At 55.2% G+C, this 56,034-nt stretch carries 59 protein-coding genes, 2 tRNA genes and 3 rRNA genes (1 of these 64 only partly in view); 35 read left to right on the top strand and 29 right to left on the bottom strand.

Features of this window, described 5'->3' with window-relative positions; genetic code table 11:
- The 5 genes in view from hflX to SIC18_RS00940 are tightly spaced (at most 24 nt apart) and all read left to right on the top strand, a layout consistent with a single transcriptional unit that may run on beyond the window.
- Window positions 1-1,532 carry the 3' portion of a GTPase HflX gene (hflX, locus tag SIC18_RS00920; RefSeq protein ID WP_048347291.1) on the top strand. It extends 169 nt beyond the left edge of the window, so only the last 1,532 of its 1,701 coding nucleotides appear in the window; its start codon lies off the left edge, out of view; the stop codon is at window positions 1,530-1,532.
- An 8-nt stretch (window positions 1,533-1,540) separates the two neighbouring features.
- The gene (locus SIC18_RS00925; RefSeq protein WP_256381376.1) at window positions 1,541-1,666 is read left to right on the top strand and encodes a hypothetical protein; all 126 of its coding nucleotides are present in this window, start codon (window positions 1,541-1,543) and stop codon (window positions 1,664-1,666) included.
- 4 nt (window positions 1,667-1,670) lie between these two features.
- Window positions 1,671-3,074, top strand: coding sequence for a TrkH family potassium uptake protein (locus tag SIC18_RS00930; protein WP_048347292.1), 1,404 nt, complete (start codon window positions 1,671-1,673; stop codon window positions 3,072-3,074).
- A gap of 24 nt (window positions 3,075-3,098) precedes the next feature.
- On the top strand, window positions 3,099-3,803 hold the full coding sequence (locus SIC18_RS00935; RefSeq protein ID WP_048347293.1) for a potassium channel family protein: 705 nt from the start codon (window positions 3,099-3,101) through the stop codon (window positions 3,801-3,803).
- 3 nt (window positions 3,804-3,806) lie between these two features.
- Window positions 3,807-4,961, top strand: coding sequence for an anhydro-N-acetylmuramic acid kinase (locus SIC18_RS00940; protein ID WP_413429942.1), 1,155 nt, complete (start codon window positions 3,807-3,809; stop codon window positions 4,959-4,961).
- A 75-nt stretch (window positions 4,962-5,036) separates the two neighbouring features.
- Here SIC18_RS00940 and SIC18_RS00945 read toward each other — a convergent pair whose 3' ends face one another.
- On the bottom strand, window positions 5,037-5,348 hold the full coding sequence (locus tag SIC18_RS00945; RefSeq protein ID WP_048347295.1) for a ribbon-helix-helix domain-containing protein: 312 nt from the start codon (window positions 5,346-5,348) through the stop codon (window positions 5,037-5,039).
- 137 nt (window positions 5,349-5,485) lie between these two features.
- On the opposite strand from SIC18_RS00945, the gene SIC18_RS00950 reads away from it, so the two are divergent.
- On the top strand, window positions 5,486-5,833 hold the full coding sequence (locus tag SIC18_RS00950) for a hypothetical protein (protein WP_250395345.1): 348 nt from the start codon (window positions 5,486-5,488) through the stop codon (window positions 5,831-5,833).
- A gap of 69 nt (window positions 5,834-5,902) precedes the next feature.
- Window positions 5,903-6,130: a hypothetical protein gene (locus SIC18_RS00955; protein ID WP_048348330.1), complete on the top strand. Its 228-nt coding sequence runs from the start codon at window positions 5,903-5,905 to the stop codon at window positions 6,128-6,130.
- Here SIC18_RS00955 and SIC18_RS00960 read toward each other — a convergent pair.
- The gene (locus SIC18_RS00960; protein ID WP_371190309.1) at window positions 6,108-6,356 is read right to left on the bottom strand and encodes a hypothetical protein; all 249 of its coding nucleotides are present in this window, start codon (window positions 6,354-6,356) and stop codon (window positions 6,108-6,110) included. The genes SIC18_RS00955 and SIC18_RS00960 overlap by 23 nt on opposite strands.
- Before the next feature lie 6 nt (window positions 6,357-6,362).
- Between SIC18_RS00960 and SIC18_RS00965 the strand changes: the two genes are divergently transcribed.
- Window positions 6,363-8,111, top strand: a complete 1,749-nt coding sequence (locus SIC18_RS00965; RefSeq protein ID WP_250395346.1) for an ATP-binding cassette domain-containing protein — start codon at window positions 6,363-6,365, stop codon at window positions 8,109-8,111.
- A gap of 168 nt (window positions 8,112-8,279) precedes the next feature.
- Complete coding sequence (locus SIC18_RS00970; RefSeq protein WP_256381377.1) at window positions 8,280-8,414, top strand: hypothetical protein; 135 nt, start codon at window positions 8,280-8,282, stop codon at window positions 8,412-8,414.
- Between the two features lie 21 nt (window positions 8,415-8,435).
- Here the strand turns inward: SIC18_RS00970 and SIC18_RS00975 are convergent, their stop codons facing one another.
- The gene (locus SIC18_RS00975; protein ID WP_048347298.1) at window positions 8,436-9,554 is read right to left on the bottom strand and encodes a trypsin-like peptidase domain-containing protein; all 1,119 of its coding nucleotides are present in this window, start codon (window positions 9,552-9,554) and stop codon (window positions 8,436-8,438) included.
- A gap of 187 nt (window positions 9,555-9,741) precedes the next feature.
- On the opposite strand from SIC18_RS00975, the gene SIC18_RS00980 reads away from it, so the two are divergent.
- From SIC18_RS00980 to SIC18_RS01010, 7 genes are all read left to right on the top strand, one after another.
- Window positions 9,742-10,002 (top strand): DUF2973 domain-containing protein, encoded by a 261-nt coding sequence (locus SIC18_RS00980; RefSeq protein WP_250395347.1) that lies wholly within the window; start codon window positions 9,742-9,744, stop codon window positions 10,000-10,002.
- A gap of 57 nt (window positions 10,003-10,059) precedes the next feature.
- A complete protein-coding gene (locus SIC18_RS00985; protein ID WP_048347299.1) occupies window positions 10,060-10,443 on the top strand; it encodes a hypothetical protein in 384 nt (127 codons plus the stop codon).
- Between the two features lie 217 nt (window positions 10,444-10,660).
- Window positions 10,661-13,219, top strand: coding sequence for an ATP-dependent helicase HrpB (hrpB, locus tag SIC18_RS00990; protein ID WP_413429943.1), 2,559 nt, complete (start codon window positions 10,661-10,663; stop codon window positions 13,217-13,219).
- An 88-nt stretch (window positions 13,220-13,307) separates the two neighbouring features.
- Window positions 13,308-13,451 carry a high light inducible protein gene (locus SIC18_RS00995; protein WP_071841236.1) on the top strand — a complete coding sequence of 48 codons (144 nt, stop codon included), beginning with the start codon at window positions 13,308-13,310 and terminating at the stop codon, window positions 13,449-13,451.
- A 277-nt stretch (window positions 13,452-13,728) separates the two neighbouring features.
- Window positions 13,729-14,901, top strand: a complete 1,173-nt coding sequence (gene xseA / locus SIC18_RS01000; protein WP_413429944.1) for an exodeoxyribonuclease VII large subunit — start codon at window positions 13,729-13,731, stop codon at window positions 14,899-14,901.
- 5 nt (window positions 14,902-14,906) lie between these two features.
- Window positions 14,907-15,191 carry an exodeoxyribonuclease VII small subunit gene (gene xseB, locus SIC18_RS01005; protein ID WP_048347302.1) on the top strand — a complete coding sequence of 95 codons (285 nt, stop codon included), beginning with the start codon at window positions 14,907-14,909 and terminating at the stop codon, window positions 15,189-15,191.
- Window positions 15,184-15,549 (top strand): DUF2834 domain-containing protein, encoded by a 366-nt coding sequence (locus SIC18_RS01010; protein ID WP_413429945.1) that lies wholly within the window; start codon window positions 15,184-15,186, stop codon window positions 15,547-15,549. Before xseB ends, SIC18_RS01010 begins: the two co-directional genes overlap by 8 nt.
- Here SIC18_RS01010 and SIC18_RS01015 read toward each other — a convergent pair.
- The 11 genes from SIC18_RS01015 to SIC18_RS01065 all read right to left on the bottom strand — a co-directional run bounded on the left by SIC18_RS01015 (window position 15,546) and on the right by SIC18_RS01065 (window position 27,761).
- The gene (locus SIC18_RS01015; protein WP_413429946.1) at window positions 15,546-15,908 is read right to left on the bottom strand and encodes a hypothetical protein; all 363 of its coding nucleotides are present in this window, start codon (window positions 15,906-15,908) and stop codon (window positions 15,546-15,548) included. The genes SIC18_RS01010 and SIC18_RS01015 overlap by 4 nt on opposite strands.
- Before the next feature lie 51 nt (window positions 15,909-15,959).
- Complete coding sequence (locus SIC18_RS01020; RefSeq protein WP_250395578.1) at window positions 15,960-16,892, bottom strand: YihY/virulence factor BrkB family protein; 933 nt, start codon at window positions 16,890-16,892, stop codon at window positions 15,960-15,962.
- Between the two features lie 98 nt (window positions 16,893-16,990).
- Window positions 16,991-17,107, bottom strand: a 5S ribosomal RNA gene (rrf, locus tag SIC18_RS01025).
- A 114-nt stretch (window positions 17,108-17,221) separates the two neighbouring features.
- Window positions 17,222-20,087 (bottom strand): 23S ribosomal RNA (locus SIC18_RS01030).
- Between the two features lie 417 nt (window positions 20,088-20,504).
- A tRNA-Ala gene (locus SIC18_RS01035) sits at window positions 20,505-20,577 on the bottom strand.
- 9 nt (window positions 20,578-20,586) lie between these two features.
- A tRNA-Ile gene (locus SIC18_RS01040) sits at window positions 20,587-20,660 on the bottom strand.
- Between the two features lie 182 nt (window positions 20,661-20,842).
- Window positions 20,843-22,327: ribosomal RNA gene (locus SIC18_RS01045) — 16S ribosomal RNA — on the bottom strand.
- The 16S, 23S and 5S rRNA genes sit together here with 2 tRNA genes alongside, the layout of an rRNA operon.
- Window positions 22,328-22,935: 608 nt before the next feature.
- Window positions 22,936-23,736: an inositol monophosphatase family protein gene (locus tag SIC18_RS01050; protein WP_084764098.1), complete on the bottom strand. Its 801-nt coding sequence runs from the start codon at window positions 23,734-23,736 to the stop codon at window positions 22,936-22,938.
- A gap of 5 nt (window positions 23,737-23,741) precedes the next feature.
- Complete coding sequence (locus SIC18_RS01055; RefSeq protein WP_413430476.1) at window positions 23,742-25,349, bottom strand: TolC family protein; 1,608 nt, start codon at window positions 25,347-25,349, stop codon at window positions 23,742-23,744.
- Window positions 25,350-25,490: 141 nt separating this feature from the next.
- Window positions 25,491-26,888: a TIGR03279 family radical SAM protein gene (locus SIC18_RS01060; RefSeq protein ID WP_413430477.1), complete on the bottom strand. Its 1,398-nt coding sequence runs from the start codon at window positions 26,886-26,888 to the stop codon at window positions 25,491-25,493.
- Window positions 26,889-26,909: 21 nt separating this feature from the next.
- Window positions 26,910-27,761, bottom strand: coding sequence for an undecaprenyl-diphosphate phosphatase (locus SIC18_RS01065; protein WP_250395311.1), 852 nt, complete (start codon window positions 27,759-27,761; stop codon window positions 26,910-26,912).
- Window positions 27,762-27,931: 170 nt separating this feature from the next.
- Here SIC18_RS01065 and SIC18_RS01070 point away from each other — a divergent pair, with 170 nt between their 5' ends.
- The 3 genes from SIC18_RS01070 (at window position 27,932) to nadB (ending at window position 30,899) form a co-directional block, all read left to right on the top strand.
- Window positions 27,932-28,678 carry a DUF3120 domain-containing protein gene (locus SIC18_RS01070; RefSeq protein WP_413430478.1) on the top strand — a complete coding sequence of 249 codons (747 nt, stop codon included), beginning with the start codon at window positions 27,932-27,934 and terminating at the stop codon, window positions 28,676-28,678.
- Between the two features lie 112 nt (window positions 28,679-28,790).
- The gene (gene psbU / locus SIC18_RS01075; protein WP_048347308.1) at window positions 28,791-29,168 is read left to right on the top strand and encodes a photosystem II complex extrinsic protein PsbU; all 378 of its coding nucleotides are present in this window, start codon (window positions 28,791-28,793) and stop codon (window positions 29,166-29,168) included.
- A 48-nt stretch (window positions 29,169-29,216) separates the two neighbouring features.
- A complete protein-coding gene (nadB, locus tag SIC18_RS01080; protein WP_048347309.1) occupies window positions 29,217-30,899 on the top strand; it encodes an L-aspartate oxidase in 1,683 nt (560 codons plus the stop codon).
- 16 nt (window positions 30,900-30,915) lie between these two features.
- Here nadB and SIC18_RS01085 read toward each other — a convergent pair whose 3' ends face one another.
- Entirely contained in the window at window positions 30,916-31,857 is a 942-nt protein-coding gene (locus SIC18_RS01085) for a vitamin K epoxide reductase family protein (protein ID WP_048347310.1), read from the bottom strand.
- Window positions 31,858-31,970: 113 nt separating this feature from the next.
- On the opposite strand from SIC18_RS01085, the gene rimO reads away from it, so the two are divergent.
- On the top strand, window positions 31,971-33,368 hold the full coding sequence (gene rimO, locus SIC18_RS01090; RefSeq protein WP_250395309.1) for a 30S ribosomal protein S12 methylthiotransferase RimO: 1,398 nt from the start codon (window positions 31,971-31,973) through the stop codon (window positions 33,366-33,368).
- Window positions 33,365-34,594 carry an MFS transporter gene (locus SIC18_RS01095; RefSeq protein WP_048347312.1) on the top strand — a complete coding sequence of 410 codons (1,230 nt, stop codon included), beginning with the start codon at window positions 33,365-33,367 and terminating at the stop codon, window positions 34,592-34,594. Before rimO ends, SIC18_RS01095 begins: the two co-directional genes overlap by 4 nt.
- Here the strand turns inward: SIC18_RS01095 and SIC18_RS01100 are convergent.
- Window positions 34,581-34,694: a hypothetical protein gene (locus SIC18_RS01100; protein ID WP_048347313.1), complete on the bottom strand. Its 114-nt coding sequence runs from the start codon at window positions 34,692-34,694 to the stop codon at window positions 34,581-34,583. The genes SIC18_RS01095 and SIC18_RS01100 overlap by 14 nt on opposite strands.
- A 135-nt stretch (window positions 34,695-34,829) precedes the next feature.
- Here SIC18_RS01100 and SIC18_RS01105 point away from each other — a divergent pair, with 135 nt between their 5' ends.
- On the top strand, window positions 34,830-36,404 hold the full coding sequence (locus SIC18_RS01105; RefSeq protein WP_048348337.1) for a B12-binding domain-containing radical SAM protein: 1,575 nt from the start codon (window positions 34,830-34,832) through the stop codon (window positions 36,402-36,404).
- Between the two features lie 4 nt (window positions 36,405-36,408).
- Here the strand turns inward: SIC18_RS01105 and SIC18_RS01110 are convergent, their stop codons facing one another.
- Both SIC18_RS01110 and SIC18_RS01115 read right to left on the bottom strand, forming a co-directional pair.
- Complete coding sequence (locus SIC18_RS01110) at window positions 36,409-36,807, bottom strand: DUF4346 domain-containing protein (RefSeq protein WP_048347314.1); 399 nt, start codon at window positions 36,805-36,807, stop codon at window positions 36,409-36,411.
- A 24-nt stretch (window positions 36,808-36,831) separates the two neighbouring features.
- Window positions 36,832-38,013: a GNAT family N-acetyltransferase gene (locus SIC18_RS01115; RefSeq protein ID WP_413429947.1), complete on the bottom strand. Its 1,182-nt coding sequence runs from the start codon at window positions 38,011-38,013 to the stop codon at window positions 36,832-36,834.
- Window positions 38,014-38,104: 91 nt separating this feature from the next.
- Between SIC18_RS01115 and SIC18_RS01120 the strand changes: the two genes are divergently transcribed.
- Window positions 38,105-38,548 (top strand): hypothetical protein, encoded by a 444-nt coding sequence (locus SIC18_RS01120; RefSeq protein ID WP_245407149.1) that lies wholly within the window; start codon window positions 38,105-38,107, stop codon window positions 38,546-38,548.
- On the opposite strand, the gene SIC18_RS01125 is transcribed toward SIC18_RS01120, so the two are convergent.
- Window positions 38,530-39,186 (bottom strand): RibD family protein, encoded by a 657-nt coding sequence (locus SIC18_RS01125; RefSeq protein ID WP_048347316.1) that lies wholly within the window; start codon window positions 39,184-39,186, stop codon window positions 38,530-38,532. The two genes, SIC18_RS01120 and SIC18_RS01125, sit on opposite strands and share 19 nt — an antisense overlap.
- A gap of 12 nt (window positions 39,187-39,198) precedes the next feature.
- Window positions 39,199-40,119: a 6-carboxytetrahydropterin synthase gene (locus SIC18_RS01130; RefSeq protein WP_250395408.1), complete on the bottom strand. Its 921-nt coding sequence runs from the start codon at window positions 40,117-40,119 to the stop codon at window positions 39,199-39,201.
- Between the two features lie 52 nt (window positions 40,120-40,171).
- Here SIC18_RS01130 and SIC18_RS01135 point away from each other — a divergent pair, with 52 nt between their 5' ends.
- Window positions 40,172-40,786: a shikimate kinase gene (locus tag SIC18_RS01135; RefSeq protein ID WP_413429948.1), complete on the top strand. Its 615-nt coding sequence runs from the start codon at window positions 40,172-40,174 to the stop codon at window positions 40,784-40,786.
- Here SIC18_RS01135 and SIC18_RS01140 read toward each other — a convergent pair.
- Window positions 40,743-41,003, bottom strand: a complete 261-nt coding sequence (locus SIC18_RS01140) for a chlororespiratory reduction protein 7 (RefSeq protein ID WP_250395410.1) — start codon at window positions 41,001-41,003, stop codon at window positions 40,743-40,745. The genes SIC18_RS01135 and SIC18_RS01140 overlap by 44 nt on opposite strands.
- Between SIC18_RS01140 and SIC18_RS01145 the strand changes: the two genes are divergently transcribed.
- A complete protein-coding gene (locus SIC18_RS01145; RefSeq protein WP_250395411.1) occupies window positions 41,002-41,727 on the top strand; it encodes a DUF6816 family protein in 726 nt (241 codons plus the stop codon). The genes SIC18_RS01140 and SIC18_RS01145 overlap by 2 nt on opposite strands.
- Here SIC18_RS01145 and SIC18_RS01150 read toward each other — a convergent pair.
- A complete protein-coding gene (locus SIC18_RS01150) occupies window positions 41,702-42,427 on the bottom strand; it encodes a glutathione S-transferase family protein (protein WP_048347321.1) in 726 nt (241 codons plus the stop codon). The two genes, SIC18_RS01145 and SIC18_RS01150, sit on opposite strands and share 26 nt — an antisense overlap.
- Window positions 42,428-42,485: 58 nt before the next feature.
- On the opposite strand from SIC18_RS01150, the gene SIC18_RS01155 reads away from it, so the two are divergent.
- Genes SIC18_RS01155 through SIC18_RS01175 form a run of 5 tightly spaced genes read left to right on the top strand, consistent with a single transcriptional unit; the run spans window position 42,486 to window position 46,805 of the window.
- Window positions 42,486-42,695: a DUF751 family protein gene (locus SIC18_RS01155; protein ID WP_048348339.1), complete on the top strand. Its 210-nt coding sequence runs from the start codon at window positions 42,486-42,488 to the stop codon at window positions 42,693-42,695.
- Between the two features lie 2 nt (window positions 42,696-42,697).
- Window positions 42,698-43,102, top strand: coding sequence for a 30S ribosome-binding factor RbfA (gene rbfA / locus SIC18_RS01160; RefSeq protein WP_048347322.1), 405 nt, complete (start codon window positions 42,698-42,700; stop codon window positions 43,100-43,102).
- A complete protein-coding gene (locus SIC18_RS01165; RefSeq protein ID WP_413429949.1) occupies window positions 43,099-44,739 on the top strand; it encodes a glycoside hydrolase family 3 N-terminal domain-containing protein in 1,641 nt (546 codons plus the stop codon). Before rbfA ends, SIC18_RS01165 begins: the two co-directional genes overlap by 4 nt.
- A 36-nt stretch (window positions 44,740-44,775) precedes the next feature.
- Window positions 44,776-45,984: a glycosyltransferase gene (locus SIC18_RS01170; protein WP_413429950.1), complete on the top strand. Its 1,209-nt coding sequence runs from the start codon at window positions 44,776-44,778 to the stop codon at window positions 45,982-45,984.
- Window positions 45,981-46,805 (top strand): uroporphyrinogen-III synthase, encoded by an 825-nt coding sequence (locus tag SIC18_RS01175; protein WP_250395955.1) that lies wholly within the window; start codon window positions 45,981-45,983, stop codon window positions 46,803-46,805. The genes SIC18_RS01170 and SIC18_RS01175 overlap by 4 nt, the downstream gene beginning before the upstream one ends.
- On the opposite strand, the gene SIC18_RS01180 is transcribed toward SIC18_RS01175, so the two are convergent.
- The 3 genes from SIC18_RS01180 to zds are packed head-to-tail and all read right to left on the bottom strand — an operon-like array spanning window position 46,769 to window position 49,206.
- Window positions 46,769-47,272, bottom strand: a complete 504-nt coding sequence (locus SIC18_RS01180) for a hypothetical protein (RefSeq protein WP_413429951.1) — start codon at window positions 47,270-47,272, stop codon at window positions 46,769-46,771. The genes SIC18_RS01175 and SIC18_RS01180 overlap by 37 nt on opposite strands.
- A 1-nt stretch (window position 47,273) precedes the next feature.
- Window positions 47,274-47,729: an SRPBCC family protein gene (locus SIC18_RS01185; protein WP_250395957.1), complete on the bottom strand. Its 456-nt coding sequence runs from the start codon at window positions 47,727-47,729 to the stop codon at window positions 47,274-47,276.
- Between the two features lie 4 nt (window positions 47,730-47,733).
- The gene (gene zds / locus SIC18_RS01190; protein WP_413430479.1) at window positions 47,734-49,206 is read right to left on the bottom strand and encodes a 9,9'-di-cis-zeta-carotene desaturase; all 1,473 of its coding nucleotides are present in this window, start codon (window positions 49,204-49,206) and stop codon (window positions 47,734-47,736) included.
- Between the two features lie 112 nt (window positions 49,207-49,318).
- On the opposite strand from zds, the gene SIC18_RS01195 reads away from it, so the two are divergent.
- Genes SIC18_RS01195 through SIC18_RS01210 form a run of 4 tightly spaced genes read left to right on the top strand, consistent with a single transcriptional unit; the run spans window position 49,319 to window position 51,671 of the window.
- Window positions 49,319-49,711 carry a HesB/IscA family protein gene (locus SIC18_RS01195; RefSeq protein ID WP_048347327.1) on the top strand — a complete coding sequence of 131 codons (393 nt, stop codon included), beginning with the start codon at window positions 49,319-49,321 and terminating at the stop codon, window positions 49,709-49,711.
- 51 nt (window positions 49,712-49,762) lie between these two features.
- Window positions 49,763-50,191 carry a tetratricopeptide repeat protein gene (locus SIC18_RS01200; protein ID WP_250395805.1) on the top strand — a complete coding sequence of 143 codons (429 nt, stop codon included), beginning with the start codon at window positions 49,763-49,765 and terminating at the stop codon, window positions 50,189-50,191.
- Between the two features lies 1 nt (window position 50,192).
- Window positions 50,193-51,395 carry a lipid-A-disaccharide synthase-related protein gene (locus SIC18_RS01205; RefSeq protein WP_413429952.1) on the top strand — a complete coding sequence of 401 codons (1,203 nt, stop codon included), beginning with the start codon at window positions 50,193-50,195 and terminating at the stop codon, window positions 51,393-51,395.
- Complete coding sequence (locus SIC18_RS01210; protein WP_413429953.1) at window positions 51,396-51,671, top strand: hypothetical protein; 276 nt, start codon at window positions 51,396-51,398, stop codon at window positions 51,669-51,671.
- Here the strand turns inward: SIC18_RS01210 and SIC18_RS01215 are convergent.
- The gene (locus SIC18_RS01215; protein WP_413429954.1) at window positions 51,607-52,551 is read right to left on the bottom strand and encodes a TIGR01777 family oxidoreductase; all 945 of its coding nucleotides are present in this window, start codon (window positions 52,549-52,551) and stop codon (window positions 51,607-51,609) included. The two genes, SIC18_RS01210 and SIC18_RS01215, sit on opposite strands and share 65 nt — an antisense overlap.
- Before the next feature lie 29 nt (window positions 52,552-52,580).
- Window positions 52,581-53,834 (bottom strand): cation:proton antiporter, encoded by a 1,254-nt coding sequence (locus SIC18_RS01220; RefSeq protein WP_413429955.1) that lies wholly within the window; start codon window positions 53,832-53,834, stop codon window positions 52,581-52,583.
- A 55-nt stretch (window positions 53,835-53,889) separates the two neighbouring features.
- Here SIC18_RS01220 and SIC18_RS01225 point away from each other — a divergent pair, with 55 nt between their 5' ends.
- On the top strand, window positions 53,890-54,147 hold the full coding sequence (locus SIC18_RS01225) for an NAD(P)H-quinone oxidoreductase subunit O (protein WP_048347333.1): 258 nt from the start codon (window positions 53,890-53,892) through the stop codon (window positions 54,145-54,147).
- A 79-nt stretch (window positions 54,148-54,226) separates the two neighbouring features.
- On the opposite strand, the gene SIC18_RS01230 is transcribed toward SIC18_RS01225, so the two are convergent.
- Window positions 54,227-54,970: a J domain-containing protein gene (locus tag SIC18_RS01230; protein ID WP_413429956.1), complete on the bottom strand. Its 744-nt coding sequence runs from the start codon at window positions 54,968-54,970 to the stop codon at window positions 54,227-54,229.
- The gene (cysK, locus tag SIC18_RS01235) at window positions 54,949-55,917 is read right to left on the bottom strand and encodes a cysteine synthase A (RefSeq protein WP_413429957.1); all 969 of its coding nucleotides are present in this window, start codon (window positions 55,915-55,917) and stop codon (window positions 54,949-54,951) included. Before cysK ends, SIC18_RS01230 begins: the two co-directional genes overlap by 22 nt.
- Between the last annotated feature and the right edge of the window lie 117 nt (window positions 55,918-56,034).

The following is a 56,034-nucleotide window of genomic DNA, read 5'->3' on the forward strand; positions in this document are numbered from 1 at the left end:
TCGTCGACGAACGAGGACTCTGCCGACTGCTCTGGGTCGGGCCCCTGAGCGAATCAGAGCAATTACGGAGTCATCTACCTGGAGGGCCACGGCGGATCAAGCGACGCTGGAGGTTGATCAGCAGCCTGCAAGGAAAAGCGGGGACAGACCTGAAACCCGATGGCAGAGATGCCGTCGTCGCCCTCGACCTGAAGCCCGATACCTGGCTTCGTTTTCAGGCATCGCCCTCCACAGGAGGTGGACATGTCGCCTCGCTTTGGCAACCGGATCCAGGAGATCAGTCCGGCTGGCATCAAGCAGCCCTTGGCACTCTCATCGAGCTCTGTGACCGTCCCACTCCAGAGACCAAGAAAGAACTTGATTCCAATCGTGCTGCGACGGCTCCTCCTGACGGACAAGAACGGGTCTTGCTGCTCATTCTCACGGGTGCCGACACACAGCGCAGCGAAAGGGATCTGGCTGAATTGGAGGGGCTCGTTCGCAGCGCAGGTGCACGGCCCGTTGCTGTCTGCCGGCAACGACAGGGACAACCCAACCCTCAGACCCTCTGGGGCACTGGAAAATTGCAAGAGGCGGCTCTCGAAGCGAGACGCCATCAAGCCACGCTCGTGATCACAGATCGGGAACTTTCTCCCGTTCAAGCCCGCAATCTTGAGTCACTGATTGACTGCCCAGTGATGGACCGCAGTGAGTTGATTCTGGATATTTTTTCCCAGCGAGCGGCGAGCGCCGCTGGACGACTTCAAGTTGAGCTCGCTCAATTGCGCTACCGACTACCGAGGCTGAAAGGTCGCGGCCTCAGCCTCTCGCGCCAAGGGGGAGGGATTGGAACGCGAGGACCAGGTGAAACCCAATTGGAGAAGGATCGCCGTGCCATCAGCCGTCGCATCGAACATCTCGGGCGATCACTGATCGAACTAGGAGCCCATCGGGCCCGCTTGCGCGATCGCAGAGACGGCCTACCTCGAGTCGCCCTCGTGGGGTATACCAATGCCGGGAAATCATCTCTTTTAAACGCCCTGTGCTGTCGCAATCCAGGGCTGGCGGTTCTAGCGGAGAACAAATTATTCGCCACGCTTGATCCCACGACGCGAAGACTCAGCCTTCCCCAAGCATCAGCGGCACCGAAAGAGGTGCTCATGACAGACACCGTGGGATTCATTCGAGAGCTTCCCAAACCCTTGTTGGAAGCGTTCAGAGCCACGTTGGAGGAAACACGCGAGGCCGATCTGTTGCTCCTGGTGGTGGATCTCGGCGACCCCGACTGGCAATCACAATTGGAAGCGGTTCATCAACTTTTGGATGGCCTCAGCTGTGACCAACTGCGCAAAGTGGTGGCCAACCAAATCGACCGTTGCGACGCTTCGGCGATCGATGCAATTCGCTCTCTCGAACCGGATGTGATCTACCTATCAGCCAAAGAAGGTACGGGACTGAAGGGTCTGCGAAACTGGCTTGAAAAGCAGTTTTGGGACGGCGCACCAACCCCTGAACCCTTCACCCAACACCGATCATTTCCCGACCATGGCTGAGCTAAACCATGGCTGAGCTCATCGATAGTCATCAGCAGGCTCACGCCCTCATCCTCCAGGCGCTACGACGGCCAGGTCTGATGCTGTCGCTCAGGAGTGCTGCATCGCCTTACCTGCCACAGGGAGACAGGTAAGGCGATGCCAATTCCCTACGCCATTCACCGCACTCAGGCCTGGTACCGCCGCCTCACAATTCCCCAGTTCACCGTTGTGACTGGGTTACTTGTCATCACAGCCGGCACACTGATCCTCGATACACCACTGTGTTCAAGCCCCAGAGTGGGCCTGTGGGAAGCCTTCTTCACAGCCTCATCAGCCGTGACCGTGACAGGGCTTTCGGTGATCGACATCCGCGAAGATTTGACCCGTCCTGGGCAAATCGTGCTGGCCATGATGATCATGGTCGGGGGCCTGGGATTGATGGCGGTCACGACGTTTCTGCAAGGATTCGTGGTTCGCGGGACCGCTCTTCGGCGTCGCCTCGACCGGGGTCAAACTCTCGATGAATTCGGGGTGGGGGGCGTAGGAACGACCTTTCGCGGAATTGCGCTCACTGCTGTAGTTCTGATCTTGATTGGGGCATTCATGCTCTATGTCTTTGGCTTTACAGACATTGCACCTGGTGGAGAACGCCTATGGGCCGCTCTCTTTCACAGCATTTCTGCTTACAACAACGCTGGCTTTGGGCTCTGGAACGACAGTCTTGAGACTTACCGCACCAACAGCACTGTGAACGCGGTGATCATGGTGTTGGTGGTCCTAGGCGGACTGGGATGGCGTGTCACCAATGACCTGTGGATTAATCGCCAGCGGCTAAGACGGCGTCATCTCAGCCTGCACACGCGCCTCGTTCTACGCACCTCTGGTCTTCTCATCCTGATCGGAACCTTTGGATTAATGCTGACGGAATCACTGTCGATGGGCCATGTGCTCACAGGCATGGGATGGGGGGAACGGTTAATGAGCGCTCTTTTTGAATCAGTGAGTTCAAGGACCGCTGGATTCACCACGGTGCCCCTCTCTTTGAACAGCATTTCCGATTCAGGCCTGTTGTTGGTGATGACCCTGATGTTCATCGGTGCCAGTCCCGGAGGAACAGGCGGGGGAATCAAAACCACAACGGTGGCAGCCCTCATGGCCGCGACGCGCTCCACCCTGCGAGGTCACAATGATGTAGTGATTCGCCATCGACAGATCTCCGACAAAGTCGTGCTGCGCGCGTTGAGCATCACGGTTGCCTCCCTTCTTTTCGTCCTGGGGATGGCTCTTTTATTGGCATTAAGCAGCAACCTCAGCGGAGAAGAACCGTTCACATTCCTGGAGCTGGTTTTTACGTGTGTTTCGGCGTTTGCCACCGTTGGATTGGATCTAGGTGTCACACGCCAACTCGCTCCTTTTGGTCAATTGGTGCTCGTGATGGGAATGTTTGTGGGACGCCTCGGAATCCTCTTGCTGTTAAGCGCCATTTGGGAGAGTTTTAACCGCGGACATCTGCAGCGCGAGAATCGCGTTGGTTATCCCCGTGAGGATCTCTATGTCTAATCACCGATCCCTGGGAGCAGTGCAGTGAGGGAGTGGTGGCATTGGTCCCAATCCAACCCAGCAGCCCCTTCAAGTTTTGGGATTGTTGGGTTGGGTCGTTTCGGAAGTGCTGTCTGCAAGGAACTGATGCAAAACGGTGCTGAAGTGCTTGCTGTTGACCGTTCCTCCAAGGCCATCGAGGAACTACGCCAACTCGAGCCATCGATCGAAGCCCGCATCGTGGATTGCACCGATGAAGAAGCGCTTCGCGAAGCGGGGATCCTTGATATGGAAACCGTGGTTGTCGCCATCAGCGAACCCATCGAAGCCAGCATCACGGCCACCCTCATTGCCAAAGACAGTGCAGGAAGCAAGGTTCGGCGCGTGATTGCACGCGCAACCAGCGATTTGCACGAAAAAATGCTCAAGCGAGTGGGAGCCGATCGGGTGGTCTTTCCCTCTCGCATGCAAGGCGAACGGCTGGGTGTGGAATTGGTACGCCCCAACCTGATGGAACGACTCGAACTCGATAAGCATCATTCGATTGAAGAAATCAAGGTGCCTGGCCGGTTCGTGGGGCGCTCGCTGCGAGACCTCAACCTGCGCAAGAATTTTCGCGTGAATGTTCTTGCGGCAGGTCCGGCGAAAGAACTCATGGTCAACCCACCGGCGTCCCATGTGCTGCAAAACGGGCACGTTCTCGTGGTGATGGGTTTAACCGACGATCTACAAGAGCTTCCGAAAACCTGAGTCATGCGCGTTCTCGGATTGATGAGCGGCACAAGCGCCGATGGCGTGGATGCTGTCCTTGTCGAACTCTCCGGGTCCGCCGACCATCCCCGTTGGTCACTGCTGCGGTCTGCCTCGCTGGACTATCCAAGCTCGACACGACAACTGATCTTGGCCGTGGGCCAAGGCGAAGCCACAACCGCCGCCTCTCTCCTCAATCTTTCCGAAACGATCACCAAGATTCAGGCCGCAGCAGCTGTTCAGTGCGACCCAGAGGGAGAGGCGCAGCTGGTGGGATGTCATGGCCAAACCCTTTGGCATCGCCCCCCCAACCGATCGAAAACTGGCGCACTTGAGCGTGGAGCGAGCTGGCAGATGCTCCAAGCACCCCTGCTAGCGCAACTACTGAAACGCCCTGTGATCTTCGACTTTCGGGCGGCCGATCTGGCCCTCGGAGGTCAAGGAGCACCTCTTGTTCCCAAAGCTGATGCGGCCCTTTTGGGACGAACCAAAGGTTGGAGAGCGTTGCTGAATTTGGGTGGCATCGCCAACCTCACCCTCATTCCACCTGATGCAGGTCCTGATCGACTCCAACCCGTCAGGGGGTGGGATTGCGGCCCTGCTAATAGCTTGATCGACCTGGCGATGGAGCAGTTCAGCGAAGGGAAGGAAAGCTGCGACCAGGGCGGCCGCCTAGCAGAGACTGGTCATTGCGATGAAGCCTTAATTCTCCGCTGGCTTGCTGAGCCTTACTTCCAGCTCAGCCCTCCCAAATCCACAGGTCGTGAAGTCTTCGGCCGAGACGATCTAACGAGGCGTCTTCAGGAGATGCAAGGACGGCCGATCGCCAATCAAATCGCGACGCTCACAGCCTTCTCAGCCGCCGTTGTCGCACAGGATCTGCAACAGCTCTCCAACCAAAACCATCCCCTCCCTATCGAGCTGTTGGTTGCTGGAGGTGGCAGCCAGAACCTCACGTTGATGCGAGAACTCAACAAACGCTGCCGAGGCCTAAGACTGCGTCGCAGCGACGAGCTTCAACTCCCCAGCCAAAGCCGTGAAGCCATCGTGTTTGCTCTGTTGGCATGGTGGCATCACCTGGGATATCCAGGAAATGCACCAGCGATCACAGGCGCACAGCACGAGGTCGTCCTCGGAGTACGCGTCAATCCGGCTTGATTGCGCAGCAGCCGCGCAGTGAGGGCCGTATCCCAGTCAAAAAAGAGCTACAAAAGCCCCTGGAGTCAAGCTGGATCAACTCGGGCGGTGAAGTCTGACGCGACGTGGTGCGCCCCGTAGCCGACCGGTTTGCTTCGACTCAAGAGCACTGCGCAATTGCTCTGTTGACGACTGATGTGCATCGGCGACTGGAGCTGACACCTGCCTGTCACCTCCCTGTTCGTATCGCTGAACCCCTTGCTGAATCAACACCTTGGCCATGTTGCTGACCGTGCGCGATTCCTCCTCAGCCAACGCCGTCAAGCGGAGGCAAAGGTCTTCGGGGAGCACCACCTGAATACGAGGTGACTTTGGCTTCCCGCTGGATGAGTTTTGGCGAGTGGCCACGACTCAGAAAGAGGCAGAGCTACTTAAAAGTGTACAGAGATGTGCAAGGGTAGTATCCAGCACTATGCTGCTGTCACAGATCAGATCTCTGATCCAACTGCAGGCCAGGCCCTCGGCCCACCCATTCCAGGAGTGCCATGACCCATTCCCAAAGACCGGACGTCAGCTCCCCCCAGCTACCAATCAGTAGCAAGCAGGCCCCTCGTCAAAACAAGCGTCAAAGCAACGACCGTCGAAAGACTCGGCGCCCGAGCCGAACCCCTGAAAACAGCGAAGTACTGGTTTCGGCTGTCATCAGCACCTACCTGCTCACCCATCTCCATCACGTGCTCCAACGCGCTGAATACGGCGCCGTTCAAGACGGACGCCGATCACAAGCAGCCAATTACGCCCAGCTGCGCAAAGTGCTTTGTATGGATGCCCGCAGCATGGAAGACGCGTCAGCCTCTGGGCTCAAAGCAACGGAGCTCGACCAAGCTGCATAGGGAGCTGCATCGGGAAGGGATGGCAGTTCGTGGTGGCGTGAATAAGGTTTCGTCAGAAGCATGACGATCATGTCCAACGCAGCTGCGCTGTACGCACGCATTGAGAATGATCAAAACCTCAGCAAGGGGTTATTCAGGCAGGCACTTCAAAATCCTTCAGGGGCCCTCGATTCCATCTGCGAAATCGGCACTCAACTCAACTTGCCTGTCACGCTCCAAGAGGTGAAGGAACACATCAACAATCTCGACGATGAGATCACCAAGCAATGGCTGATCAAGGCGAGGGGGGGGCTTTAATGCCTTCTGCTTCATTGGAGTCCTTGGACTCCAATGATTGGCCAGAGGGCGCGAAGGCTGGCTTGGGTGCAGAACGTTCTCGCACTCCGCCGCCGCCTGCCCAACTAAAAAACAACCAATAACTAATCACGGCAAGACCGGCTGCCACCACAAGGGCCGTGACTTGCTCCAGTCGACGCATTAAGCCTGCTCCCAGCTCCAGCAGTCTGCCTGGAAACCCCGACACGGGATGATGGGTTTTCCCTGCCTCCACTCCGTGCTGCGACTTGAGCGAGTCGGCAAGATTTATCCCACCGGAGAAGTTCTGCGGGATGTGACCTGGGAGGTCAAACCCGGAGACCGCATCGGCCTTGTTGGCGTGAATGGAGCAGGGAAATCAACCCAGCTAAGGCTGATTGCTGGCATGGAAGAAGCCAGCAGTGGCCAAATCGTGAAACAAGGCGAGCCAAAAATCGCTTACCTGCAGCAAGAATTCGATGTCGACCCCAGCCGCACGGTGAGAGAAGAGCTGTTTCAAGCCTTTGGCGAGGCCGCCATCGTGCTGGGCAAACAAAAAAAAGTTGAATTGGAGATGGCGGCCGAACGCGCGGCGCTCGATCCCGATCATCTCGACGAGCTCATTCACGAACTAGGGCGACTGCAGACCCGGTTTGAAGGACTGCATGGCTACGAGCTCGATGCACGAATCGACAAATTGCTCCCCACCATCGGATTCAAACTCGAGGAGGCAGACCGCCTGGTCTCGGACTACTCCGGCGGCTGGCAAATGCGACTGGCACTGGGAAAAATCCTCCTTCAAGACCCTGATCTTCTTCTCTTAGACGAGCCAACCAACCATCTCGACGTCGAAACGATTCAGTGGCTCGAGGGATATCTCATCGAACAAAAGGCGGCATTGGTCGTGATCAGTCATGACCGTACGTTTCTGGATCGTGTCTGCAATCAAATTGTGAGCACTGAGCGAGGCGTCTCGAGGGCCTACCTGGGCAATTACACCTCGCACCTCGAACAAAAAGCACTCGAGCAAGAAGCCTCACAAGCAGCCTTTGAACGGCAGCAGAAAGAGATCGCAACCCAACAGGCCTACATCGATCGATTCCGTGCCAGTGCAACGCGCAGCACCCAGGCCAAAAGCCGAGAAAAGCAGCTGGACAAGGTGGAGAGAGTGGATGCCCCGGTTGAGTCGGTGAGCGGACCCAGCTTCCGCTTTCCCCCCGCACCACGATCTGGTGCACAGGTGGCTGTCATCGACAACTTGACCCATTGCTACGGGGAAAACATCCTTTTCATGGAAGCTGATCTCGAAATCGAGAGAGGTGATCGGATCGCCTTTGTGGGTCCCAACGGAGCCGGAAAGTCCACCCTGCTCCGATTGATCATGGGAGTCGAAACTCCTGATGAAGGTTCAGCAAGACTCGGGGAGCACAACATCGTTGCCAGCTATTTCGAACAAAACCAGGCAGAAGCCCTTGATCTCACCAAAACGGTGATTGAGACCATGTTCGAAGCCGTTCCTGATTGGACACAAACTCAAGTGCGCTCATTACTGGGGAGTTTCTGTTTCAGTAACGACAGTGTTTTCAAGGAGGTTGCCAAACTTAGTGGCGGAGAGAAAGCACGCCTTGCCCTTGCCCTGATGTTGCTCAGTCCCTGCAATTTACTGGTTCTCGATGAGCCGACAAACCATCTCGATATTCCTGCGAAACAGATGCTTGAAGACGCACTATGCGACTACGAAGGAGCCGCTTTACTGGTATCGCATGACCGTTACTTCATCTCACGTGTAGCCAACAAAATCGTGGAAATTCGCGATGGTGAGCTCGTGACATATCTGGGAAATTACGCTTACTACCAAGATAAAAAGGCTGAGGAAAGGGCTGAAGCCGAGACCAAGCGACTGATTGCCGAGAAAGAAGCCAAGCGCAAAGCGAATCAGGCAAAGCAAAAAGAGCGTGCTTCCCGCAAAAAAAACGCTGCTTAGCCAGGGTTCTCAGCAGTCGCAAGATGAAACTTCACACTTGCTTAGGCAGGAAAACTCATTTCTCTTTACCAGTTCAGACGGTGTGGATAAGCTGACATCACTGATCCCCAGTCGGCTATGAACAACACGCAAGCACGTCATGTCACTGCCGCTGGGACACCTTCGTCCATGACTGAAAGCGCTGAGCATGCACAGGCTTGGGACGCCGTCGAGACCTATTTCGAGTGCATCACAACTTGCTCACTCGATGATGGCGAATGCATCACCCGTTGCGTAGAGCAACTCAAAGACACCGACGGCTAAATGTTAAATACGAGATAACTATCAACGCAAAGATGTCATCTCAATGGGCGTAATTGCAAGCGTCATACGTTTACCAGACCGCATTACTTCAAGATTCAAGGGTCGATCCACTCCATGTCGATCGATCTCCGAAACAACTTCAGAGGGATTACTGATCGATTGACCATTGATTGACACGATCACGTCATCAACTCGCAAGTTTCCACGATCGGCGGGGCCACCTGGGACGACTGATCGAATCACAGCTCCAGGAGGAGCAGTTGCCCCTGGCCTGGGGGCAGGAACCGTTGAAAGCCCCACACCCACAATGGGGTGACTCGCCCTTCCCTGCTTGACGAGCTGACTGGCGATCGACCGTGCCCGATTGATGGGAATTGCAAAACCGAGGCCTGCCCCTGGTCCTGACCGCACGAGGGTATTGATTCCAATCACATCACCACGGGCGTTCAACAACGGGCCACCCGAATTACCAGGGTTAATCGCAGCGTCTGTCTGGATGAGATCAAGACGCTTTCCTGAAATGCCCAGTTGTGACATGTTGCGATTGAGGTTACTGACAATTCCCATCGTCACTGTGTTCTCAAGGCCAAAGGGATTGCCCACAGCGATAGCCCAATCCCCCACCTGAAGACGATCTGAATTGCCCAAGGGAGCCGTAGGCCATGGCCCTTTTGTTTCCAACTGCACAACGGCCAAGTCGGTTAGAGAGTCCTGCCCAATCACCCGTCCAGCGACACGTCTGCCATCAGGCAGTCCCACTGTTACTCGATCCGCATTCTCCACGACATGAGCGTTGGTTAGAACCAAGCCTTGTTCATCAAAAATCACGCCACTGCCCTGCCCCCGCTCAACCCTTGAACGCGGAGCCGATTGAGATTGCATCCCAAAAAAGCGGCGGAGGAATGGATCCGCCATCAAGCTCCGAGGCAGTCCATTTCCAACCGACGCCCTGACAGTTCGCTGCGTTTCAAGAGTGACAACAGCGGGTCCGCTGCGCGCAACAGCTTGCGCAACGAACGAGGTCGGCGCAACGGCCTGTGCAGCCCCTGCGGCGAAGACTCGAGGCGGTTGCATCAGCATCCCGGGGAACGTCAATGCACCAGCGCAAACCAATGGGAGCAAAGGATTAGACACCGCCATGGCCGCGATTTCATCAATGTGATGAGTCCCATGACCTTAGGCATTGAATTCCTACAAAAACAGACCCATGTCCGGCGATTTCATGACTGGATACGACCGGGGTCCGCCAAATCAACGTCCGTTTGCCCAAAAGGAGCGATGATGGATTGGATGGTTCGGCCCATCTCCGAGTTCTGCGGTGATTGCCATGTTCAGCAGCCTGTTTCCTTTTGTCTATGGACTGATCTTCATCATCCTGTTGTGGCAAGCCTTTCGCGTGATGGGACGTGGATTCAATGCTGCCGGCAAACCTTTTGTGGCTGAGAAAGTCGTCGACCGGACAGGTCGGCTGACGATTCATCCTGAGCTCCTTGATGGAGACGGACGCCTCACGGAGGAGGATCTTTTGACCGTGCGATTTGGCGGCGATAGTGAACCTCCAAATCCAACTTCGAACCCCGGTGAATAAGTTGGGTTGATGGCAACTGCTTGAGTTGTCCTATTGACTCGTAAAGGGGACTCCTAGGTGGATCAACGAACACGGATTGTGGCTGCGGTAATCAAATCCGTGAAACTGCCGCCCCGCTTCCGCTTAAGGCTGTTGAAAGAAGATCCTGTTCGCCTTGAACTCAGCCTGACTCCTGCCTACGGGAAAGACCCCATTCAGGTGGGACTGGTCGAATCGTTGGATCTAGTGGCGCGCCGAGATCGGGAAGGCCGCATTCCACGAGATCTACAGGGCACATGGGACTGGACTGTGCGTCATCGCGATGTCAGCACGGGCGGCTGGAACCCCTATCTCAAGGAGGCATTGCAAACCATGTTTGAAACAGGGCTCCCCGCCATTGTTTATGAAGAGCTCACGGGAGAGGAATACCACCCTGTTGACGGCGCACGTCACATTCGCTGACGCCTGATTTAGGGAAGTTGTGAAGCACTGCAAACAGGACGTGAGAATCCTCCCTGAGCTCAGCTAAACATGAATTCAACTCGGCCTTAAGGTTTTCTTCATGGCCTCCATGTCAGTTCGCTTTGGTCCACTGGTGCGCCTCTTGGCTGCCCTCGGAGCTCTCAGCAGTATTTTGCTCGTTGGGATGATTAACCTTTTCCCATAAGGGCGAGCATCATTGGGCGAGTTCCCGATCGATCCCTTACTGCCAAGGCTGCGAGCCAGTCTTGTTCCAGGTGCCACGGTCTTACTGCAATCTCCGCCGGGTGCCGGCAAAACAACCAGGGTGCCCTTGGCACTGCTTGGAGAGGTTGCAGGGACGGATCCCCTGCCGGGCCGTTCCCTCATGCTTGAGCCCAGGCGACTTGCCGCAAGGGCTGCAGCAACCAGGCTCGCGATCAGCCTGAACGAACCGCTTGGGGAACGCGTGGGCTATTCCGTGCGAAACGAGCAAAAACGCTCCTCTCGTACGCGGATCGAAGCGATGACGGATGGGCTTTTCCTCCGTCGACTCCAAAACGATCCGGAGCTCACAGGGATCAACTGCGTGATCTTTGATGAATTCCATGAGCGCAGTCGAAATAGTGAATTAGCGCTTGCCTTGGTTCGGGAAGCGCAGGAGCTCCTCAGGCCTGATCTCTGCCTGCTGCTGATGTCGGCGACGCTTGATCTAACCAACCTGCGCAGCCAATTACCTCATGCGCAGGTTCTCACGAGCGAAGGGAAGGCCTTCCCAGTTGAGACGCAACACCTCTCACCCCGACCGAATGAACCTCTCGAGGGACGCGTTCTACGGGCGATTGAGCAGGAGATGACCCACCTGCTTGGCACACAAGACGGTGGACATCATCCATCCACCGTCTTGGTTTTCCTGCCTGGAGTCCGTGAGATTGAGCGTTGCCGGCAACGTTTAAGCAAGTCAGACCTGCTGAACCATTGGGAGGTCATCGCCCTCCATGGAAGGCAATCCCTCGCCGAACAGGGACGAGCCCTGAAGCCTTGCAACCACGAGCGGGACGGACGCGTGATTTTGGCAACGTCCATCGCCGAAAGCTCCCTCACCCTGGATGGTGTTCGCCTCGTGATCGATTGCGGACTCACGCGGCACACCCAATTTGATCCTGGGACAGGAATGGAGGGACTGATCACCGTGCCGGCAAGTCAGGCCAGCGCTGATCAGCGACGAGGCCGTGCTGGACGGCAACAGGCCGGTCGTTGCATCCGGCTTTGGTCTCCCGCTGAACAGCAACGACGGCCTGCCCATGACATTCCAGAGTTGCAGCGAGCTGACCCTCAACCCACCGTGCTGGATCTCGCTCTCTGGGGGGCTGGCTTAGGCGAAACATTGCCTTGGATCGAGCCCCCTCCGAGGGCCGCACTTCAGGAAGGCCGCAGGCAATTGCTTGAGCTAGGAGCCCTTAATTCAGAGGGACGCCCTACCGATATGGGGCAGAAACTGGCTCGATTTGGCGCCCATCCACGCCTGGGATTGATCCTTCTCCAAGCTCGTGCCTTGGGGAGACCGCAAGTTGGAGCAGACCTCGCCGCCATTCTCAATGAGCGTGATCTTCTAAGCCAGCACAACCACGGCAGTGACCTTTGGGCTCGCATGCTCTTGCTCCGCGACCAGCGGAGCTCTTCGCGAATGCCAAGGGAGCGCACCGCAGCCGATCGCCTCAGGACAATTCTCGATCAGAGCCGTCGATGGCTGCAACAACTCGGTCAATTTGATCAGGAGCAAGAGCCCCAAGACATCGAGGCGACAGACGAGCAAATCGCAGCTCAGCTGGTTGCCACAGCTTTTCCTGAATGGATTGCAATGGCCCGTCCAGGACAACGCGGACAATTTTTGCTTCGCCAAGGCCGCGGTGCGGCTCTGCAGGTCAGCGATCCACTGGATGGAGCGGAGGCACTTGCAATTGCACAACTCGACCTCGGTGATACCAGAGCCAAGATCCGACTGGCCCTCCCCCTCACAAAGCAATGGGTTAGGGACCTTGCCGATCAGAGCGGTCACTGGCAAGAGCGAGTGCTTTGGGACGAGCAAACCAAGCGGGTCAAAGCAGAGCGGGTCTTGCAGCTTGGTGCGCTGGAACTCGAGCGACAGACACAACCACAGGCGTCTTGTGAACGAAGTCGGGATGTCTTGATCCAGCAACTCCGCAAAGATGGACTAGCTGTACTTCCCTGGACCCAGCGCACAGAACAACTTCGCAGTCGTCTCGCTCTGGCCCACCAACGGCTGGGAGACCCATGGCCGCTTCGCACTCTCCAACACTTGGAGAAACATCCCCACACCTGGATTGCGGACACTTTGATGGATTGCAGAGGTTGGGACGACGTCAAGGAAGAGCAACTGATGGAAGCCCTTTGGGGTGATCTCGCCTGGTCGAACCGGCAGCAACTCGATCAGCTCTTACCAACGCAAATCAGAATCCCTTCAGGGCGCAACGCAGCTCTGAACTATCAAAATGACGACATTGTGCTGTCGGTCAAGCTGCAGGAAATGTTTGGCAGCCTCGAGGGACCGGCTGTTTTGAATGGCCAACTCGCCGTGACGATTGAATTGCTATCGCCCGCAGGGCGCCCACTTCAACGCACCCGCGACCTTGCTGGGTTCTGGCAAGGCAGCTACCAACAGGTGCGCAAGGAGATGCGCGGTCGCTATCCCAAGCATCCATGGCCGGAGGATCCGACGAATGCCGAGCCCACGGCCAAAAGGAAGGCCCGCCCCTGAAGCGCGTTCCGATCGCCCGAAATGTATCCGAAGCAACAACCAAGGGAACACTAAGCTTTGTTAAGATATCGGGGTAATGGAGTTTTAAATGACTGACACCTCATCTCGCTTCGGCTTCGTCAATTTTGCTGAGACCTGGAACGGCCGTCTTGCCATGCTTGGGTTCATCATCGGCCTGGGCACCGAGCTTCTCACCGGTCAAGGCATCCTGACCCAAATCGGCCTCGGCTGATTCGTTCAGAGCTAGCACCCAGTCCTAGCTTTCAGTCCCTCCACTCAACTGGGGGGATTTTTTATGGGAACCACTCACTAAGCCAAACTGGATCAATTCGCGCCGTTAGCAATGCTTCCCTTCTTTGCTAGCAATCGCCGTGAAGGAGCCAGGCTGCTAAGCAGCATGCTTGTTTTACTAGCCATCGGGTTGACGCAGGTTCACAAGACGTGGGGAATCATCCTGAGCATCGTTTCTGGGATCGTCAGCATTTATTGGGGATTGGCATACCAACGTCTTGAGCGCTGAATCACTTCCCACCTACTCCGTCCGCGAACTCAACAACGCGATCGGGGCTTTGCTGGATCGGGGTTTTGCGCCTCGGTTTGTCATCCAAGCAACAGCATCGAGGCCTCAAGTGAAGAAGGGGCATCTCTGGCTCACCTTGACTGATGGAGAGGCAAGCATCACTGCTGTGGCCTGGGCCTCAAAATTAAAACAATTGGATTTTGTTCCTGCAGATGGTGACGGAGTCACCGTGATTGGCAAGCTCAATTTCTGGTCAGCACGAGCGAGCCTTGCTGTTCAGGTTCTCGATATGAGGCCCAGCCTGACCACCGTGTTGCGTCGGTTTGAAACGGTCAAAGCACAATTGCTAGAGGAGGGCGTCATTGATCCCAGCCGGCGTCGAAGGTTGCCGGTCTATCCCAAACGATTAGCAGTCCTCACCAGCGTTCCAAGTTCAGCACTCGCAGACATGCTGCGTACAGCAGAAGAGCGATGGCCTTTGAGCGAGCTTCTTGTCGTTCCGATCCCCGTCCAAGGGGAGGTTTCGCCGATCATTTGCGGAGTTCTAAGTCGCCTTGCAAAACAACATCATCAGCTCGGATTAGACGCAATCGTGATCGCCCGAGGAGGAGGAAGCCGAGAAGATTTGATGGTCTTTGATGATGCAGAGGTTTGCCGAACGTTGGCAACCTTCCCTGTTCCGGTCGTGACAGGACTTGGGCATGAAGATGACCTCACCGTTGCTGACCTTGTGGCAGACCATCGAGCCGCAACGCCCACAGCCGCCATGGTCACACTGATGCCGAGCAGAGAGTCGGCACAACAAACAATCATGCAACGACGCAGTCGCTTAAGCGAATACAAACGCTGGCGATTAGAGCAAGCCAACTCTCGACTAAGAGATCGACATTTGCTGCTCCATGCACTTCGGCCTGCTGTAACCCTTCAACGTCGTCGAGATCAGTGGCAACAGCGGCAGCAATTGTTGCGTGCTCTTTCACCCCAACGATGGCTCAATCGGGGGTTTGCGATGCTCAACACAACGAACGGCCAGCCCCTTCAAAGCATTGATGACATCAACATCAATGAACAGCTACAAATCCTTCTCAAGGATGGTGTGATTCAGGCCGTCGCCAAAACCATTCAAGCGAATAAAGCATCGAACTCCCAAGCAACTCTTTAACTGCCATGCCACGCAAAAAGCCCGAACCAGCAAAGACATCTGAACAAGACACCTGGAAAGAAGATGCATCGAAGCTGAGCTATGAGGAAGCCTTGCAGGCTGTTGATGTGCTGCTAGGGCAATTACAAGATGATTCCGTTCCATTAGCGGATTTACAAAAAAATTATGCTCGTGCCACGATCTACCTCGATCGCTGTGAGTTACTTCTCAGCCAAGTAGAGCAATCGGTTCGCCAGCTCGATCCGAATACCATGGAAGAGTGCACTGTCGACGTGAGCAACAATGAATAGATTCCTCCCATGGACTTACCTCTTGCTCGCCATCCTTGGAGCCATCCTTCCTTGGCAAGCGAATCTCGAATTCATGCACATGAATCCAGGCGGCGGATTTGACCTCCAGACGTTTATCCAAGATGCCAACATCAATGCAGCTTCCCGCTCATTAAGTAGGGATCTTTTGATTGCTGCATCAGCCTTCAGCATTTGGATCATCACAGAAGGGAGAAAGCTACAAATCAAGGGCTGGTGGATCACCTTGATCATAAGTTTCAGCATTTCCTTCGCATGCGGAGGTCCACTGTTTCTTTATTTAAGAGAACGTAAATTGATGGAGCTCATTTCAGAACAAGAACAAAAAATGAAAGGTTAAGCGTCGACATCTTCGGCCTTAATATCGATTGTGACGTCACTCGCTGGACGAGAATCATCAACGGCAGCTGCAGATGCAGCTCCCGTTGAAGCACCAGATTTTTTAGTGGGAAGCATCGATCCACAAGCAGGACATTGAGCGCCTGTTGTCATGGTGCTCAAGCCACAGGCCTCACACGTTCTTACACGGCTCTGCAGCACCTTCCAGCCGATCCACCCCAAACCACCGAGAATAAATGGTAAAGCAAGCAGTGTGATGAGCAGGCCTCCAGCTACATCCAGCAAGACACGGCCTGCTGCCGTAGGCAGCAACAACAGCCCTAACAGAAGCAACCAAAGGAGTGGAGGGAAGCGTCCCATCAATCAACACTCCAAACGAACGGTGCTCCCATAATCGCTGCTTTTTGGCATTCAGGCATGGCTGGATCTGTTCGGATCCCTGCCATGCCTAAAAGAAGCCTTAGCGAGCTCAACACTCCAACATTGACCAAAATAAATCACAACACCCACCATCCAAACCCACAGGGTGAGAACGAGAACACTGCCAATGACTCCATACGCCTGAAAACGTGCCCCCAGAGAGAGAATGCTACGACTCACCGCAAGATTAAGAACAGTAAGAAGAAAGCCGATCAATAACGATCCTGGTATGAGCGGCTTAAACGGAACTCTGCGGCTTGGAAGCAAAAATTGAAGAGAAAGGGCCGTCACCGAAAACCCGAGGAATGGAACCATCAACCGACCAAATTGCAAGACCGGGATATGAGAGAGGAAGCCACCAAACCAAGGAATCGCAACAGACAACTCGGATAAAGCAGCAGTAGGAATCATGCGGACATTGGCACTAAGTTGATCAAGAACAACCAAGAGGCCAATCAATATCACCACAAAAAAAGCTTCGAGCCTGATTCGAATAAACTGCACGGCTTGAAGCTTAAATGGCAGATTGCTTTGCTGGGGTACAATCACACCCTCCCAAAGCCTTGCAGAACCACGTTGCAACGTTAGATAAACATTACCAGCAGTGAGTAACAACACACCAGCACCTAACAATCCAGCTCCAAATCCCTGACGAACTAACTGCATTAGCGTGTTTTGCACAATCACTACCGCCGATGGCGGCAAAACACCGCTTGCATAGGCAATAATCTTGGTCTCTAATGCATCTTGCCGACCAAGAAACCACGAGGCAATTGACAAAGAAATGAGAAGGATCGGGAAGATCGATTGCAGCGTGTAATACGCAAATGCAGCACTCAGATCCACGCAATCGCACTTCGCCCAACGCAAACAGGCGCACCAAAGACTACGAACGAACCGACGCAGCCGGATTTGTTTAGCCATGGCAGCTGCTGGCACCAATCAAAACCAAAGTAACGCGAAAAAAGACACAAAAAAAGCCACCCCTTCAAGGGATGGCTTTCTTCGTTTGGAATGTTTTTACCTGGCATCGAGCTATTTTCTCAGGGGGCTACCCCCCAAATATCGTCGCCGCTGCTGCGTTTCACAACCGAGTTCGAGATGGATCGGAGTGGTTCCACAGCGCTATGGACACCAGGATAGAAAATTCCCAAGGTTTGATCCCTGAGAACTGCATAGCGTCATCACCTCAACTTTCGTCTTGATGATGCAATCTGGATTCAATAAAGTTGTTTCAAGGCAAGAACCAAGTGTTGGTCAAGCCCTCGGTCTATTAGTACTCCTCCGCTGCATCCATTACTGAACTTCGACGTAGAGCCTATCAACGGGTGTTCTTCCCGTGACCTTACTGGGTTACCCCATGGGAATACTCATCTTGAGGTGGGCTTCCCACTTAGATGCTTTCAGCGGTTATCCACTCCACACATGGCTACCCAGCGTTTACCGTTGGCACGATAACTGGTACACCAGAGGTGTGTTCCTCCCGGTCCTCTCGTACTAGGGAGAAATCCTCTCAATATTCCTACGCATACACCGGATATGGACCGAACTGTCTCACGACGTTCTGAACCCAGCTCGCGTACCGCTTTAATGGGCGAACAGCCCAACCCTTGGGACCGACTTCAGCCCCAGGTTGCGATGAGCCGACATCGAGGTGCCAAACCTCCCCGTCGATGTGAACTCTTGGGGGAGATCAGCCTGTTATCCCTAGAGTAACTTTTATCCGTTGAGCGACGGCCCTTCCACTCAGAACCGTCGGATCACTAAAGCCGACTTTCGTCCCTGTTCGACTTGTAGGTCTCACAGTCAAGCTTCCTTCTGCTTTTGCACTCGTCGGCTGATTTCCAACCAGCCTGAGGAAACCTTTGCGCGCCTCCGTTACCTTTTAGGAGGCGACCGCCCCAGTCAAACTGCCCACCTGATACTGTCCGCTCCCCGGATAACGGGTGAACGTTAGAACCCTAGCTCTGAAAGAGTGGTATCTCACCATTGACTCCCTAGCACCCACGAGCACTAGATCAACGTCTCCCACCTATCCTGCGCATTCAGAGCCCGGGCACAATACCAAGCTACAGTAAAGCTTCATAGGGTCTTTCTGTCCGGGTGTATGTAGTCCGCATCTTCACAGACAATTCTATTTCGCCGAGCCTCTCTCCGAGACAGCGCCCTGATCGTTACGCCTTTCGTGCGGGTCGGAACTTACCCGACAAGGAATTTCGCTACCTTAGGACCGTTATAGTTACGGCCGCCGTTCACCGGGGCTTCAGTCGCCAGCTTCGCTTACGCTGACCGGCTTCCTTAACCTTCCGGCACTGGGCAGGCGTCAGCCCCCATACATCGTCTTGCGACTTAGCGGAGACCTGTGTTTTTGGTAAACAGTCGCCAGGGCCTCTTCACTGCGACCACATTGCTGTGGCACCCCTTCTCCCGAAGTTACGGGGCCATTTTGCCGAGTTCCTTAGAGAGAGTTACCTCGCGCACCTCGGTATTCTCTACCACCCCACCTGTGTCGGTTTCGGGTACTGGCAGTTATGCCTTAACGGGTATAGAGCTTTTCTTGGAAGCATGACATCACCAACTTCGCTGCCGTAGCAGCTCGTACTCACGCCTCAGCTCGGATCGTTTTCGCCGATCCTCAACGCCTCGAACGCTTGAACCAGTAACCAACATCTGGCTTGGCTAGCCTTCTCCGTCCCTCTTCCCAAAACATAACCGGTACAGGAATGTTGACCTGTTATCCATCGACTACGCCTTTCGGCCTCGCCTTAGGTCCAGACTAACCCTCCGCGGACGAGCCTGCCGGAGGAACCCTTAGGGTTTCGGTGCATGGGATTCTCACCCATGTTTTCGCTACTCAAGCCGACATTCTCACTTCTATGCAGTCCACGCCCGCTCACGCTAACGCTTCGCCCCACATAGAACGCTCCCCTACCATAAATCCGCAGCTTCGGTACAACACTTAGCCCCATTCATTTTCGGCGCAGGATCGCTCGACCAGTGAGCTATTACGCACTCCTTTGAGGATGGCTGCTTCTAGGCAAACCTCCTGGTTGTCTGGGCAATCCCACCTCCTTTATCACTTAGTGTTGATTTGGGGACCTTAGCTGGCGGTCTGGGCTGTTTCCCTCTCGACCATGGAGCTTATCCCCCACAGTCTGACTGCCTCGCTACACACAGGGTATTCAGAGTTCATCTCGATTTGGTACCGCTCTCGCAGCCCGCACCGAAATGGTGGCTTTACCCCCCTGCTGGAGCACGAGACGCTACGCCTCAACGTATTTCGGGGAGAACCAGCTAGCTCCGGGTTCGATTGGCATTTCACCCCTAACCACAGCTCATCCGCTGATTTTTCAACATCAGTCGGTTCGGACCTCCACTTGGTATCACCCAAGCTTCATCCTGGCCATGGTTAGATCACCCGGGTTCGGGTCTATAAACACTGACAAACGCCCTATTCAGACTCGCTTTCGCTATGGCTCCACCATTTCCGGTTTAACCCGCCAGTGCCTATAAGTCGCCGGCTCATTCTTCAACAGGCACACGGTCACCCTATAAGTAGGGCTCCCATTGCTTGTAGGCTCACGGTTTCATGTTCTATTTCACTCCCCTCCCGGGGTTCTTTTCACCTTTCCCTCGCGGTACTGTTTCGCTATCGGTCACACAGGAGTACTTAGCCTTACGAGGTGGTCCTCGCTGATTCACACGGAATTCCACGTGCTCCGTGCTACTCGGGATACAGCTAGGTCAGTTCAGTTTTCGTGTACGGGGCTTTCACCCTCTGTGGCGTGTCTTTCAAACACTTCCACTAACATTCCTGATCCACATTGCTGTCCCACAACCCCAATGGTCGAAACCATTGGTTTAGGCTCTTCCCCGTTCGCTCGCCGCTACTTAGGGAGTCGTTTTTACTTTCCTTTCCTCCAGCTACTAAGATGTTTCAGTTCGCTGGGTTGGCTCGCGCCAGCCTATAGATTCAGCTGGCCGTTCTAGGGGTTGCCCCATTCGGAAATTCCCGGATCAAAGCGTGTTTCCAGCTCCCCGAGACTTATCGCAGGTAACCACGTCCTTCATCGCCTCTGTGTGCCAAGGTATCCGCCGTGAGCCCTTTGTAGCTTGACCAATGTATCTCCAACACGCTTGCTGTCGTTGAAACAGATTCTTCTAATTTCCACAAGTAGAAATTAAAATCAAACTCTCAAATGCTCGACACATTTGAAAGAACATGCTGGAGTCTCGGCTCTTGCTCTTAGAATTAACATCATCCTAAAGTGAATCAACACTCAAGAATGATGCATCTATGAGATGCTTTATTCTTTCCAGACTTACTATGCAGTTGTCAAGGTTCGGCCAGACATCAAAACAATGCATTGATCTCTCAATCCATTGCATCGAGCCCAGCATCCTATCAATCAAATCATGGAACAATGTCCATGCCTAAAATGACAAGAAGCTAGGATCATCTAGCGGACACATCTAAATCACAATCCATACGAGTTCATACTCCAGGTTTTGGAGATGGGGATTCATTGCAGTCAGTGGAGGTTAGGAGACTCGAACTCCTGACATCCTGCTTGCAAAGCAGGCGCTCTACCAACTGAGCTAAACCCCCTACACCGAATGGGCCATCCTGGACTTGAACCAGGGACCTCACCCTTATCAGGGGTGCGCTCTAACCACCTGAGCTAATGGCCCAGGAGTCTCATCCCTAATGGGTTGTGAACTAGACAAAGTTTAGGAACTAAAAATCTCCACTAAGCAGTCATCCATTGCTGGAACTCTTAGCTTCAAAGTTGAGGTACCGATCGACCTAAGGTGACAGGATTTTGGCCTAAGAATAAAGAACTCAGACATCAAAATCGTTGTTTGTCTCCCTGTTAGGAGGTGATCCAGCCGCACCTTCCGGTACGGCTACCTTGTTACGACTTCACCCCAGTCATCAGCCCCACCTTCGACGTCCTCCTCCACAAGGGTTGGAGTAACGGCTTCGGGCGTGGCCAACTTCCATGGTGTGACGGGCGGTGTGTACAAGGCCCGGGAACGTATTCACCGCAGTATGCTGACCTGCGATTACTAGCGATTCCTCCTTCACGTAGGCGAGTTGCAGCCTACGATCTGAACTGAGCCACGGTTTATGGGATTTGCTTGTCCTCGCGAACTTGCTGCCCTTTGTCCGTAGCATTGTAGTACGTGTGTAGCCCAGGATGTAAGGGGCATGATGACTTGACGTCATCCACACCTTCCTCCGGTTTATCACCGGCGGTCTCTCTAGAGTGCCCAACTAAATGCTGGCAACTAAAGACGTGGGTTGCGCTCGTTGCGGGACTTAACCCAACATCTCACGACACGAGCTGACGACAGCCATGCACCACCTGTCACTGCGCTCCCGAAGGCACTCTCAAGTTTCCAAGAGATTCGCAGGATGTCAAACCCTGGTAAGGTTCTTCGCGTTGCATCGAATTAAACCACATACTCCACCGCTTGTGCGGGCCCCCGTCAATTCCTTTGAGTTTCACACTTGCGTGCGTACTCCCCAGGCGGAACACTTAACGCGTTGGCTACGACACCGGAGGGGTCGATTCCCCCGACACCTAGTGTTCATCGTTTACGGCCAGGACTACAGGGGTATCTAATCCCTTTCGCTCCCCTGGCTTTCGTCCATGAGCGTCAGTGATGGCCCAGCAGAGCGCCTTCGCCACTGGTGTTCTTCCCGATATCTACGCATTTCACCGCTACACCGGGAATTCCCTCTGCCCCTACCACACTCAAGCCCAACAGTTTCCACTGCCATGATGGAGTTAAGCTCCACTTTTTAACAGCAGACTTGTAGGGCCGCCTGCGGACGCTTTACGCCCAATAATTCCGGATAACGCTTGCCACTCCCGTATTACCGCGGCTGCTGGCACGGAATTAGCCGTGGCTTATTCATCAAGTACCGTCAGATCTTCTTCCTTGATAAAAGAGGTTTACAGCCCAGAGGCCTTCATCCCTCACGCGGCGTTGCTCCGTCAGGCTTTCGCCCATTGCGGAAAATTCCCCACTGCTGCCTCCCGTAGGAGTCTGGGCCGTGTCTCAGTCCCAGTGTGGCTGATCATCCTCTCAGACCAGCTACTGATCGATGCCTTGGTGAGCTCTTACCTCACCAACTAGCTAATCAGACGCGGGCTCATCCTCAGGCGAAATTCATTTCACCTCTCGGCATATGGGGTATTAGCGGCCGTTTCCAACCGTTATCCCCCTCCTGAGGGCAGATTCCCACGCGTTACTCACCCGTCCGCCACTAACCCGAAGGTTCGTTCGACTTGCATGTGTTAAGCACGCCGCCAGCGTTCATCCTGAGCCAGGATCAAACTCTCCGTTGTAGATCAATCCCTTTTGGTTCTCACCTCAGATTGACTTGCTTCACCCACAATCTCAGCACTGGCGTACTGGTTGCAGTTGTCGCCCCCTTCCTCTGACAGAAGGATTCACAAGAGTGCAAATTTAGAATCTCTTCCTCGTTTGACTTTCCAGGATCTCAGATCCGGTCGTTGCTCCACATTGCGCACACCGACAACTCAACGGTTCGTGAAAACCTTCAAGTTGTAAGCACAATGCTTCTCTGCAACTAAAATGTTGTTGACGGGACCTCACACCTTTATCGCAATATCATTTAGTTCCCATTAAAACCTCGCGGCTTTAACTCAAACTAAACGCGATAAAAGCGTCAGTTCCTAAACTTTTCAATTGTCCAGGTTCTGGCTTTGCGTTCCCTTTCAGAAACGGTCGGCCTGCGGTCTCGCGACCGCCTGTGAAACTTACAACATCGTGGGATCTCTCCCCCAACCTCGTAAGCACCCGCTGAACACTTCAAGCTTTCGCTCTTTGCGTCCCTCGGCTGCGCCTCGGAGTGTGACTCCCCCGCGCAGTCCAAAAACATAACCCACCGCGCACCCTCATTGCAACCTTTCGGGAAAAGCAACCGCAGAGCTCAACTCTTCAGCAGAAGCTCTCCCCAAGGCGCCAAACGTTCCAGCTGCTTCTGAGAGCCAGCAGCCACCACAGGGAAGCCCATCTCTGAGAGATCCCAGCCTGGTTCCAAATGAGCCGGATGAGGACCGAGCCAAATCAAGGGGCAGCCCAGTTCAGTGAGTACGAGCCAAGCTGCGGCTAAGTCCCAAATTTTGGGAGTGGCCTCGAGCGCACCAGCGGTTTGACCCATCGCCACACTCACCAAATTGAGGCTTGCAACACCCAAAAGACGTATTTTTCCTGGAAAGGACTGGTTTGGCCTTTTCTGGAGAACGCGAATCGATCGACTGCAAAGCGATATACAAGAACTTCCAGCCGCAACCCTGATATCGGGGGTCAACCGTTTTTGATTTCTCCAAGCCCCTTGTCCTCGAATCGCAACGATCCTTTGGCGCAAGGAAGGGATATCGAGAAACGCCTCTGAAGGCTCACCATTCACGAATCTGGCAATCGAAATAGCCCAGTAAGGAATCCCAGCCGCGAAATTGGTGGTGCCATCCAACGGATCCACCACCCAGTACGCCTGGCTCGACGGACACTCCTGACTTCCCTCTTCACTGAGCACACCCTCACCAGGGGCTATTTCGGCTAGTCCCTGAACAAAGACAGCATCACTCCATCTATCACAGGCTGTGATCAAGCTTCCATCAGGTTTGACATCGGACACGATGTGGCCAAAGTCATTGCGCTGACGTTCTGCAACTTGATCAAGTAAGAGATGCACTCGCTCGAGTTGCTGAGGAGTAAGCGGGTCAGGCACCCTGCTCAGCTCTGAAACACAGGAACTGGTGCTTCGCAAGGAGGACGATTGGGTTGCGGCTCGATGGGGACATTAATATCTGCCTGTGGTGGCTTTGTAGCAGGCAAATTGAGGGCTGGACATGCCAACACTTGATCAAGTCCGGTGCGACGGCGCAATTCAGCGATACTGACGTTGTAAGCGTTAATTGCATCGGCGTAACGGACCTGAGCTTCCGTTAAATCACGCTGAGTTTCCACAACCTCACGTTGTGTCGTTACACCAGCTTGAAATCGTAAACGAGCAATTCTCAACGACTCAGCAGCGGTTAGAACCTCACTAGTGGAGGTATGAATGTTCTGGGACGCTCTGCGAAGATTGAAGAAACTATCTTCAACTTCTGAACGAATGCTATCGCGCTCAGAAGCAAAATTGTATTTGCTCTCTTCGGCACGCTGCTTACGTTGACGGTATTGAGCGCGGGCACGCCCACCATCAAAAATGTTCCAGGTAGCACTTAAACCAACGGCATTGTTGTAATTCCAGTTGTAATCATCCAGATCAATCGAGCCCGATCGGTTGGACTGCCCCTGGATCCTAGTTGTATCAAAACTATTAAAAATGCTCAGTACTGGCTGCACAGCAGCGAGAGCAGCATTGGCGTTGCTGTTGTTGATTGAGATATCCAGGATGAACTGATCTAACTCTTCCCTAAACGCATAGGCAGCGATGATGCTTTCTTGCAGTGATGGTTGCCAAGTGCCGAGCACACGAGATGGATCCGCGGCTGTGGGAGTGACATCCTGTGGAAGATCCAGAAGTGAAGCTAATCCTCGGCGAGCACGGGATTGAGCAGCTAAACCATTGGTGAGCTGCAATCGGTCTCTCGAAAGCTGCGTTTGCGCTTCCAATACTTCGAGTTTGTTAGCGACTCCAGCTTGGTATCGAGCACGGGCTTCACTCAAACTCACGAGCGAAGCGCGAACCGACTGTTGACCGATGCGTACTTGTTCGTCCTGACGCTGGAGCTCAAAATAACTTGTTGAGGCCTGAAGCCTCAGATCTCTCAACGCGATGAGGTAAGCATCACTTGCCTTCTCAAAGCTGTCGCGTGCTGACGCTATTTGGGGAACACGTGCAGGATCGATCAGATTCCACTGCACTTGAGCAGAGAACGTGGCAGACCAGCGCTTTGTATAGGTATTAGGGTCACGTCCCGAAAATGGTTCTCCTGTCAGAGGATTTTGCTGATTAAATGTAGTGAGAAAATCGGGATTGCTATATCGTTCACCCTCCAGATATTGCGGCAATCCATTCGCAGTCAGGTTCACTGTGGGATACCAAAGCGCTATCGCAGCACGCAGTGCGGACTTGGCCTGTTCAACCTGACTTGCGGCAGCCTTCAAGCCGGGGTTATTCACTTCAACTAAGCGCTCCACCTCTTGCAGGGTTAAGGGGCGGAGTTCGCGGATCGTGACCTGAGAGGGAAGGTCGGGTAAGGCAAGACTGTCGGGTGATGACAGCGCTTTCAAATCATCAGGAAGGGTGGTTGCCGCGGGTGGCAATACCGATGGATCGGCCTTGGGACGAGGCCCTTTGATGTCGATGGCATTCGGCAGAGTCGACTGATCCATCAAGAACGACTCGGAGGAGTCGGACACGCCCTCAGCGTTCTGAGCAAGTGCAGAGGTCGCTGCAAAAACAGGTAGACAACCTGCAACTAGAGCAATATGAGCGGCTGTCCGAAGCACAACAAAACTGGAACTGAGTTGAGTTTAAGTGCTTTTTTCGATGGAACCGAGTGCTAAGGCCACGATCTCAGCTGCTCCATGCACGATTCGGATCGGAACCGGCAAAATCTGCCGAATTTGATTCAACGTCATGTCGTCCAAAAACACCGGATCGCCTTGGCGGAGCATGACGGAAGGCAGCAAAAGCTGATCACCCAGGTCTTGATCAATCAAGCCATCAAGGAGGTCTTGTCCTGTCAGCAAGCCCGTGACGACCTGATCTTGGCCCCAGTAAGGACTTGGGAGGCCATGCAAGGTCAGTTGAACTCCCTCCACCGCGTTGAGCCTCTTGAGCACTGGTTCAAGAGCGGTTTCAACCAAACGTCCCACCACCCAACTACTTCTCACAGGTTTCTCAACAGAGTGGGGGAGGTTGGTGGTTGCCTCATCCAAAGACGCAAGAAACGCTCGAATACTGCCAACGCCATTTTCCTGCTGAGGGAAATCTTCGTAGCTCGCACGCGAGGGCAACGACAAACCAGCCATCAAATACCACTCGTCTGAAAGCCAGACAAAGCTGCTATCAAGTTTGGCCTGAAACTCCTTCTGAATAGGTTCCACCGCGGCAATCACCTGTCTTGCATCCCTTGGGCTAACCGCACGTAAGCCATCGGAGGAAGGCCTGAACCGGGTCAGGCCAACAGGAACAACTGCCACTGAGAGCACTGCCGGCCACTGACCGCCGGCAAATTGAGCCAAATCCTGGATGGTGCGCAGCAACGCCGCTCCATCGTTTTGATCAGGGCACACCACCACCTGCGCGTGGATCTGCAGATCGCGTTCGGCAAACCAGGTCAATTGCTGCATGAGCTGACCGGCTCGTGGATTCTGCAAAAGGTTCGAGCGCAGCTCGGGGTCAGTGGCATGGACAGAAACAAATAAAGGCGACAGCCGCTGTTGTTCAATCCTCTGCCAATCGGACTCGCTTAAATTTGTAAGTGTTAAATAAGAGCCATAGAGAAAGCTCAAGCGATAGTCATCGTCCTTGAGATAGAGGCTGCTGCGGTGACCAGGTGGTTGCTGATCGATGAAGCAGAAGGCACAAGCATTGCTGCATTGCCGCAATCCATCGAACAGGGCTTCTGTGAATACCAGCCCAAGTCCATCGTCCTCATCCTTTTCCAGATCCACCTGGTGAAGCTCCCCTGCTGCATCGCGAATCTCTAAATGCAGCTCTTCCTCAACGATCAAATAGCGGTAATCGATCAGATCTCGGGGACGAACACCATTAATGCTCAACAACTGATCTCCAGGCTCAAAGCCAAGGTCCTCACCGATCGATCCCGGTTCCACCGATGCCACAACGGCGGGTGCGGGCTGGCGTGAGGCACGATCCGGATCAAGAGCCGCAACAGCCACACCTGCAGAAGGTTCATTCCACACAGGGCTGACGCTCAACTTCGTTCAGTTTGATGCCGAACCAGACCACCAGACCAAAAGGAGCACACCAAAGAGCAACCTGTACACCACAAAAATCCTGGTGCTGTGACTCTGGAGATATTTAATCAGCCAGTCGATCGCCAGCCAGGACACCACTGCGGCAGAACAGATCCCCACAAAAACAGGCAACACCCCTCCCGCGCTGGGGGCTGAGAATGCGTCCTTCAATTCCACCAATCCTGCGATCGTGATGGCGGGAATCCCTAACAAAAACGAGAAGCGAGCCGCATCCGCCCGCTTCCATCCATCAAAGAGTGCTGCCGTGAGGGTGCTTCCGGAACGAGAGACACCCGGGATCAATGACAGAACTTGAGCCAGACCAACCACAAGTCCGTCCCGTCCATCCACCTGATTGAGCTGCTTCAGTCGCGGCCCGAGCAGTTCAGCGAACCCCAACAGAAGCGCCATCACAATTGAGACCACAGCAATGGCCGGGACACTTCGCAATGGGGAGGTGGCGTAACCAGGCCAAAACAACTTGATGCACAAACCGGCAATCAAGATGGGCAGGGTACCGATCACCATCGCAACCCCAAGCCGCGCCTCAGGTTCACGCCATTGACCGCGGCGGAACGCTCCACTGATGCCTTTGAGCACTCCCGCCAAATCAGCACGGAAATAGGCAATCACAGCAAGGATGCTGCCTAGTTGAATCACGGCGGTCACCGAGACGCCAGGGTCACCCCATCCGGCAAGGACAGGAACAACTTTGAGGTGGGCCGTGCTGCTGATCGGCAAAAACTCTGTGAGCCCCTGCACGACACCGAGCACAAAATCACGCCAACAAGCTTCCAGCAGTCCAGGATCTGGCGTCAAAGCGCTCTTGATGAAGGCAGTACGACTATGAGCGACTCCGTGCAAAGCCGCACGTGTTTAGGACGACGAGGTAGACGACGTTTTCATCATTCTTAGCCGCCAGATCCCGACATCGGGTTCAAATCTTCTAATCTTCGAGTCCTTTAGTGACCTCATTCGGGGAAGCCCTTTTGCTGAGTGGTCTGATTCAGACGCCAACATCGGAGACGAAGGCCCTGGTGATGTCCCAGGTTCCAACGTTTTCGTTTCCTCGCTCGCTGTCCTTATGGGCTTCAGCATTGGTTGTTCTGCCTGTCTTTCTTCAGGCGCCCTGGGTACGCTTTCACCCGGTTAGTTCTTGTGTGTTCACCGCAGTTCTCCTGACAACAGGGATCGTGGCGGTTCAGGTTGGCACTAGGTCTTGGAAGGAATTCGGCCCCCTGCTGGTGGGATTCAGTGGGAGTTGGCTGGCTGGCACCCTGTTTTGGGGATGGTTGCGCACGCATCCGGTGTTGCATTTACCCGTTGAGGCCATTGCCTTACCTCTAGCCGTTGGAGGTCTTAACAGTCGCTGGAAGCTGAGTTGTTCCTTTTACCTCGCTTCACTCCTTGGCACAGCTATCACAGACATCACCATGGCTCTGACCGGGGTGATGTCGTTTTGGCCAGAGGTTGTTAAAGCCACCTCCAACGAAGCCCCCCATCTTCTCAATGAGGCGGCAAAGCAGGTTTTGCAACCGACTTCGTTCTTGATTCTCGTTTCAGCCGCAGGGCTGGTCCTCTGGTTGGCAAAGCAGTTTTGGACGCAAGCAGCCAGGTCTTCAAAGCATCAAGAAGCGTGGAGGATTGCAGCTGCGGTTCTCTCCACCACCCTCTTGATTGATGCTTTATTTCTGGTGCTGTCCCTCTCAGTCCCAAGCCTGAGCGGTCTGATCTGAAACGAACTGCGAACGCCTGACTGTGCTGAGGTAGCAAAAGGGGTCTGCACTTGTAAGGTTTCCGTACCGGCGCTGCCGGAAGTTCAGTTCCGAATCCCGACGGAGAATTTAGATGAAGCGCCTGTTGTCCTGGCTGACGGGCTTGGTTGTGATCGGTGGCCTATTGATAGGCCTTCTCGTTCCCCCCAGTGTTTCTGCAGCTGAGATTAGAAATGTCGCAGACGACAAACTCGCCGAACGCGGCGACAAGGTTGATTTAAATAATTCCTCAGTGCGTCGCTTTCAGCAATTCCCTGGGATGTATCCCACTTTCGCAGGAAAGATTGTTTTGGGAGGTCCTTACGAGAACGTCGATGACGTTCTGAAACTCGACCTCTCAGAGCGTCAGAAAGAGTTGTTCGAAAAATACCGCGACAATTTCGTGGTCACAGCTCCATCGATTGCGCTCAACGAGGGCTTCGATCGCATCAACGACGGTCAGTACCGTTGACTTTGATCCAAGCTTGAACCGCCAGTACTCCTGGCGGTTTTTGCTCCCATGAGCAGCAGCAACGCAACCTCTATCGAACCGATTGCGCCTGGACCCTGGGATGTGATCGTGGTTGGCGCCGGTGCTGCCGGACTAATGACATGCTTGGAGCTGCCACCGGGCCTACGGGTCCTGCTCCTCAATCGAAACACGAGCAGGCGATCGTCGAGTCGCTGGGCTCAGGGAGGGATTGCAGCAGTCACCCGTTCCAACGACAACGCTGGAAGCCACGGCGAAGACACAGTGCGGGCAGGAGCTGGGCTGTGTGATGGCGATGCCGTGCGCCTTCTGGTAGATCAAGCCCCGCACAGCGTGCTCAGACTGCAAGAGCTCGGCATGGAGTTTGATCGCAACCCGGATGGGTCACTGGCGACCACCCTCGAGGCGGCACATAGTCATCGAAGGGTTCTCCATGTACAGGACCGCACAGGCAAAGCCTTGGTGGATGTCTTGAGAGAACGCGTGGATGCTCGTCCTGGTTTGCAGCATCGCCGAGGCGTGCGGGTGACCCAGCTCTGGGTGCAAAACAATCGCTGCTGTGGAGTCCAGGTCCTCGAAGGCCCCAGACTTCACTGGATTCCTGCCCGCGCCGTGGTGTTAGCCACCGGAGGTGGAGGCCACCTTTACGCCAATACCACCAACCCAGCACAAGCCTGCGGGGAAGGTGTTGCACTGGCCTGGCAAGCCGGAGCCGCAATCGAAGATCTGGAATTCATTCAGTTCCATCCCACAGCCCTCAAACTTGAACATGCACCTTGCTTCTTAATCTCTGAAGCCGTCCGCGGCGAGGGGGCTCTACTTGTCGACGCCTTTGGACAAAGCCCCGTCCATGAACTGGAAGGGAAAGACTTAGCCTCAAGAGATCAGGTCAGTCGTGCTCTGGTTCGTCGCATGCAGGCGCAAGGGGTCGCTCACATGGGACTAGACCTCACCCCCATCAACACTGAGACCTTGCTGCGGCGGTTCCCCACCATCTTGGAACGCTGCCACGACTTGGGCATCAACCCAGAGAACCAGCCGATTCCCGTGGCTCCAGCAGCCCACTATTGGATGGGAGGTGTCGCCACCGACTTGCAAGCTGCTACCAGCCTTCCTGGCCTTTACGCCGTTGGAGAAGTGGCCTGCACCGGTCTGCATGGAGCCAATCGACTTGCCAGCAACTCATTGATGGAATGCCTTGTATTCGCAAGGCAACTGCGTGACATCGACCTTGGCAATCCACTTTCTAAAACAACGACAGAAGAACGACGATCAGAAGCAACATCAGACAACGCTCATAGTCATGGACCATTCAGCAAACAGGAACTCACGCAATCCATCCATTGGCTGAGATCGGAATGCTGGCGCGTTGCAGGCGTGGATCGTTCAGCCCACGGCATGCAAGACGTATTGCAAACACTGCAGAAAGCCACGCCAATCCTTGAAGCGATGACGCCTCTCAAGCTCATGCAACAGCAACATCCTGGACAGCGAACCCTACTGAATGAAAACAGGCGAGCGGAGCTGAACCTGATGTTGGATCTCCTGCATCGCCAGCAATCAAGTTCTTTGCTGTTGGAAGCTTGTTTGTTCAGGAAAGAAAGCAGGGGCGGACATTTCCGTAATGACACCCCAGCTCCCATGCCTCAATGGTGCCGCCATAGCCGCCAAGTCAAGGGCCAAACCACCGGGACGAGAGCCGTGACTTCTTAAAGTCTGGATCTTGTATTCAGAAGTCCTTCGGCCCCTGATATCCAGAAAGACGGGCAAGGTCAGGAAGTTTTTTCACCCCAGAATCGAGCTCGCCGTTGATCTCCCAGGTGGGGAATCCTTCAATCCCCTTGCTTTGACAAAGCTTGGCGTCGTTGTTTTGACCTGTTGGGGCACACTCAACAACCTTGAGGGTTTTGGCAGCTTCCTTACCAAACATCTCCTTCTGCTCATGGCAATGGGGGCACCAATAGGCGCTATACATCACCGCTCCAGAAGCCGTGAGGTGTTCGGCAAGAGAGATTTTTGCTGGGTTGCTTTCCGTGAGCACCGGCGGAGGTGCGCCTGGGCCTGTAGCTACGGCATCTGGACGTTCAGGATCCACAACTGAAGCCCAAATCAGGCCACCAAGCAACACGCCCAGCGCAAGAAGGAAACCCCGAAACAACAGTTGAGAGGGGTCATCCCAACCTCCTCCAGCCAACGACAAGACCAATAAAGCTAGGGAGAGAACCGCCGAAAGAACGCAGAAAAAGCAGAAGGCCTGGATCTTGATCACCATCAGACCCACAAGCACCAGGCTGAACACAGTCATGACGAGTGAGACCGTAAACAAGCCCCACCAGGTGCGACGCGACAGGTCTGCTTTGTTTTCTGACAACCCCGGGAGCAAGGGCACAACCGCCATGACCAGAACGGCGAGATACGCGATCAAGCCTGAAAAGGAGAGGGGAATGCTGAAGCCATCCCCCTGAAACAACGTGCCCCAAGGACTATTCAGAACCTTGTCACAACCACCCGCACCCATCGGACAGGTGAGATCCCCAAGCACTCCCCAAAACTTGAGAGTGATCGAGCCCGTATCGATGACGCCGACCGTGGCCAAAACGGCCATGACAATCCGAACCCATTTCGAGCCTTGGTCCTGCCGGCGTCGGCTGGTGAGACGCTGAGTTGCCATTGAGGCCGATCAATTACCCATGATTTTGGCAGCAAAGCGTGAGCAATTCAGCGTTTACGCATGGCTGTCATCCGTTCATCCGCTCCTAAACTGGGGGATTGCAGGGTCATGCCATGGCCGGGGACGCCAAAACAGGCAACAGCCTCTCAGAACGGCCAACGGTGGCCTTCGCCCATCTGGGCTGCGAAAAAAATCGCGTGGATACGGAGCACATGCTCGGACTTCTCGCTGAAGCCGGCTATGGGGTCAGCAGCGATGAAAACAATGCCAGCCTTGTGGTGGTCAATACCTGCAGCTTCATTCAAGACGCCCGCGAAGAATCAGTACGAACCCTCGTGGGACTTGCAGAGCAAGGCAAGGAGCTGATCATTGCTGGATGCCTGGCCCAGCATTTTCAGGACGAGCTTCTGGAATCGATACCAGAAGCAAAAGCGATCGTGGGCACCGGCGACTATCAACACATCGTGGAGGTGCTGCAGCAGGTAGAAGCGGGCGAACGCGTAAATCGCGTGAGTCAAACGCCAACCTTTGTGGCCGACGAAAACCTGCCCCGCTATCGCACCACAGGGGAAGCCGTTGCCTATTTAAAAGTTGCTGAAGGCTGCGACTACCGCTGCGCGTTTTGCATCATTCCCCATCTCCGCGGAAATCAACGCTCAAGAACGATCGAATCGATCGTGGCTGAAGCCCATCAGTTGGCAGAACAAGGGGTTCAGGAATTGATCCTGATCAGTCAGATCACCACCAATTACGGCCTAGACCTCTATGGCAAGCCCCGTCTTGCCGATCTCCTCAAGGCACTCGGCGATGTGGAAATCCCCTGGATTCGTGTGCACTACGCCTACCCCACGGGGCTTACCCCTGACGTTCTTGCGGCCTACCGAGATGTTCCCAATGTGCTGCCGTATCTCGATTTACCCCTTCAGCACAGCCATCCTGAGGTGCTGCGAGCCATGAATCGGCCTTGGCAAGCAGATGTCAATGAGCGATTGCTCGATCAGATTCGTGAACAGCTACCGAATGCAATCCTTCGCACCACATTGATTGTGGGATTCCCCGGCGAAACAGAGGCCCAATTCGAACATCTGGCCGGCTTCTTAGAACGTCAACGCTTTGATCACGTTGGCATTTTCACCTTCTCGCCAGAAGATGGAACGGCTGCGGCAACACTTCCTGATTCAGTCCCTGATGAGATTGCCATCGCACGCAAAGACAAGTTGATGACGTTGCAACAGCCCATTTCGGCAGCTCGCAATGCCTCCTGGATTGGCAGAACCGTGGATGTCTTAGTGGAGCAACACAATCCTTCCACCGGTGAAATGATTGGCCGATGCGCCCGCTTCGCTCCAGAAGTGGACGGAGAAGTGCTCGTACAACCCGGTGATAACGGACTACAAGTGAATCCGGGAACAATGGTGCCCGTTCAGATCACAGGAGCAGACATCTACGACCTCTCCGGCAGAGTCGTGAGCGCTGCTCACATGGTCGCCGCCGCTCGCGCTGCGACGTGAATAGAAGCCCCAGCTGGCATCAACGTCAACGCACAATTTTTCTTGTTGCCTCGGGTGTAAGCACCGCTGGATCTTTTGCAGGTCTCACCGCCAAGGGCTGGATCTTGATGAGCGGCACCGACAACGCCATGTTGCTTGCCCTTCATTTTGCTGCTCTCTCTCTCCCGACGCTTGTGGTGAGTGGTCCTGCTGGAGTTCGCACCGATCGAATTGGCTGCGAGCAGGTACTGGTTCAGGCGCAGTGGGCACTCCTCGGGGCAGGGCTTCTTGCAGCCCTATCCATTCCTCTTTTGGACGGATCCGCCCAGGTTGCAGTGCTGCTCGCCAGCACACTGCTGATGGGGATTGCCGGTGCCTACGAACTCACGGCCCGCAATAAATACTGCGCGCTGCTTGTGGACGATCCGCGCACCTTGGCGCCCTATCTCGCCAGTTTTTCAGTGGTCTTCAATGTTGGGAAATTGGTCGGTCCTCCCCTGGGGGGGTGGCTTGTGGCATTAACTGGGCCCGCTACGGCTCTCAGCCTCGATGCCCTCACCTATCTCTTGCCGATTGCCAGCGTGATCTGGCTGCTGAAGCCAAACAGATCCATCGAACAACTAAGCAGCACGAGAGATTCGGCCACTCTCAACTCAGCTTGGAAAGACTGCGGACCCGTTTTGCGGCATGTGCTGAAGTTCACAGCCCTGATTTGCATGGTTGGGTTCTTTCACCCAGGTCTGGCTCCTCTGATTGCCGCAGACACCCTCGGGCCAACCCCTCAAGATCTTGGACTTTTCACCAGTGTGCTGGCGGCTGGAAGCATCACTGGTGGGATCGTCTTGCAACGGAACAGCCACAAATTCAGCAGCCGTCCTGGTCTCACTTTGGGTTGTTTTGGGTTGATTACAGCAGTCGCTCAACTGGGGATGGCCAGCAGCCAATGGATCCCAATCGTGCTTCTGATGGTTTGGCTCATTGGCGCTGGAACCGCTGGATTACTGAGTAGCGCCAATTTGATCACCCAGGTTGGCTCAAAGCAGGTGCTGAGAGGGCGGATGGCCGGATTAAGCCAAATCGCGTTTTTGGGAGGTGGGGGCTTGAGTGGCTTGATCGCAGCTCAGCTCACGATCACCCTTGGACTCCAAGCAACATTTGCGATTGCAGGAGGAGTAGGCCTGATTCTCTCCTTGGGAGAAATCTGGCGTCGCGGTGGAATGCCAATGAACGAAATCAAATCAGCTTGATGCCGCGCAGGATGGTGCTGAAGGCAAAAGCTGCAACCAAACCGGCACCGACAAGACCCAAATAGATAACGAAGCCCATAACAGACACAGATTGCAGCATCCATTAGATCAGAAACACTGCCGAGAAACGTGCAAACACGCTTAAGCTTGTGCTCATCGAAATCTACGGATTAATAACCGGTCTGCATTGAGGGTTGGCCGGCTTCCCCGAACGCTTAGCTCTCCCGATACCACCATGCGCACTCTTTTCGTCTACCCCCAATTCCCCAAGACGTTCTGGAGTTACGAAAAAATTCTGGAGCTGGTGAACCGAAAGGTATTGCTACCGCCTTTAGGCCTGGTCACCGTTGCAGCCCTCCTTCCCCAGGAATGGGAGATGAAGTTGGTCGATCGCAACGTGCGCGAGGTCACCGCTGCCGAATGGGATTGGGCAGAGCTGGTGGTGATCTCGGGAATGATCGTCCAGAAGGACGACATGCAAGAGCAGATCAACGAAGCAAAGCGCCGTGGAATTCCTGTGGCTGTAGGAGGGCCTTACGCCAGCTCCACGCCTGATGCGCCGGAAATCGAGGACGCCGATTTCAAAATCTTGGACGAGGGGGAAATCACCCTGCCCTTGTTTATCGAGGCCATTCAGAGGGGTGATCGCAGCGGTCGGTTCAGCGCAGAGGGAGACAAACCTGATGTGACATCCACCCCGATTCCCCGCTTTGACCTGCTGCAGCTCGAAGCCTATGACTCCATGAGCGTTCAGTTTTCGCGAGGCTGCCCGTTTAATTGCGAATTTTGCGACATCATCGTTCTCTACGGGCGCAAACCCCGCACCAAAACACCCGAACAGCTGATTTCTGAATTGCAATCGCTTTACGACCTCGGATGGCGGCGCTCGATCTTCCTCGTAGACGACAATTTCATCGGAAATAAGCGCAACGCAAAGCTTTTACTTCCGGAAATCAAAACCTGGCAAGAAGATCGAGGCTACCCATTTAGTTTTGCCACTGAGGCCTCAGTCGATCTCGCGGACGACGACGAAATGATGCGGATGATGCACGAGGCTCGCTTTGAAAGCGTGTTTCTGGGAATTGAAACTCCAGACGAAGCTAGTTTAGAAACCGCGAGAAAAGTTCAAAACACTCGCAATCCCCTTGATGCTGCTGTTGACCGTATTACGGCAAACGGTATTCGGGTCATGGCTGGATTCATCATTGGTTTTGACGGAGAAAAGGATGGTGCTGGCTTACGGATCGTTGATTTCGTAACCCGTACAGGCATCCCTGCAGCAATGATGGGCATGCTTCAAGCCCTTCCCAACACAGCCCTTTGGCATCGTCTCGAAAAAGAAGGTCGCCTGATTCAAGACGAATCAGACGCCAAGGGTGTGAACCAAACGAATTTGCTTAATTTCAAACCTACCCGGCCCATTCGTGACATCGCCAATGAATATGTTGACGCTTTTTGTACGCTCTATGAACCCAATGCCTACATGGACCGGGTTTACTCCTATTACTTAAAGATGGGAGCTCCACGCTGGAAAGGCACCAGCAAATTACCAACTTGGACTGATATCAGGGCGCTCTCAATCGTGATCTGGCGCCAAGGGCTTAAACGCAACACGCGCGGGCGCTTCTGGCGCTATCTATTTGGCATGGCACGTCAAAATCCAGCCATGCTTGAACAGTTCATTGTTGTTCTTGCACACAACGAGCATTTCATGGAATACAGAGCGATTGTGCAACAGGAAATCCGTGAGCAGTTGGAATCGTTGCCACCAGAAGAACCCAGCAACTCGCGCGAACTGCAGCCTGTTTGAAGGATTAATCCTGAATGTACGTGCTTCCGTCCCGCAGGCACTGTTCGGCTTTCTGAAGTTCCCGACCCAAATAGAACGCATGGTCTAAACGGCTGAGGGGAAGATTTCCTTCCCCTTCGCATAAGGCGATCCCGACCTCTTTTGCAGTGCGCCCACGCAACACGGCCGAAGGCGTTCTGGGTCCACCTTGACGGCAAGCAATCACTTCTCCGGAATCCGGATCCCGTGCAAGACCTTGCTCATCAATCGTGTTGCCATAGTGCTCAACAACCAATTCAGCCGCAGCAGCATCCACTCGAATCAAGAAATAACCAAGCGGGTCCAAAGCTATAAACCGCTGCGACAACTGATCATCCAGCTGAGCACACGCATTTAGATCTATGGCGGTGTTGATCTGGTTCAATCTGGCTGCAAGGCTCTTCTCAACTTACAGAGCAAGCGAAGGAGTCTCCTTTCGAAAAGGCAGCTCAGCGTTAATGGCCTCAATCTCTTCGAGCATCAGTGGATTGACCTTGCCAAGCCAGCCACGAATCAGTCCATCCATTTGGGGCTCATACCAGCGATGGAGGCTGGTCTGAGGCCGAGCCACAAACCCACGCCGTCTTTTATGGCTCCCTCCTGCCCCTGGGTCAAAACTCTTCAGTCCTCGCTTGAGCGCCCACTCAATCGGTGCGTAATAACAAACCTCAAAATGCAAACAATCAATCTCTTCATTGCTGCCCCAGTAACGGCCCCAGAGCGACAGATCGTCATGGACACAGAGTGACATCGCAACTGGCTCATTGGGATTGCCGCGATGAGCACTAAAAAGAACAATCCGCTCTCGCAACGCGTTCGCAGCTAAGGCATCGAAAAATGATGCTTCGAGATATTTACTACCCCACATCCCCCAACGAGCGCAGTGCTGTTCATAAAATCCATGCATGCATTCCAGCAAAGAAGAATCGAGGTCCTCACCACAAAGAGGCGTAATTTCAAGCCCTGCTTCACGGACCGCCTTCCTCTCTCGTTTGATATTGCGCCGCTGATTAGCATTAAATCCTGCCAGATAATCGCTAAAAGTAGCCTGACCATCCGATGTCCAGAGACTCTGCTGGTTCAACCAAGAAGCGCAACCTGCCGCCTCTGCCAAAGGACGCCAGAGGGGATCAACATAGAGAAAGTTGCAGCTAAGGATGCCATTATTTCTGGCAAAATTATCAATTATCTCCAGCATGAGTTGAGTCAATTCTGCAGGATCTTCATCCGCAGCCACATGAAAGCGATAGCCCTGTACCGGGCTTACGGGGCTCATCCCAATCAACTTTGGGTAATAACGAAGACCAAGATCACCAGCAAGCCGTGCAAACGCTTGATCAAACACAAATTCCCCGTAACTGTGGCCCTTGAGATAGAGCGGCGCAACCGCACAAAGATGGTCCTCTTCGCGCCACAGGGATAGGTGCAGCGGTTGCCATCCCTGATCGGGAGCCACGCTCCCAGACTCCTCAAGGGCAGCGAGCCAATTCCAGCGATAGAAGGGAATCACTTCAGGGCCAAGAAGCTGCTCCCACTGCTGTTCGGGTATCTCCCGAATCGAGCGATGCCAACGAGCCTTCAGGGATGCCATAACCGGCGAAGACAGCGGCGAAGATCAAGACCCTAACCAGTGAGAGACATCGGAGTCACACTGAAGGCAAGCCAGTTCTTACCAACCTGCTGTGACCCATTCGACACCACATAAAAAGCAGGTGGTTGTAACGCTCGTAGCGGTCAGCTTGATGCTCAGCGGAGGTGCCGTCCAAGCAGGGCTTCTGCAACCATTGCTGCAACTGATGCGTCCAAGACTCGAGAGTCAGTTGGCTGATCAATGCCAACAACTTGCGCAACAAGCTCTAAGGGATGCTGAACTCGACTTTGAACCCTTAAGCAGCATTGGGGAGCAGCCTTGCCAGGCTGTAGCAAAACCAGTCAGTGAATGCCTCATTCGTGAAACCAGTCGCAGTGGCAGAGAACTCGGTGTCATCAGCGAACTGTTGTCTGGCCGCATTGGAGATGACGCCGAAGTTGTGATCAAGCGCTGTCTGGCATCGCTGCTGGGACTCCAGGCCACAGACCTACAGGATGTCCCCCTGAGCGAGGTCTTTCAGCGACTGCGTCCATAACGAACCACAAGCTCATGACCGCTCAGTCGATCAGCCGATATCAGAGTCCAAGCATCGGGCTGCGACAGCGCCGGTGGCATGTTGAATCCATCGCACGGAATCCAGCTGAATCGACCTCCTAGAAGGCATGGGCTCAGGGTTAGCTGAAGCTCATCCACCTGATCGGCTTCCAATAGTGATCCGCAAAGGCGCGCTCCTCCAAGAAGGACAAGGCGATGAAAACCCGATGCAGCAAGCTCAACCAAGGTCCTTTCCCAGGACGTTTGCAACCGATGAGTCGCGGAGAAACCCTCCGCTGACATCAGATCTGGGGTCAAGAGATGACGCTCAAGCTCTTGTTGGAAAAACGGCCAGTCCTGGCAAAAGTCGGGATGGCGACTCACCACGAGAGCCGTTGGCTGTAAGGGCCTGCCGTCTTGCTTTCGCTGAGTCAAAAGCTGTTGTTCATGAATCAAACAGGTGCAGCGATGGGCCCGCAAGGTTCCTGCACCGATCAACACAGCATCAGACCAAGCCAACGCTTGTTCAAGCACGTGCCGATCACCGGCACCGCCTAACTGAGCGGCACCGCCAGAGGGAGCTGCAAGCCGACCATCCAGGCTGACGGCAAGCACCAGACGAACCGTTGGTCGCTGCACGTCGAAGAAGACTCAGCCGTTCACAACGGCATGCATTGCTTCAGGCATTGCATTAAGCGCCGGAGCTTCGGCATAAACCTCTGCAGCGTTATTAGGGCTCTCCTGAAGCCGTACCTTATGCAGCTGAGCTCCAATGGCGCGAACGGGAGTGGTCAATCGATCAACGATATGAAGGGCGATGTTCTCAGCGGTAGGCACACAATCGGCGAAATGGGGGACGTCCTTATTCAGAAAAGTGTGATCAAAAGGCTCAACAACCAGATCGCTCACAAGACGTTGAAGCGCTGCTAGGTCGCAAACCATCCCAGTGCGTGGATCAATGCTTCCGCGAACAGTCACATCCACTAGATAATTGTGGCCATGACCATGGGGTCTGGCGCATTTGCCGTAGATCAGCTCATTTTCTTCCTGGCTTAACTCTGGTCTTGCCAGACGGTGCGCAGCAGCGAAGTGAGTGCGGATAGTGAGATAGGCGTCCATGGTTTGTCCGAGATAGTCGGCCCACAGGCCAGATGATTCATAAAGGCGCAGCCCCACAAGGGGGAGCTGGTTGGCCAACCGAGACCAGATCACCCGAACAAGGGCTTCGGTGGTTGGCAGGCAACCCTCCGAGCTGGTGACATCGAATTCTGGCCAAACCTCATTGAGGAAGCGGAAATCGAGTTGTTCAGTGACCTCCGAACGAATCGCATGCTTCACCTCAGAGAGGTTCAGCACCATGCCGTTGGCGTCAAGGCCACCAGCCATGGACACGATCAATTCGTAATTGTGTCCATGACCAGGGGCCATCGCACACGATCCGAAGCGGGCCGCATTGTCATCAGCACTTAATTCAGGCAACCAATAACGGTGGCTGGAGCTGAAGCAGGCTCGGCGGGTGATGACACAGCCACGACCTTGGCCGTGCGGTGCCATCGTGATGGCATCAGTCATGACGAGGTCTGACGGGCGATCATCCTAGTAAGTTCACCCACCTGCCGAACGGATGGCTGACGGCACAACCACCACACCACACCCTTTGAAGGCCCGTCTGGGCGGCCGCAACCTCTACCTGATCGGGATGATGGGAAGCGGCAAAAGCAGCACGGGGCGCCCCCTTGCCCAACGCCTCGGCTATGGCTTCGTCGACGCCGACGGAGTCCTGGAAACGCTTGCTGGCCGCCCCATTCCCCAAATCTTTGAGTCAGACGGTGAGCAAGGGTTCCGAGCCCTCGAGAGTCAGGTGCTGCAGGCCATTGGCCAACGCCATTCGCTCGTGGTTGCGACCGGAGGCGGTGTGATCACACAACCAGAAAACTGGGGCGTTCTGCATCAAGGGATCGTGATCTGGCTTGCCCCTGAACGGGACCAACTCCTGGCGCGTCTCCATGCGGATCCAGGAGCAAGGCCACTGCTTCAAGGAAGTGATCCTGCCGCCCGTCTCGATGCGCTCCTTGAAGCGCGTACACCTCTTTATGCAGAGGCTGATTTGCGAATCAAGGTGGGCGACGAAACGGTGAGCGCTGTATCAGAGCGAATCCTTGAGGCCATCCCTGGCATTCTCAAACCCGATGAGGTCATGTTCCAGGCTCCAAGCGCACCGCAAACCACTGAAGATTGAATCCTGGAGCCAGTTCAAGATCGCAGGCCGTATCCAACAGCCTTTCTGCGGCAGCAGCCGAGGACTCAAAACCACGCAGATCAAGCGGTAGCACGGACATCTTGTCCAGCTGCTCTGTCAACCATGTCAGGGTGTCGTCGGAACTGAGCAGTCGTTCTGGCTTGCCCGGCTCAAGCACCACGTAGTGATCACAGGCACGAATGAGGGGATCGGACATGACTCGGCCACTGCTGGCACTGATCATGGCCATGATTCTTCTCGTTGGGCCCTTAAAACCAGCCCTGGCGGACAACACTCAAAACAGTCAGCAGCTCGAAGCCCGCCTCAAGGAATGGCCAGCCTGGCCGGATCCAGCTCCTCTGCCGCGACCACGAGCCAAGGAGGATCTGGTGTACCCGGATTGGTTTGAAGGGCTTTGGGAGGTGGAAAGCCTTGATCTTCTGGCAAACGGCAAGGTGGACGAAAACTTGCCCCCGATAAAGCATCTGGCCCAGTTTCGGCTCAATCAGCACAACGAGGTGGTGGGGGATCGACCGTTTAATGCCAGAGCCATTGGACAAGCGCTTTTAGGCAAGCAACTGCTCAGCGTGGAGCAAGCCCCTCATCAGGTGAACCGCCAGCTCGCTCGACTGAGCAATGATCGACTGCTGGAAACAACCGTGATCGGGAGAGAGCAAACATCGATCCACATCGCATCCTTTGTCAGTGATGAACTTGTTCTCCAGGTCATGCATGGGGCAAGGGCACCAAGGCTCAGCAGGATTGAAACCCTGAGTCGCTATCAACCATGTCCAGACGCACCAACCGCTGACCTCGTCAGCCGAATCTGTGGGGAGCAATGGCAACAGACCTATCCAGCTCCCGGGGCTGCCAGCAAATCATTTGTGCAACGGGCAAGCCGCTACAAGCTCACGCTCACACGGCGGCAGGATCCTGCTTGAACACACGAGCCTCCAGTCGATCGCGCCATTCAAACAAAGGCTGAAGGCGAGGATGATCACTGAGACCGGCAACGCCGCGGCCCGCCAATTGAGACCCTGCTGAAGCGGGAAAGCGCAACAGGGAGAGCTGCGCCGCCACTGCCAAATCCGCAAGGCTGAGGGCATCGCCAACCAAGACGCTATCGGGGGTCAGGCCATCAGCCATCGCGATCAGGTTGTGGAGCATGGCGGAACGCTCCTCCTGGCCAAACAGCTCATTAACCCCACTCAGCCAACCCGTCGGGACTCCGGTCATCACCTGCCGAATTGGGCCCGGTACGTCATCCGGCAACAGGGCCGCACGCAATTCAGGATCATCCACCGCCGCCTGAAGCAGAGCCGCGCGGACGGATCCTGCAAGAGTTGTATCAGCCCAGTCTTCAATCAAATGAATCTGGGCCACCGCTCGAAGGTCCTTCGGGAAGAGGGGCGGCTCGGGCTGCAGCTCATCCAAGTAACGACAGATCGCGCTGGAATCTGCCACCACCGTGTCGCCATCTACGAGCACCGGAACTTGCCTTTGCCCTGACAAACGGAACACGGCGAGTTGACCGATCCCAGGGGTGACCTCCACTTCTCGAAAGCTCAAATCCTTGGCATGCAATGCCATCCGCACCTTGAGGCAGAAGGCGGAATGACGGAATTGATGCAGCTCCAGCATGACCGTCTTTGCCCTTAGCCGGCAGAGTAGCTATCAGATTCATATCCCTGCCAGGACCATGCGCGAGTTTTTCGTCAATGTGACGCGTTACCCGCGCTATCTCATTAACTTCGGCCTTGGCGTTCTCAACTCCGTTGCAAAGCCCCTGGTTCAGCGGCTCAGGAATCCCGTCACTGCCGTTGCTCTGATTGGGGCTTTGATTAGTGGATTGATCACCCTTGGACTGGTGCTCCGTGCCATGGTGACTACTGCAGCACCACTGAGCTGACGATGGCCCAGGGACGTCGAGTTGAGCGGGTAGCCGCCTTAATCCGCAAGGAAACCAGCGAGCTGCTGATCCATGGGATCCGTGACGAACGCGTTCATCAGGGGATGGTGAGCATCACCGAGGTGGAGGTCAGCGGCGACCTTCAACATTGTCGAATTTTCGTGAGTGTCTTCGGCGAACAAGCGCAAAAAGATGAGGTCATGGACGGCCTAGAAGCGGCAAGAGGGTTCCTCCGTGGGGAGCTAGGCCGCCGGTTGCAAATGCGTCGAGCCCCTGAAATTGTCTTCAAGCTCGATCGTGGGATTGAAAAAGGCACCACAGTGCTCCATTTGCTGGGGGAGCTCGAGCGGGAGCGGGATCAACGAGGAGAGGTGCCAGAAGGAACCGAACTCCCTGACAATCCATGAATGCGGATGACCTTCGTCAGGCCGTCGCCCGATTGTTGGTGGTGCGCGCCAGCGGTCATGCCACAGATAGGGAGAGGCGATACCCGCTCTGGGAGCTCAGCAATCACGAGCTAGAGCAGCTGTTAGGCGCTGGGGTTGGGGGGGTGATCCTGCTCGGTGGAACCGCAACAGAATTACGACAGCGCTGCCGCAGATTTCAACGCTGGGCTGGGCAACCCATTTTGTTGTGCGCCGACGTTGAAGAAGGCGTTGGCCAACGCTTTGAGGGGGCCAGCTGGTTGGTGCCTCCAATGGCGCTCGGACGGCTCTATCAGAGATCTCCGCGCAAGGCCGTACAGCTTGCCGAAAACTATGGACGTTGTTGCGGCAATCAGGCGAAGCGCTGCGGGCTGAATTGGGTGCTGGCTCCGGTTTGCGATGTGAACAGCAACCCCAAAAACCCGGTCATCAACGTGCGGGCATGGGGAGAAGATCCCCACACCGTGGGGGAGTTAACAGGAGCCTTTCAGCGTGGACTGGCCGCGACAGGCGTTTTGGGCTGCGCCAAGCATTTCCCTGGCCATGGCGACACCGCCACCGACTCCCACCTGGAACTACCTCTGCTGCCACACAGTCGCGAACGCTTAAAGAGCCTTGAACTTCAACCGTTTCGCACCCTGATCCTGGAGGGAGTCAGCAGTGTGATGACCGCCCATCTACTGATTCCAGCATTGGATGCAGAGTGGCCCGCCACCCTCTCCGCCGAGGTGCTCACCAAGCTTTTAAGGGTTGATCTTGGCTTCAAAGGCCTTGTTGTCACCGATGCCTTGGTGATGGAAGCGATTGCGGCACGTTACGGAGCAGGAGAAGCCGCAGTGCTGGCATTCGCCGCAGGTGCTGACCTCATTTTGATGCCGGCCGATGCCGTGGCTGCCATCGACGCCCTCTGCGATGCACTCCATTCGGGTCGAGTGCCCATGGCCAGGCTCCACGACTCCCTGGATCGCCGCGAGGTTGCGTTGAACTCGATCCCTCAGTCACTCGATTTGGACAACAACGAGCCCACAATCGAAACAAGAGAGGAAAGAGCTCTCACGCTGGAGCTGGTGTCACGGTCGCTTGAGATCTCCAACCCTTCCACCACCAATGGGGCAACACAGCCCAACCCCATCGATGGCATCAATTTGATCCGAGTCGATGGGGTTCTTCCCTGCCCGGTGCTTCCCGCCGATGCCCCTGCGATCCTGCTCCCCAAGCCTCTGGGATTCCAAACCGTGCTGAGTCATCCCCTAGGCGTTTCCCCATGGTCGGATGCTGCAGACCCTCTGGGCCCTCTGGCGATCGATCGCCTCGGAGACGGGCCTGTACTCCTGCAATTATTCATACGCGGCAATCCATTTCAAGCCAACCGCAGCGTTCGGGAGCCTTGGACGGATGCCATCCAACAACTGCTTGACCTAAATCGATTGTTTGGCTTGGTGGTGTATGGAAGCCCCTACGTCTGGGAGACCCTGAGCGCACTTCTGCCTCGGTCAATACCAGCGGCATACAGCCCGGGGCAAATGCCTGACGCACAGCAAGCGTTGCTTCAACGTTTGTTGAACCAGAATCCTTCTCCAGCTCTATCGACGCTGGGCATCAATGAATTCACCGACTGAACGGGCCTAGCCTCTGCCCCAGTTGTGCCCAAGACCATGCTCAGCCTCTCAATGATCGTGCGCAACGAACAGGAGCGGCTTGGGGCCTGCCTGGACTCCGTGAAGGCCTTTGCCGACGAAATGGTCATCGTTGACACAGGCTCTACCGACAACACCATTGCGATTGCAAAAGCGGCAGGTGCAAGGGTCGAACACTTGCCTTGGCCAGGCGATTTCGCTCCAGCCCGGAATGTCGCCCTTGACTTTGTGAAAGGCGACTGGGTGCTCGTGCTTGATGCGGATGAATGCCTGAGGGCAGAAGCCATCCCTGCTCTCAAGGCGCTCATGGCCCAACCGGATGTGCTGGTCATCAACCTGCTGCGCCATGAGCAGGGTGCTGCGATGGCGCCCTACTCCAGCGTGAGTCGCCTATTTCGCCGCCACCCCCGCATTCGCTGGAGCCGCCCGTATCACTCGATGGTGGATGACAGCGTGCGCGAACTTCTCCGGGACGAACCCCACTGGCGCATCGCCGACTGCCCAGAGCCTGCCCTGCTTCACGACGGTTACCGGCCGGAACAACTGCAGGGAACGGATAAAGCAGACCGTCTCCGCCGGTCCATGCAGGAATGGCTGGAACAAGAGCCAGGACATCCCTACGCCTGCGCCAAGCTCGGGGCCCTCGAGGTCGCAGATGGGGATCGGGTTCAAGGCATCGCCCTGTTGCGCGAAGGGCTTGCCAACCTTGGCGAGGGTGATAAACACGCTGCAGAGCGCTACGAGCTGTTGCTGCATCTGGGCATCGCCTTGAGCTCAGAGAACACCGACCAGGCCATCGAGTTCTACAAACAAGCCTTAGCGCAAGCTCTGGACGTCCGCCTTGGCCTTGGCGCCAGGTTGAATTTGGCCGCCCTGCTGCTCCAAACCAACAAGATCGATGAGGCCATCCAACTGACCACCATCGCGTGCCAGCGTGCACCAGAAGTGGCCCTTGCCTGGTACAACCTGGGGCTCATGCAACGCCGCAAGGGTGCGATCAAGGATGCACTGCAGTCCTATGAACGAGCGCTCAGCTTGGAACCTAGCCATGCCGAATGCCACCAGAACCTTGCGGTTGCGAGGCTCGTCGGTGGAGACATCGACGGAGCAAGAGGATCGTTTCGTGAGGCGATCGCCCTACTCAACAGCCAGGGGAAAGGCGACCAGGCAAGAGCCCTGCAAGATCAGGTGGGCGGACTGGTGAAACTTGACGAGGTGAATGCATGATTTCTGAAAGCAATCCAGGCCTGCAGGGGCGCACCATCGTCGTCACGAGGGCCCGTGAACAGCTAGGGGAAGCCCGCACCCTGTTGGAACAACAGGGTGCGAAGGTCCTCGACCTGCCGGCTTTAGAAATCGGTCCTCCCGATGAATGGGGTCCTCTGGATGATGCCCTTGCCGAATTGGATGAGTTTCACTGGGTGGTCTTCTCCAGCGCCAATGGCGTGCAAGCCGTGGATGAACGTCTGCGGCTCCAAGGCAGCAGCCTGGGCAGAAGACCTGCTGGGCTTCGAATTGCCGCTGTAGGACGCAAGACGGCACGGCTTCTGGACCATCTGGGGGCACCCGCTGATTTTGTACCACCTGACTTCGTGGCAGACAGTCTGATCGAACACTTCCCTGTTTCAGGTTGGGGACTCAGACTCCTGCTCCCACGAGTGCAAAGCGGAGGCCGCACGCTGCTCGCCGAAGCCTTTGGGGAGGCGGGCGCCAGGGTGGTAGAGGTGCCTGCCTACGAATCCCGCTGTCCAGCCGACATGCCAGAAACAACGGCCAAGGCGTTGGCTTCAGGTGAGGTGGATGCGATCACATTCAGCAGTGGGAAAACAGTCCTCCATACGGCTGCACTGCTGGAGCAAACCTTGGGCTCTGAGACAGCAGCCCGTGCCATCAGCTCCGTAGCACTGGTGTCGATTGGGCCCCAGACCAGCCAGCGTTGTCTTGAACAATTCGGACGGGTCGACCAGGAAGCCAACCCCCACGACCTCGATGGTTTGACCCAGGCCTGCCTTCAGGTGATGCAGACCCGCTGCGACCGCCCGGACTGAAGCAGGGTGAGGCAGCCCGTGCGGATATCGATGGATTGGACCTCAACGTCCATGGGGAAAAGCTGCTGAGCCTCTCCAGGGCAACGGCCACCTGCCCCCAGACAGACGACTCCCGATCCCTCAGTCGTACTAATCAGTGCACGCAACTGATCCGCCACAGAGAGCACACCGAGAACCGTCAAACCCGTGTCTCCCGAGGTGCCGGGCTGGGGATCAGAGATCCGTTGCGGAAAGGGTGCGAAGGGATCGGTGCGACCTTCTGGAACGGAAACGAGAACTTCAGCAACACTCGGCAAAACGGTTAAAGCCGTTGCAGGTGGTGAGGACATGACCGTCGCCTCAGGCGACACCAAGGGAGGTTCGTTGACACGACTCGATGGGGTTCCACCCGTTGGATCAGCGGAACATCCACCAATCAACGCCCCAAGCATCAGCGCTGAGAGAGCAAAGCTCGAAGCTGGCCCCAACTCAATGCTCCGTCCTTGGTGTGTAACCGCTTTCAACCAAATCCCTAAAACGATCAAGGTTCGCCTGGAGCTCCTTGGTGACAATTCCTCCCAGGATGGTCGGTTCCATCAGCGGTGCCAAGACTCCGGGAAGTTCGTAGCTCACGCTCAACTTCACAGCGGTGATCTCGGGCTGCTCTTGATAAAAACGAACGGCACCTTTAGTCGGGAGTCCCCCCACCGATTCCCACTGCAATTGCTGCTGATCAATGCGGCTCGTAATGCGCGCTTTCCATTGAAAACGGAAACCTTGAGCCGCCAAAGTCCAATCCGTTAGGTCAGGATCCTCACGGGTCTTGACCGATTCGATCCAGCGCATCCAGCGAGGCATCGCTTCGAAATCACTCCAAACAGTCCAAACCCGATCGACAGGGGCTTGAACTTCGGTGATGACCGTGTGGTCGAGCCAACGTCCCATCGGTTCAGGCCACCGCGTTGTTGGTGGCCAGCTTCGCCGGCATTCCAAGAATGGCTGCCGCTGCAAGATGACCACTCATCGTGGCTCCCTCCATCGAATCGATGTAATCCTGTCGGGTATAACTCCCGGCCAGGAAAAAATTGCTGACTGGTGTGCGTTGATCAGGCCGATACGGCTCCATTCCAGGTGCTTCTCGGTACAGAGATTGGGCCAACTTCACAACATTGCTCCAGGTGAGGTTCAAATCCTGAGCCGATGGGAACAGTTTGCGCACCTGCGCATCGGTGTGAGCAACGATGTCAGAAACCGATTTTGGAATCCAGGGGTCTCCAGGGGTCAGAACGCACTGCAACAACGATCCTTCCCCTGGTTTTCGGTAGTCCTCTGGACTGGCCAATGCCAAATCAGCGAAACAACTGAAGTCTGCGTCAGCGGTGTAAAGCAAATTATTTAAACCAGTCGGATTGGACAGGTCCTTCCGACGCGCGTCGGAGACGTCTCCTTGAGCCAGTTCCGTCACCCATCCGTCGTAACGAAGCTGCACCGTGGCTACCGGCACAGCTTCTAAGCGATGAATGGCATCGAATTGCTCGTGCTTACGCCATGCATCGGGGAGAAGGCGCTGAATCCCAGGAACATCACAGGCTGCCAGGTACACATCAGCCTGAACATTGCTCTCACCCTCGGGGGTGCTCAAGGTTAAGGATGTCACCTTGGGGGCCTCTCCTTCCTCGTAATGCACCTCCTTCACACGGTGGCGGAGATGCAAGGTGGCACCGCGTTCCTGGATGTAATTCAAAATCGGCCCAGTGAGCCATCGATGTGGTGACCCCTTCAGCAAATTGAGTTTTGAGGCCTCAGTCTTGGAGGCAAACATCATGAAAATGGTCAACATGCATCGCGCAGAAATGGCTTCGCAATCGATGAATCCCAAGGCGTAAGCGATCGGATTCCACATTCTGCGAATGCTCTCCAGGCTGCCGCCATGGCTGACAAACCAGGTTTGAAAACTCACTGAATCCAACGCACGAATCGTGCGCATCGCGCCTTCGTAATCAACGAGACCTCGCACAATTGGGCTGGTGCCTAAGGCCATCGCATTGCGCAACTTATCGATCCAGGTGAGCTGCGGAGTTGTAAAAAAAGCCTTGAGACCATTAAACGGAGCACCGACTGGGAAACGGAAATCAAGTTCCCGCAGATCACCTCCGCTATTGACAAACAAATGCGTGTGATCTTTTGGCAGCAAATTATCAATCGCGCCCACCTTGCGCATCAGAGCAAAGAGGTTGGCGTAATTGAAAAAGAACACGTGCAATCCCATCTCGATGTGATTGTCGTTTTCGTCTACCCAGCTACCGACTTTGCCGCCCATGAACGGACGCGCCTCATAGAGGTCAACTTTGTGACCTGCATCCACAAGGTCGACGGCAGCGGCTAGGCCGGCCAGTCCTGAGCCCACAATCGCGACCTGCACCAGCGCTTCAACCAAGAATTCAACAACTCTATGAATACGAACGCCTTAACTGCTTTAAGCACAAGACGCGTGGGTTCAATACAGTGATTAAGGCCAGCTGGACTCTTGACCCATGACCACCTCCACCCCCAGTACTGCGACCCACACAGCCAAAGGTGGAAAAGGCATTCAGATCACGGATCCAGCAATGCTTCAACTCTCGAAGCTCTGCAGAGAGCAAGGCGATGAGCAAATCCTTCGTGTTGGCGTGCGGTCTGGAGGTTGCAGCGGAATGAGCTACACCATGGATTTTGTGCCCGCCTCGGAGATCGAGGAAGGTGATGAGGTTTATGACTACGCCGCCCCCTCGGGAGATGCGTTTCGGGTGGTCTGTGACCCCAAAAGTCTCCTTTACATTTACGGCATGCAGCTGGATTTCAGCACTGCCCTCATTGGGGGTGGCTTCAACTTCACCAACCCCAATGCCACCCAAACCTGTGGATGCGGGAGTTCCTTTGCGGTCTAAGCCACACCGCGTGGGAATCTGTTGACAATTTCCAGAGAATCAGAATCAGCGATGGAGTCCCAGGAATCTCAGGAATCCAGCCTGTTCGAGCAGGCCATGGCCCGTTACCAAGCTGGAGCACCGGCGGCAGAGTTGATCGATGATTTTGTCGCAATCACTGACGCCGCACCCCGTCAATCATCAGGATGGACTTGCTTGGCTTGGCTTCTCTTGCTCTGCGATAAGCCAGACGATGCGTTGCGTTCTGCTCGATTGGCGGTGAAGCTCAACAGCCAGGATCCTCAGGCAAGGATCAATCTGACTCTGGCCATGCTTGAAACCAAAGCCAAGGGAGTACGTGATCAAATTGCTGTCGTGCAGCAGGTCTTAGCTGTCGCTCCCGAGATGGGAGACGAGCTGAGAGAGTCCATCAACGATGGCTTTAAACGTCGACCGGACTGGCCCGCACTTCTCAAAGTGAAGAGTTGGTTGGAGCTCTGAGGTGGCTCGGCTGCTGCTTCTAAGCAATGGTCATGGCGAAGACCTTTCGGGCGCTCTGCTTGGACAAGCGTTAAAAGCACAAGGGCACGATGTGGAAGCGCTGCCGCTGGTCGGTCGCGGAAATCCCTATGGCGAAGCAACGATCCCGCTCGTCGGTCGCACGCGCGAATTCAGTACGGGTGGGCTTGGCTACACAACGTTTCGCGGGCGTCTCACGGAGCTGATCCAGGGTCAGGTGATCTATCTCCTAAGGCGGCTTCTACGGCTGATGCGCATCGCCGGCCGTTATGACTTAGTGGTAGTGATCGGGGATGTGATCCCCGTGATGGCGGCATGGCTCTGCCACCGGCCAGTTGCAACGTATCTAGTGGCGTACTCCAGTCACTACGAGGGAAAACTGCGACTTCCATGGCCCTGCGGAAACTGCCTCAAGTCTCCGAGGTTCAAAGCGGTGTTCAGTCGAGATGCCCTCACCGCAGTGGATCTCAGCGAACAGCTGAAGCGGGAAGTGGAATTCGTGGGCAATCCTTTTATGGATTCTGTTTTGTGCCATAGCAATCTGCTGCCCTACGCCAAAAGACGCCTTGGACTCTTGCCTGGCAGCCGTCGACCAGAACTTGAACACAATTTGGTGCTGCTTCTGGGCGTGATCGAGCAAATCCCGATCTCGCAATACGGCCGTGGGGACCTTGAGATCGACCTGGCACTCGTTGGAGCCCTGGGAGATGACCACTTGAGCAACATTGCGCAATCCCATGGCTGGACTCTTGTTCTGGGTCAAGACACCTGCCCAGCACGGTTAGAGAAGGGCGGTCGGCAGATTCAGGTGCGACGGCAGGGTTTCACATCTGTGCTTCTCTGTTCAGACCTCTTGCTTTGTATGGCCGGCACAGCTGCGGAGCAAGCCGTGGGCTTGGCCAAGCCCGTGCTGCAACTCCCTGGTCAAGGCCCCCAATTCACCGCTGGCTTCGCGGAAGCCCAGCGACGGTTGCTGGGTCCAACCGTTTTTTGTGCTGCCTCCCCTTGTGAAGGAGACGAGCTTCTCCAAGCAACAGCCAAACTGGCCATCGAGCTGCTGGAACGAAGCGTGAATGACCCAGACCTTCGTCGTGATTGTCGGGAGCAAGCGATGCAACGGTTAGGTCCCCAAGGTGGAGGTAGGAAAATGGCTGACTTGATCAGTGGGCTACTGCAAAAAAACTAGATGACGTCAAACAACCTTGAACCCCCATGGAAACGCTGGCTGGATCGTCTGCTTGTTCTGGATGTGTTTCTGGTGTTGGGGGGTGCGGTTTGGTTTGCGGTGGCCGTCATCGCTGACGGGCAAGGCCTCAAAGCGCCCATGCAGCAATTTCAGCGGCTCTGGGATCCCCTCTTCACCCCAGCGATTGGATTACTGATGGCAGCCGCGCTGATCAACGGCCTGTGGAGCTGGTGGCAGCGTCGAATGCAGCAGGTAACTCAGAATAATGACAATTGAAATCCAGCACTGCTTGACGCGTTGACTGGACCCGCTGTCCTTCCAGCACCACCTTTGCTCCATCGCCAAGCAACACTTTCAAGAGTGGGGCGGGGACGGGCAGCAGGCTGGGACGCCCCAAGCAACGGCCCAAACAGGCCGAGAACGTGGCCATCGTGACCGGTGTTGGAGCGACGGCATTCACAGCCCCCGTCCAACCGTCGTTCTCCACAGCGGCAAGGATCATCCGACAGAGATCGCTGCGCTCAATCCAACTCATCCACTGACGACCTGTACCAATCGGTCCACCGAAACCGATCCGAAAGATCGGCAGCATTTTGCCGAGCGCGCCACCATCGGCCGCCAGCACGATCCCAATGCGCAACACCACCAAGCGAGTGGCATCAGGCTTGTCCGCCGCTACCGCTTCCCAGCGTTGACAAAGACCAGCCAGCACATCGCTACCAGAAGGGCTCGATTCTTCAAAACACTGATCTGCACTGGTTCCGTAATACCCAACAGCAGATGCATTAATCAACACGCCAGGAGGCTGGGCCAAATCCGCCATCGCATTCACAAGCTGACGTGTGGTCTGAAGGCGACTGTCTTCCAGCAGTTGAAGATGTGCTGCAGTCCATCGCTTCTCGGCAATCGGTTCGCCCGCCAAATTCACAACCCCTTGCGCTTGCGCCAAGGCCTGCTGTAGAGGGCTAGATGGCGCCCAACTGATCGAATCGGCTGGGTTGCACTGCACCCAAGAGAGGCCTGCGAGACAACTGGCAGGAAGTCCGGCAGGAGCTGACCGGCGACTGACGATGGTGAGATCGTGCCCAGCGGTTTGAAGCATGGGAACCAATGCACGTCCGACAAGTCCGGTGCATCCGATCAGCAAAAGGCGCATGGAGTCTCCATCTTGTCTGCTTCGAGAGGTTAGGCAGCAGCGTCAGGATCATGTTGATGAGAAGGAAGTATGAGATTCATGCGTTCAGCCAAGGGAACGAGGGCAAACCCCTGAATGAACAGGCCGAACAGCACGACAGCAAGAGCAAGAGGGGGCATCGATGCCCCCCAAGGAACGCCAGACGACCAGGCATCAATGGCCATTGCGATTGGAACCGCTCCACGCAATCCCGCACAACTCACGAAGATCCGTTCATTCCTGGTGAATGTGGTGCGCCAAAGCAGGGCATTCACCATCAAAAATCTCACCGCCTGCATCAGCAGGAATAAAACGAAAGCCCAGCCAGCAGCCCGAACCACATCCTGCGGGGCTACCACAAGCCCCATGCACAAGAACAGCAAAAGCTCAGCCATTTTTGCGTAACTGGAATGGGCCTCAGCAAGCGCCTTTCGATCTAGGTTTGAGCCATTACCAAGCACTAAGCCCGCCACGTAGGCCGCCAAAAGTGGGCTCCCACCCAGCAATAACGTTCCACCGGTTAACACCATCAGCAACGCCAAGCTCACGACAGGGAGCATGGCGGCATGGTTGAGGGTTAGCCGGGTTCCTAGAAGCTGCAGGGTGAGGGTGCCGCCAATAAAACCCAACAAGATTCCAAGCACAAACTGGCGAACAACATCGGTGACCAAGGCCTCGGTGCCAACACCATCACCACCGGCCAAAGCCAACGCCAATCCAGCCAGAACAACAGCCATGGGGTCGTTGAAGCCCGACTCACACTCGATCAAGTCGATCAATCGCTTTGGCAAGCGCCCGGCTAAGGGGCGGAGCAGAACCAATACAGCAGAGGCATCCGTACTGGCGACCATGGCGCCAACAAATAGAACTCGCGGCAGCATTGCTGGATTCGTTCCAACCCCACTAGCTGCACTCAGTCCGTATCCAGCCCATCCAATCAAGGCCGCTGTGATCACCACTCCAACCGTGGCCAAACGCGCAGCAGGCTTGATCACACCGCGCACCGCAGCCCAGTTGGTGGTGAGACCGCCAAAAAAAAGCACAAGCACCAAAGCGGCCTGACTGATCTGCTGCGCTTGATTAAGACTTAGCAAAGTAATTTGCTGGTCTCCCACAACACCAACGTGGTTTTCAATCAGCAGGCCCAAAAGCAGCACCATGAGAATGCCGGGGACCCTGATACGGGCGGCCACATCGTCAAGAAGGACTGAAACGAGCAGCAGCCCACCAAAGGCCACTAGATACAAGGCAAGAGGGTGGGACAAACATCAGCCTTGTTGGTAAGAAGGTTTTAGCCTGGTTTCGATTGATCGTCTCTTCATGGCTGAACCCTCCGCTGACCCAACCCCAACCGCCAAACCAGCGGTGACGCTCAAAAAGGGGGCCTTAGTTCGCGTCAACCGCACGTCGTATCTGGGAAGCGTAGAGGCATCAGCCAGTGATCCCCGACCACCTGAGTACATTTTCGAGGGACCGGGTGAGCTTCTTTTGGTGAAAGGGGAGTACGGCCAAGTGCGCTGGAGGCGTCCCGTTCCAGATGTTTGGCTCAAACTCTCTCAATTAGAGGTCTTCAGCTGAGTTTTGAGGAAATTTTGAAGCGCGTGTTCTGCGTGTCAACAGTGCCCTTCCTTCATCCGGCAACCCTCACCAACTCTCATCAACGAATTTCCAATCGACGACGTTCCTCCTGAAGACGCTTGCGCCTTTGCCTGGCTTCTCGCAACATCTCGCGACCATCATGGAGGTAGCCGTCGACATATCCCATCGTGTATCTCTCTAATTCGCCAATCGCATCTTCCACCTCCGACAGACAGTGATAAAGACTCAGCCCGAATCCTTTTGCCGATGAGGGAGTTGGAGTGGATTGGAAGAGATCTTTCACCTTGTCCAGCTTGCTACGACTTTGCTCCAAGTAAAGGCAAAAGCCGTCCATCAACGTGTCGTCATAAGGATCCGCCGAAAGCTCACGCAATTGGGCAGCAAAGGGATTGATCACCTGTCCAAGCATGCGATCAATCGGTGTGTACACCTTCTTCAACCAATTCGCTAAAGCATCATCTTCCGCGGCAGCATGTCCAGAAGCATGGCGGGCAGCCTGAGTCGCGCGAGCATTTCTGACACCACGGCGGCGTGCTTCCTCTCTCTCTCCAGCCCTAGGGGACACTTGCTGGTCGAAAGCGCGCCGTCGGTCGCGATCGCCAAGCAACTCCCAGGCCGCATTCAACGCAAGGATTCGTTCAGCATCCCCACCGGCATCAGGGTGATGCCTCTTCACAAGTTGGCGATACGCCGCCTTGATTTCCACGGCAGTCGCGCTGCGGCTTACTCCGAGCACAACATACGGATCATCACCATTGGCTTGAAGATGGGGGGAGTGGCTCAAAGCTGACCATCCCGCCACGCCGGTGTAGCAGCCGATGCACTGAACATGGGTGTGGACAGATAGCGCTCACCGAAGCTGGCGAGAATCACAACGATCCTTTTCCCTGCCATCTCAGGCCTTTGGCCAAGACGGAGAGCCGCAGCGACAGCGGCTCCACTACTGACCCCAGAGAGCAGGCCTTCTTCCCGGGCCAAACGGCGCCCCACGTCCATCGCTTCCTGATCACTCACCCCAAGGATTTCATCAATCAAGCTTTGATCAAAGACAGAGGGAACAAAACCAGCACCAATGCCCTGAATGCGGTGGGGGCCAGGGGCTCCACCCGCCAAAACTGGACTTCCAGCCGGTTCGACCGCAATCACTTTCAGATCGGGATTGCGCTGTTTGAGAACCCTGGCACAGCCTGTGATCGTGCCACCTGTCCCAACGCCAGCCACCAGGGCATCGATCTGACCATCGGTATCCCTCCAGATCTCTTCTGCCGTCGTCGCGGCATGCACCGCAGGATTGGCAGCGTTATCAAACTGTTGCAGGAGATAGGCGTGCGGGATCTCTGAAACGAGCTCTACGGCTAAATCAAGCGCCCCCTGCATCCCTTCATTCCCTGGGGTGAGCTGAAGCTCAGCTCCATAGGCTCTCAGCATGGCGCGACGCTCGGTACTCATCGTGTCTGGCATGGTGAGAATCAACCGGTACCCCCGAGCTGCAGCAACCATGGCTAGGGCGATTCCAGTATTTCCACTTGTTGGCTCAATGAGAACTGTTCGTTCTGGAGCAATAGTGCCGGCCTCTTCAGCGGCCTGAACCATCGAACCTGCAATCCGATCTTTAACGGAAGCTGTGGGATTGAAGCTCTCAAGCTTTGCCACCAATTCAGCCAAACAACCGCTTCGCTGAGGGAGCTGGTTAAGGCGCACTAAGGGAGTGCGACCCACCAGAGCAGTGATATCGGATGCAATTGGCATCCTTTTATCCAATCAGACGACGCCCAAAAGATCAAAGACTGAGAACAGAAATCACAACAAAAATGGAATTCATAGTCATATATTCAGCAAGACGACGAGAAGGGAAAATTCAAACCA

The organism is Synechococcus sp. Cu2B8-bc1011 (assembly GCF_047302735.1).
Classification (GTDB): Bacteria; Cyanobacteriota; Cyanobacteriia; order PCC-6307; family Cyanobiaceae; genus Synechococcus_C.

What these genes read in the sequence shown, in the direction of transcription:
- SIC18_RS00925 (WP_256381376.1), top strand. Translation starts at nt 1,541, where the DNA reads ATGGCTGAGCTCATCGATAGTCATCAGCAGGCTCACGCCCTCATCCTC.
- SIC18_RS00930 (WP_048347292.1), top strand. Translation starts at nt 1,671, where the DNA reads ATGCCAATTCCCTACGCCATTCACCGCACTCAGGCCTGGTACCGCCGC.
- SIC18_RS00940 (WP_413429942.1), top strand. Translation starts at nt 3,807, where the DNA reads ATGCGCGTTCTCGGATTGATGAGCGGCACAAGCGCCGATGGCGTGGAT.
- SIC18_RS00950 (WP_250395345.1), top strand. Translation starts at nt 5,486, where the DNA reads ATGACCCATTCCCAAAGACCGGACGTCAGCTCCCCCCAGCTACCAATC.
- SIC18_RS00955 (WP_048348330.1), top strand. Translation starts at nt 5,903, where the DNA reads ATGTCCAACGCAGCTGCGCTGTACGCACGCATTGAGAATGATCAAAAC.
- SIC18_RS00965 (WP_250395346.1), top strand. Translation starts at nt 6,363, where the DNA reads ATGGGTTTTCCCTGCCTCCACTCCGTGCTGCGACTTGAGCGAGTCGGC.
- SIC18_RS00970 (WP_256381377.1), top strand. Translation starts at nt 8,280, where the DNA reads ATGACTGAAAGCGCTGAGCATGCACAGGCTTGGGACGCCGTCGAGACC.
- SIC18_RS00975 (WP_048347298.1), bottom strand. Translation starts at nt 9,554, where the DNA reads ATGGCGGTGTCTAATCCTTTGCTCCCATTGGTTTGCGCTGGTGCATTG.
- SIC18_RS00980 (WP_250395347.1), top strand. Translation starts at nt 9,742, where the DNA reads ATGTTCAGCAGCCTGTTTCCTTTTGTCTATGGACTGATCTTCATCATC.
- SIC18_RS00995 (WP_071841236.1), top strand. Translation starts at nt 13,308, where the DNA reads ATGACTGACACCTCATCTCGCTTCGGCTTCGTCAATTTTGCTGAGACC.
- xseB (WP_048347302.1), top strand. Translation starts at nt 14,907, where the DNA reads ATGCCACGCAAAAAGCCCGAACCAGCAAAGACATCTGAACAAGACACC.
- SIC18_RS01010 (WP_413429945.1), top strand. Translation starts at nt 15,184, where the DNA reads ATGAATAGATTCCTCCCATGGACTTACCTCTTGCTCGCCATCCTTGGA.
- SIC18_RS01015 (WP_413429946.1), bottom strand. Translation starts at nt 15,908, where the DNA reads ATGGGACGCTTCCCTCCACTCCTTTGGTTGCTTCTGTTAGGGCTGTTG.
- SIC18_RS01020 (WP_250395578.1), bottom strand. Translation starts at nt 16,892, where the DNA reads ATGGCTAAACAAATCCGGCTGCGTCGGTTCGTTCGTAGTCTTTGGTGC.
- SIC18_RS01055 (WP_413430476.1), bottom strand. Translation starts at nt 25,349, where the DNA reads ATGGATCAGTCGACTCTGCCGAATGCCATCGACATCAAAGGGCCTCGT.
- psbU (WP_048347308.1), top strand. Translation starts at nt 28,791, where the DNA reads ATGAAGCGCCTGTTGTCCTGGCTGACGGGCTTGGTTGTGATCGGTGGC.
- nadB (WP_048347309.1), top strand. Translation starts at nt 29,217, where the DNA reads ATGAGCAGCAGCAACGCAACCTCTATCGAACCGATTGCGCCTGGACCC.
- SIC18_RS01085 (WP_048347310.1), bottom strand. Translation starts at nt 31,857, where the DNA reads ATGGCAACTCAGCGTCTCACCAGCCGACGCCGGCAGGACCAAGGCTCG.
- rimO (WP_250395309.1), top strand. Translation starts at nt 31,971, where the DNA reads ATGGCCGGGGACGCCAAAACAGGCAACAGCCTCTCAGAACGGCCAACG.
- SIC18_RS01100 (WP_048347313.1), bottom strand. Translation starts at nt 34,694, where the DNA reads ATGCTGCAATCTGTGTCTGTTATGGGCTTCGTTATCTATTTGGGTCTT.
- SIC18_RS01105 (WP_048348337.1), top strand. Translation starts at nt 34,830, where the DNA reads ATGCGCACTCTTTTCGTCTACCCCCAATTCCCCAAGACGTTCTGGAGT.
- SIC18_RS01115 (WP_413429947.1), bottom strand. Translation starts at nt 38,013, where the DNA reads ATGGCATCCCTGAAGGCTCGTTGGCATCGCTCGATTCGGGAGATACCC.
- SIC18_RS01130 (WP_250395408.1), bottom strand. Translation starts at nt 40,119, where the DNA reads ATGACTGATGCCATCACGATGGCACCGCACGGCCAAGGTCGTGGCTGT.
- SIC18_RS01135 (WP_413429948.1), top strand. Translation starts at nt 40,172, where the DNA reads ATGGCTGACGGCACAACCACCACACCACACCCTTTGAAGGCCCGTCTG.
- SIC18_RS01145 (WP_250395411.1), top strand. Translation starts at nt 41,002, where the DNA reads ATGACTCGGCCACTGCTGGCACTGATCATGGCCATGATTCTTCTCGTT.
- SIC18_RS01140 (WP_250395410.1), bottom strand. Translation starts at nt 41,003, where the DNA reads ATGTCCGATCCCCTCATTCGTGCCTGTGATCACTACGTGGTGCTTGAG.
- SIC18_RS01150 (WP_048347321.1), bottom strand. Translation starts at nt 42,427, where the DNA reads ATGCTGGAGCTGCATCAATTCCGTCATTCCGCCTTCTGCCTCAAGGTG.
- SIC18_RS01155 (WP_048348339.1), top strand. Translation starts at nt 42,486, where the DNA reads ATGCGCGAGTTTTTCGTCAATGTGACGCGTTACCCGCGCTATCTCATT.
- rbfA (WP_048347322.1), top strand. Translation starts at nt 42,698, where the DNA reads ATGGCCCAGGGACGTCGAGTTGAGCGGGTAGCCGCCTTAATCCGCAAG.
- SIC18_RS01165 (WP_413429949.1), top strand. Translation starts at nt 43,099, where the DNA reads ATGAATGCGGATGACCTTCGTCAGGCCGTCGCCCGATTGTTGGTGGTG.
- SIC18_RS01170 (WP_413429950.1), top strand. Translation starts at nt 44,776, where the DNA reads ATGCTCAGCCTCTCAATGATCGTGCGCAACGAACAGGAGCGGCTTGGG.
- SIC18_RS01175 (WP_250395955.1), top strand. Translation starts at nt 45,981, where the DNA reads ATGATTTCTGAAAGCAATCCAGGCCTGCAGGGGCGCACCATCGTCGTC.
- SIC18_RS01185 (WP_250395957.1), bottom strand. Translation starts at nt 47,729, where the DNA reads ATGGGACGTTGGCTCGACCACACGGTCATCACCGAAGTTCAAGCCCCT.
- SIC18_RS01195 (WP_048347327.1), top strand. Translation starts at nt 49,319, where the DNA reads ATGACCACCTCCACCCCCAGTACTGCGACCCACACAGCCAAAGGTGGA.
- SIC18_RS01200 (WP_250395805.1), top strand. Translation starts at nt 49,763, where the DNA reads ATGGAGTCCCAGGAATCTCAGGAATCCAGCCTGTTCGAGCAGGCCATG.
- SIC18_RS01210 (WP_413429953.1), top strand. Translation starts at nt 51,396, where the DNA reads ATGACGTCAAACAACCTTGAACCCCCATGGAAACGCTGGCTGGATCGT.
- SIC18_RS01215 (WP_413429954.1), bottom strand. Translation starts at nt 52,551, where the DNA reads ATGCGCCTTTTGCTGATCGGATGCACCGGACTTGTCGGACGTGCATTG.
- SIC18_RS01225 (WP_048347333.1), top strand. Translation starts at nt 53,890, where the DNA reads ATGGCTGAACCCTCCGCTGACCCAACCCCAACCGCCAAACCAGCGGTG.
- cysK (WP_413429957.1), bottom strand. Translation starts at nt 55,917, where the DNA reads ATGCCAATTGCATCCGATATCACTGCTCTGGTGGGTCGCACTCCCTTA.